The sequence below is a fragment of the Sphingobacterium cavernae genome, assembly GCF_008520265.1.
GTDB classification, from domain to species: Bacteria; Bacteroidota; Bacteroidia; order Sphingobacteriales; family Sphingobacteriaceae; genus Sphingobacterium; species Sphingobacterium cavernae.
Window position 1 is genome coordinate 1 of record NZ_VIQM01000022.1, and the last position, 57,671, is coordinate 57,671.

The 57,671-nt window shown below is 35.7% G+C and carries 50 protein-coding genes and 2 pseudogenes (1 of these 52 running past the window's edge); 27 read left to right on the forward strand and 25 right to left on the reverse strand.

The genetic code is table 11. The features are described from left to right. Positions 1–93: helix-turn-helix domain-containing protein (locus FLS47_RS18925; RefSeq protein ID WP_149912942.1), on the reverse strand; the 93-nt coding region annotated here is incomplete at its 3' end. Between the two features lie 116 nt (positions 94–209). Here FLS47_RS18925 and tnpA point away from each other — a divergent pair. After that, a pseudogene (tnpA, locus tag FLS47_RS03140) lies at positions 210–623 on the forward strand (IS200/IS605 family transposase). A 104-nt stretch (positions 624–727) separates the two neighbouring features. Here tnpA and serS read toward each other — a convergent pair. Beyond that, entirely contained in the window at positions 728–1,999 is a 1,272-nt protein-coding gene (gene serS, locus FLS47_RS03145) for a serine--tRNA ligase (protein WP_149912943.1), read from the reverse strand. A gap of 223 nt (positions 2,000–2,222) precedes the next feature. Here serS and rsmI point away from each other — a divergent pair, with 223 nt between their 5' ends. From rsmI to FLS47_RS03165, 4 genes are read left to right on the forward strand one after another with little or no spacing between them, the layout of a single operon-like run. Next, positions 2,223–2,888, forward strand: coding sequence for a 16S rRNA (cytidine(1402)-2'-O)-methyltransferase (rsmI, locus tag FLS47_RS03150; protein ID WP_149912944.1), 666 nt, complete (start codon positions 2,223–2,225; stop codon positions 2,886–2,888). A gap of 30 nt (positions 2,889–2,918) precedes the next feature. Further along, on the forward strand, positions 2,919–3,671 hold the full coding sequence (locus FLS47_RS03155; protein ID WP_149912945.1) for a PH domain-containing protein: 753 nt from the start codon (positions 2,919–2,921) through the stop codon (positions 3,669–3,671). 9 nt (positions 3,672–3,680) lie between these two features. After that, positions 3,681–5,291 (forward strand): apolipoprotein N-acyltransferase, encoded by a 1,611-nt coding sequence (lnt, locus tag FLS47_RS03160; RefSeq protein WP_149912946.1) that lies wholly within the window; start codon positions 3,681–3,683, stop codon positions 5,289–5,291. Between the two features lie 35 nt (positions 5,292–5,326). After that, entirely contained in the window at positions 5,327–6,460 is a 1,134-nt protein-coding gene (locus FLS47_RS03165) for a cysteine desulfurase family protein (RefSeq protein WP_149912947.1), read from the forward strand. 47 nt (positions 6,461–6,507) lie between these two features. Here FLS47_RS03165 and FLS47_RS03170 read toward each other — a convergent pair whose 3' ends face one another. Beyond that, positions 6,508–6,924 (reverse strand): copper resistance protein NlpE, encoded by a 417-nt coding sequence (locus FLS47_RS03170; protein ID WP_149912948.1) that lies wholly within the window; start codon positions 6,922–6,924, stop codon positions 6,508–6,510. A 61-nt stretch (positions 6,925–6,985) separates the two neighbouring features. Continuing rightward, positions 6,986–7,318: a tetratricopeptide repeat protein gene (locus FLS47_RS03175; protein ID WP_149912949.1), complete on the reverse strand. Its 333-nt coding sequence runs from the start codon at positions 7,316–7,318 to the stop codon at positions 6,986–6,988. 140 nt (positions 7,319–7,458) lie between these two features. Here FLS47_RS03175 and FLS47_RS03180 point away from each other — a divergent pair, with 140 nt between their 5' ends. The 4 genes from FLS47_RS03180 to FLS47_RS03195 all read left to right on the forward strand — a co-directional run bounded on the left by FLS47_RS03180 (position 7,459) and on the right by FLS47_RS03195 (position 11,308). After that, entirely contained in the window at positions 7,459–8,199 is a 741-nt protein-coding gene (locus FLS47_RS03180) for an electron transfer flavoprotein subunit beta/FixA family protein (RefSeq protein ID WP_149912950.1), read from the forward strand. A 20-nt stretch (positions 8,200–8,219) separates the two neighbouring features. Next, positions 8,220–9,194 carry an electron transfer flavoprotein subunit alpha/FixB family protein gene (locus tag FLS47_RS03185; protein WP_149912951.1) on the forward strand — a complete coding sequence of 325 codons (975 nt, stop codon included), beginning with the start codon at positions 8,220–8,222 and terminating at the stop codon, positions 9,192–9,194. A 101-nt stretch (positions 9,195–9,295) separates the two neighbouring features. Further along, positions 9,296–9,922, forward strand: a complete 627-nt coding sequence (locus FLS47_RS03190) for a bifunctional nuclease family protein (protein WP_149912952.1) — start codon at positions 9,296–9,298, stop codon at positions 9,920–9,922. 9 nt (positions 9,923–9,931) lie between these two features. Next, positions 9,932–11,308: a nucleoside permease gene (locus FLS47_RS03195; protein WP_149912953.1), complete on the forward strand. Its 1,377-nt coding sequence runs from the start codon at positions 9,932–9,934 to the stop codon at positions 11,306–11,308. 54 nt (positions 11,309–11,362) lie between these two features. On the opposite strand, the gene FLS47_RS03200 is transcribed toward FLS47_RS03195, so the two are convergent. After that, positions 11,363–11,782, reverse strand: coding sequence for a hypothetical protein (locus FLS47_RS03200; protein ID WP_149912954.1), 420 nt, complete (start codon positions 11,780–11,782; stop codon positions 11,363–11,365). Between the two features lie 192 nt (positions 11,783–11,974). Beyond that, the gene (locus tag FLS47_RS03205; RefSeq protein WP_149912955.1) at positions 11,975–12,526 is read right to left on the reverse strand and encodes a C40 family peptidase; all 552 of its coding nucleotides are present in this window, start codon (positions 12,524–12,526) and stop codon (positions 11,975–11,977) included. Positions 12,527–12,611: 85 nt separating this feature from the next. Between FLS47_RS03205 and FLS47_RS03210 the strand changes: the two genes are divergently transcribed. Next, a complete protein-coding gene (locus FLS47_RS03210; protein WP_149912956.1) occupies positions 12,612–13,508 on the forward strand; it encodes an EamA family transporter in 897 nt (298 codons plus the stop codon). Between the two features lie 55 nt (positions 13,509–13,563). Here FLS47_RS03210 and FLS47_RS03215 read toward each other — a convergent pair whose 3' ends face one another. Further along, positions 13,564–15,453 carry a vWA domain-containing protein gene (locus FLS47_RS03215; RefSeq protein ID WP_149912957.1) on the reverse strand — a complete coding sequence of 630 codons (1,890 nt, stop codon included), beginning with the start codon at positions 15,451–15,453 and terminating at the stop codon, positions 13,564–13,566. Between the two features lie 86 nt (positions 15,454–15,539). Between FLS47_RS03215 and FLS47_RS03220 the strand changes: the two genes are divergently transcribed. Both FLS47_RS03220 and FLS47_RS03225 read left to right on the forward strand, forming a co-directional pair. Then, on the forward strand, positions 15,540–16,109 hold the full coding sequence (locus FLS47_RS03220; RefSeq protein WP_149912958.1) for an RNA polymerase sigma factor: 570 nt from the start codon (positions 15,540–15,542) through the stop codon (positions 16,107–16,109). Then, on the forward strand, positions 16,102–17,292 hold the full coding sequence (locus tag FLS47_RS03225) for a hypothetical protein (RefSeq protein WP_149912959.1): 1,191 nt from the start codon (positions 16,102–16,104) through the stop codon (positions 17,290–17,292). The genes FLS47_RS03220 and FLS47_RS03225 overlap by 8 nt, the downstream gene beginning before the upstream one ends. 26 nt (positions 17,293–17,318) lie before the next feature. Here the strand turns inward: FLS47_RS03225 and FLS47_RS03230 are convergent, their stop codons facing one another. Then, complete coding sequence (locus FLS47_RS03230; protein WP_149912960.1) at positions 17,319–18,182, reverse strand: energy transducer TonB; 864 nt, start codon at positions 18,180–18,182, stop codon at positions 17,319–17,321. Between the two features lie 313 nt (positions 18,183–18,495). On the opposite strand from FLS47_RS03230, the gene FLS47_RS03235 reads away from it, so the two are divergent. Both FLS47_RS03235 and FLS47_RS03240 read left to right on the forward strand, forming a co-directional pair. After that, positions 18,496–18,909: a hypothetical protein gene (locus FLS47_RS03235; RefSeq protein WP_149912961.1), complete on the forward strand. Its 414-nt coding sequence runs from the start codon at positions 18,496–18,498 to the stop codon at positions 18,907–18,909. A 79-nt stretch (positions 18,910–18,988) separates the two neighbouring features. Next, complete coding sequence (locus FLS47_RS03240; protein WP_149912962.1) at positions 18,989–21,613, forward strand: carboxypeptidase-like regulatory domain-containing protein; 2,625 nt, start codon at positions 18,989–18,991, stop codon at positions 21,611–21,613. A gap of 28 nt (positions 21,614–21,641) precedes the next feature. Here FLS47_RS03240 and FLS47_RS03245 read toward each other — a convergent pair whose 3' ends face one another. The 4 genes and pseudogenes from FLS47_RS03245 to FLS47_RS03260 all read right to left on the reverse strand — a co-directional run bounded on the left by FLS47_RS03245 (position 21,642) and on the right by FLS47_RS03260 (position 25,233). Then, positions 21,642–22,229, reverse strand: a complete 588-nt coding sequence (locus FLS47_RS03245) for a Maf family nucleotide pyrophosphatase (protein ID WP_223225112.1) — start codon at positions 22,227–22,229, stop codon at positions 21,642–21,644. A gap of 1 nt (position 22,230) precedes the next feature. Next, positions 22,231–22,749, reverse strand: coding sequence for a KdsC family phosphatase (locus FLS47_RS03250; protein WP_149912963.1), 519 nt, complete (start codon positions 22,747–22,749; stop codon positions 22,231–22,233). Between the two features lie 302 nt (positions 22,750–23,051). Next, entirely contained in the window at positions 23,052–24,029 is a 978-nt protein-coding gene (gene floA, locus FLS47_RS03255) for a flotillin-like protein FloA (RefSeq protein ID WP_149912964.1), read from the reverse strand. A 97-nt stretch (positions 24,030–24,126) separates the two neighbouring features. Beyond that, positions 24,127–25,233 (reverse strand): annotated as a pseudogene (locus FLS47_RS03260) (ISAs1 family transposase). A gap of 293 nt (positions 25,234–25,526) precedes the next feature. On the opposite strand from FLS47_RS03260, the gene FLS47_RS03265 reads away from it, so the two are divergent. The 7 genes from FLS47_RS03265 (at position 25,527) to FLS47_RS03295 (ending at position 34,528) form a co-directional block, all read left to right on the forward strand. After that, positions 25,527–28,922: a response regulator gene (locus tag FLS47_RS03265; RefSeq protein WP_188347347.1), complete on the forward strand. Its 3,396-nt coding sequence runs from the start codon at positions 25,527–25,529 to the stop codon at positions 28,920–28,922. Continuing rightward, on the forward strand, positions 28,910–29,743 hold the full coding sequence (locus FLS47_RS03270; RefSeq protein WP_149912966.1) for a CheR family methyltransferase: 834 nt from the start codon (positions 28,910–28,912) through the stop codon (positions 29,741–29,743). The genes FLS47_RS03265 and FLS47_RS03270 overlap by 13 nt, the downstream gene beginning before the upstream one ends. Next, positions 29,743–30,309 carry a chemotaxis protein CheB gene (locus FLS47_RS03275; protein WP_149912967.1) on the forward strand — a complete coding sequence of 189 codons (567 nt, stop codon included), beginning with the start codon at positions 29,743–29,745 and terminating at the stop codon, positions 30,307–30,309. The genes FLS47_RS03270 and FLS47_RS03275 overlap by 1 nt, the downstream gene beginning before the upstream one ends. Before the next feature lie 6 nt (positions 30,310–30,315). Continuing rightward, entirely contained in the window at positions 30,316–31,929 is a 1,614-nt protein-coding gene (locus FLS47_RS03280; RefSeq protein ID WP_149912968.1) for a response regulator, read from the forward strand. A 59-nt stretch (positions 31,930–31,988) separates the two neighbouring features. Continuing rightward, entirely contained in the window at positions 31,989–32,519 is a 531-nt protein-coding gene (locus tag FLS47_RS03285) for a plastocyanin/azurin family copper-binding protein (protein WP_149912969.1), read from the forward strand. Between the two features lie 127 nt (positions 32,520–32,646). Continuing rightward, positions 32,647–34,053 carry a dihydrolipoyl dehydrogenase gene (gene lpdA, locus FLS47_RS03290; RefSeq protein WP_149912970.1) on the forward strand — a complete coding sequence of 469 codons (1,407 nt, stop codon included), beginning with the start codon at positions 32,647–32,649 and terminating at the stop codon, positions 34,051–34,053. Positions 34,054–34,123: 70 nt separating this feature from the next. Then, entirely contained in the window at positions 34,124–34,528 is a 405-nt protein-coding gene (locus tag FLS47_RS03295) for an acyl-CoA thioesterase (RefSeq protein WP_149912971.1), read from the forward strand. Between the two features lie 370 nt (positions 34,529–34,898). Here FLS47_RS03295 and FLS47_RS03300 read toward each other — a convergent pair whose 3' ends face one another. Next, on the reverse strand, positions 34,899–35,201 hold the full coding sequence (locus FLS47_RS03300) for a DUF3817 domain-containing protein (protein ID WP_149912972.1): 303 nt from the start codon (positions 35,199–35,201) through the stop codon (positions 34,899–34,901). 267 nt (positions 35,202–35,468) lie between these two features. On the opposite strand from FLS47_RS03300, the gene lpdA (FLS47_RS03305) reads away from it, so the two are divergent. Then, the gene (lpdA, locus tag FLS47_RS03305; RefSeq protein ID WP_149912973.1) at positions 35,469–36,857 is read left to right on the forward strand and encodes a dihydrolipoyl dehydrogenase; all 1,389 of its coding nucleotides are present in this window, start codon (positions 35,469–35,471) and stop codon (positions 36,855–36,857) included. 83 nt (positions 36,858–36,940) lie between these two features. Here the strand turns inward: lpdA (FLS47_RS03305) and FLS47_RS03310 are convergent, their stop codons facing one another. The 5 genes from FLS47_RS03310 to FLS47_RS03330 are packed head-to-tail and all read right to left on the reverse strand — an operon-like array spanning position 36,941 to position 41,348. Further along, a complete protein-coding gene (locus FLS47_RS03310; RefSeq protein WP_149912974.1) occupies positions 36,941–37,957 on the reverse strand; it encodes a LacI family DNA-binding transcriptional regulator in 1,017 nt (338 codons plus the stop codon). Between the two features lie 39 nt (positions 37,958–37,996). Further along, the gene (locus tag FLS47_RS03315; RefSeq protein ID WP_149912975.1) at positions 37,997–39,643 is read right to left on the reverse strand and encodes a S41 family peptidase; all 1,647 of its coding nucleotides are present in this window, start codon (positions 39,641–39,643) and stop codon (positions 37,997–37,999) included. Positions 39,644–39,654: 11 nt separating this feature from the next. Beyond that, on the reverse strand, positions 39,655–40,212 hold the full coding sequence (locus tag FLS47_RS03320; protein ID WP_223225113.1) for an HAD family hydrolase: 558 nt from the start codon (positions 40,210–40,212) through the stop codon (positions 39,655–39,657). After that, positions 40,212–40,685 (reverse strand): hypothetical protein, encoded by a 474-nt coding sequence (locus FLS47_RS03325; RefSeq protein ID WP_149912976.1) that lies wholly within the window; start codon positions 40,683–40,685, stop codon positions 40,212–40,214. Before FLS47_RS03325 ends, FLS47_RS03320 begins: the two co-directional genes overlap by 1 nt. Before the next feature lie 12 nt (positions 40,686–40,697). Continuing rightward, complete coding sequence (locus FLS47_RS03330) at positions 40,698–41,348, reverse strand: ABC transporter ATP-binding protein (protein ID WP_188347348.1); 651 nt, start codon at positions 41,346–41,348, stop codon at positions 40,698–40,700. A gap of 138 nt (positions 41,349–41,486) precedes the next feature. Between FLS47_RS03330 and sucC the strand changes: the two genes are divergently transcribed. Then, complete coding sequence (gene sucC / locus FLS47_RS03335) at positions 41,487–42,683, forward strand: ADP-forming succinate--CoA ligase subunit beta (protein ID WP_149912978.1); 1,197 nt, start codon at positions 41,487–41,489, stop codon at positions 42,681–42,683. Between the two features lie 470 nt (positions 42,684–43,153). Here sucC and tsaD read toward each other — a convergent pair whose 3' ends face one another. Continuing rightward, on the reverse strand, positions 43,154–44,155 hold the full coding sequence (gene tsaD / locus FLS47_RS03340) for a tRNA (adenosine(37)-N6)-threonylcarbamoyltransferase complex transferase subunit TsaD (protein WP_149912979.1): 1,002 nt from the start codon (positions 44,153–44,155) through the stop codon (positions 43,154–43,156). 84 nt (positions 44,156–44,239) lie between these two features. Between tsaD and FLS47_RS03345 the strand changes: the two genes are divergently transcribed. Together FLS47_RS03345 and FLS47_RS03350 are read left to right on the forward strand one after the other, a co-directional pair. After that, on the forward strand, positions 44,240–48,541 hold the full coding sequence (locus tag FLS47_RS03345) for a translocation/assembly module TamB domain-containing protein (RefSeq protein ID WP_149912980.1): 4,302 nt from the start codon (positions 44,240–44,242) through the stop codon (positions 48,539–48,541). 610 nt (positions 48,542–49,151) lie between these two features. Continuing rightward, a complete protein-coding gene (locus FLS47_RS03350; RefSeq protein ID WP_149912981.1) occupies positions 49,152–50,687 on the forward strand; it encodes a hypothetical protein in 1,536 nt (511 codons plus the stop codon). A gap of 153 nt (positions 50,688–50,840) precedes the next feature. On the opposite strand, the gene FLS47_RS03355 is transcribed toward FLS47_RS03350, so the two are convergent. Next, on the reverse strand, positions 50,841–51,125 hold the full coding sequence (locus FLS47_RS03355; RefSeq protein WP_149912982.1) for a hypothetical protein: 285 nt from the start codon (positions 51,123–51,125) through the stop codon (positions 50,841–50,843). A 68-nt stretch (positions 51,126–51,193) separates the two neighbouring features. Here FLS47_RS03355 and FLS47_RS03360 point away from each other — a divergent pair, with 68 nt between their 5' ends. After that, positions 51,194–51,994: a class I SAM-dependent methyltransferase gene (locus FLS47_RS03360; protein WP_149912983.1), complete on the forward strand. Its 801-nt coding sequence runs from the start codon at positions 51,194–51,196 to the stop codon at positions 51,992–51,994. Between the two features lie 78 nt (positions 51,995–52,072). Here the strand turns inward: FLS47_RS03360 and FLS47_RS03365 are convergent, their stop codons facing one another. Both FLS47_RS03365 and FLS47_RS03370 read right to left on the reverse strand, forming a co-directional pair. Continuing rightward, entirely contained in the window at positions 52,073–54,295 is a 2,223-nt protein-coding gene (locus tag FLS47_RS03365) for a Tex family protein (protein WP_149912984.1), read from the reverse strand. 82 nt (positions 54,296–54,377) lie between these two features. Continuing rightward, a complete protein-coding gene (locus FLS47_RS03370) occupies positions 54,378–54,893 on the reverse strand; it encodes a Sec-independent protein translocase subunit TatA/TatB (RefSeq protein WP_149912985.1) in 516 nt (171 codons plus the stop codon). 148 nt (positions 54,894–55,041) lie between these two features. Between FLS47_RS03370 and FLS47_RS03375 the strand changes: the two genes are divergently transcribed. Beyond that, complete coding sequence (locus FLS47_RS03375) at positions 55,042–56,400, forward strand: MATE family efflux transporter (RefSeq protein ID WP_149912986.1); 1,359 nt, start codon at positions 55,042–55,044, stop codon at positions 56,398–56,400. Here the strand turns inward: FLS47_RS03375 and FLS47_RS03380 are convergent, their stop codons facing one another. The 3 genes in view from FLS47_RS03380 to ccoG are tightly spaced (at most 4 nt apart) and all read right to left on the reverse strand, a layout consistent with a single transcriptional unit that may run on beyond the window. Further along, the gene (locus FLS47_RS03380; protein ID WP_149912987.1) at positions 56,401–57,093 is read right to left on the reverse strand and encodes a sulfite exporter TauE/SafE family protein; all 693 of its coding nucleotides are present in this window, start codon (positions 57,091–57,093) and stop codon (positions 56,401–56,403) included. A gap of 2 nt (positions 57,094–57,095) precedes the next feature. Then, positions 57,096–57,521 (reverse strand): FixH family protein, encoded by a 426-nt coding sequence (locus tag FLS47_RS03385; RefSeq protein WP_149912988.1) that lies wholly within the window; start codon positions 57,519–57,521, stop codon positions 57,096–57,098. 4 nt (positions 57,522–57,525) lie between these two features. Next, on the reverse strand, positions 57,526–57,671 hold the 3' portion of the coding sequence (ccoG, locus tag FLS47_RS03390) for a cytochrome c oxidase accessory protein CcoG (protein ID WP_149912989.1). It continues 1,252 nt past the right edge of the window; the window shows 146 of its 1,398 coding nt (coding positions 1,253–1,398); its start codon lies off the right edge, out of view — the gene reads right to left on this strand; the stop codon is at positions 57,526–57,528.

A 57,671-nucleotide genomic window follows, 5' to 3' on the forward strand; every position in this document is an offset into this window, starting at 1 on the left:
GTAACGGATACATCCAAAATGCTTATCCAACAACACTTTTTGCTCTTGTGTTGGCTGCAATTCAAATTCATATGTCCGAAAAATTATCTTCATTCTACTATTAAATAGTTTTATTTTATGCAAAGATACATTTTACTTATGCAGTCCGATACGTTTTTTGTAAATATTTCCATTTTCATTGAGAAACATTCACAAAAAAATTCGCTACTATGTCTAAAAAAAGTAATTACATCAGCACAAATCGTTCAAAACACTACTTAAAGTGTCATTTAATCTTCGTTTGCAAGTATCGTAAAAAGTAACTTGTCGGTCAGTTAAAAGATGATATGCGTTCTTTTCTCTTAAACATTACTTCTAATTCAGATTTTGAAATTGAAGTGTTTGAATCTGATTTAGAACACATCCATTTTCTTATTCGATATATCCCTCGTGTTTCAATTACTTCTATTGTTCGCAAGTTAAAACAAGAATCTACTTATTACATTTCGCGTTCACCACACAGGTCATTCTTATTTAAACATTTTTGGAAAGAATATACTTTCTGGTCTGATGGTTATTTTGTTTGTTCAATAGGTGAAGCATCTCCTGATACTATTCGTGAGTATATTCTCAATCAGGGTTAGTCGCTTACATCCAACAGGCTAAAGACCTGTGGGTTTTACGCTCCGTTTTATAAAAAAATGGCTACAGAATTATGTAGCCATTTTCAATATATCTAACCTTGATTTTAATCAATATATTCATAACCTGTGTAAGGCACCAATGCGGCAGGAATTTTGATTCCCTTATCAGATTGGTTGTTTTCTAAAATAGAAGCTACAATACGTGGCAATGCCAAAGCAGAACCATTCAACGTATGTGCTAATTGCATCTTACCATCCGCATTTTTGAAACGTACTTTCAAGCGATTTGATTGGAATGTCTCAAAGTTAGATACCGAAGACACTTCTAACCAACGTTCTTGCGCAGCTGAATACACTTCCATATCATAAGTCAATGCTGAGGTGAAACTCATATCACCGCCACACAAACGCAATACACGATACGGCAATTCTAATTTTTGCAACAAACCTTGTACGTACTGGCTCATTTCTTCCAATACTTCATATGATTTTTCTGGGTGTACGATTTGTACAGCCTCTACTTTATCGAATTGGTGAAGACGATTCAAGCCACGTACGTGCGCACCATATGAACCCGCCTCACGACGGAAACATGGCGTATACGCACAATGTCTGATTGGGAATTGCTCCTCTTTCACAATCACATCACGATACAAGTTTGTCACTGGTACTTCAGCAGTAGGAATCAAATACAAATCATCATTCGTCACATGATACATCTGACCTTCCTTATCTGGCAATTGCCCTGTCGCAAAAGCTGAAGCTTCATTTACCATTATCGGAACCTGCACCTCAGTATATCCTGCTTCGGCAGCTTGATCCAAGAAAAAGTTAATCAAAGCACGTTGTAAACGCGCACCTTTTCCTTTATAAACCGGGAAACCAGCACCTGTAACTTTTACCCCTAATTCTAAATCAACTATATCATATTTTGTCAGCAATTCCCAATGTGGCACTTTATTATCTGTTAGAGTCGGGACTTCGCCGTGTGTAAATACGACTTCATTATCATCAGCAGAAACCCCTCGAGGAACTGATGTATGAGGCAAATTTGGCAATTGCACAATTTTCTCCTGCAATGCAGATTCTACTTCAGCCAATTTGTCTAAAAATTGTTTTTGTTGCTCTTTATATCCGGACGATTTTGCTTTGATCGCTTCAGCTTCTTCTTTTTTACCTTGACGCATCAAATCACCGATTTGCTTAGCGGACGAATTTGCTTCTGCAGCTAACGCATCGGACTCATTCTGAATCTTGCGACGTTGTTCATCCAAGCTAATGATTTCGTCAACCAAAGCTACATCTTTAAAATTCTTAACGGCTAATCTTTCAATAACCGCATCCCTGTTTTCACGGATATAATTTAACTGCAACATATTATTTTGAGTTTATGGGCACAAAGATAAGAAACTGAGGCAGACAATCCATTAAAATTTGCCAGAAAACAAAACGTTAACACTGTAGCAATATTGAGAATAACACCGTTCTTATAATAGAATAAATTTTTCCATTACAGCTTTCCTAAAGACTTAGACGCCGTGTTTAAGTCTTTTTTATCACATCGTTTTGCAACTACCTTATATTACGTACCTTTGAGGTATGCTATATTTAGTCCCTACGCCAATCGGCAATTTGGAAGATATGACTTTCCGTGCGATACGTATTTTGAAAGAATCAGATTTGATTTTAGCAGAAGATACGCGTACAAGTGCGCCCATGCTTAAGCATTTTGGCATCGAGAAGAAAGTATTTGCGCATCACCAGCACAATGAACACAAGGCTGTTTCGGAAATAATCAAGTTTTTGAAAGAAGGACAAACTATTTCCTTGATTTCTGATGCAGGTACACCTGCAATATCAGATCCTGGTTTTCTATTGGTGCGTGAAGCCATTAAAGAGGGACTAGAAGTACAATGTTTGCCTGGCGCAACCGCTTTTGTTCCTGCGTTGGTAAATTCTGGATTACCGAATGATAGGTTTTGTTTTGAAGGTTTTCTTCCTGTGAAAAAAGGTCGTCAAACCCGAATGAAACAGCTTGCTGATGAAAAAAGAACAATGATATTTTATGAATCACCGCATCGAATCTTAAAAACCATTGAAGAATTGATAACCTACTTTGGCGAAGAACGACAAGCTTCTATATCCAGAGAATTGAGTAAATTGTACGAAGAAAATGTAAGGGGAACTTTAGCGGAGCTAAAATTACATTTTGAAAACAATGCGATTAAGGGAGAATTTGTATTTTGTGTAGCAGGAGCAGAATAAATAAACAAGAATTTAACTTATCACTTTACTATGAGCTTAGATAAATTTGTACAAGATGGTCAAGATCCAAAAGTGATCGAGAAGATATACTCTAAGATTTCTACGATGTTGAATCAAGATGAAGTCGTTAGCTATATTGCTTTACAGAAAAAACCAGCTGTAACTTTATTGCCGGACAGTATTGCGATTAGTAACAAACGTATATTCTTGTGTGAATTCACAAAATTGGGTTTGGCAACAAATTTTGAAATCTTTGATTGGAAAGATATTAAAGATATCGCTTTCAAAGAAGAAATTTTTGGTTCAAAAGTAACAGTTATCCCATTTACTGGTGAAAATCTGAGCATAGATTATATCCCAAAAACCCAAGCTAGACGCTTATACCAGCTTATAAAAGAAGTTTTGGAAGAAATAAAATCAAGTCCAAAGAAGGCTGAGCCAAAGCCAGTTGTTGAAACACAGCCATCGATTTCAAAACCAGTCGTTCCAGTTCGTGATATTTATGTCGAAAAAGTAGAAGAAACTACACTTCCAAAAATAGAAGAACCACCAAAAGTTATCGAAATCGAGCAGCCTACTGTTGTAACACAAGACCACACGTATACTGCGCCTGTGAATCAAACTTATCAAGCTCCAATTTACACTCCGCCAGCTACTGAGATAGAAGAAGTTGAAGATGAATTGACTTTAAAGCTAAAGAAACTGAAAAATCTTTACGACAAACAGTTGATTTCGCAAGCGGAATACGAAAATAAAAAAGCAGAAATTCTAGCACAGTTATAAATATAGCACGTGAAACAAAATTATTTACTGGCACTTTTAAGTGCCTTTGTTCTTTGGTTAGGATGGCCACCAATTCCATACAGTAGTGTATTGTTACTTGTCGGCTTCGTACCTTTATTAGTAGCAGTTGAAAAAATTATTCGTGACGATTTTGCCAAAAAAGGAACTAAAATATTTTGGGCATCCTTTCTTACCGGTTTTGTTTGGAATACAGCTTCTATTTATTGGGTATTTAATTCATTGAATGCCGTATTGCCATCTTGGGTATCACTTCTAATATCCCTCATACCATTCGGACTGGCGCCATTACTCATGGCAACTGTATTTCGAATGTATTACGAACTCCGTAAAAAACAATCTGTTTCAATATCTTTGATATGCTTAGTATCACTTTGGATTGGATACGAATACTTACATCAAACGTGGGATTTAGCATTTCCATGGATGACGCTAGGAAACGGATTTGCCAATTTTCATCAAATAATTCAATGGTACAGCGTGACGGGAGTTTATGGGGGTACATTATGGATATGGATTGTGAATATTTTGGCTTTCTTATTTTATTGGCAATACAAACACAAGGTACAAGCGTATTCGCAGAAGATTATTCTTTCATTAGGAATTGGTGTCATCGCGTTGCCGATTTTGATTTCGGTAACTCAATATTACAGTTACGAAGAACCTATTAATCCTTCAGAAATAGTCGTTGTACAGCCTAACATAGATCCTTACCAAAAGTTTGGATCCATTTCTCCAGCCGAACAATTGGAAAATTTGATTACGCTTTCGAAAAGTGTCGCGAAGCCCAATACCGAGTTTTTTGTTTGGCCAGAAACAGCCATTTCCGAACGCGGAGGAATTAATGAAGAAGATTTTAGACAATATCCTTCTTATACAAGAATTGTGAATTTCTTAGGCGAATATCATAACGGAAATGTATTATCAGGAATCGAAAGTTACAGAATTTATCAAGATAAACAGACCAACACTGCACGACCATTTGGGGCGAGTTATGTAGATAGCTTCAATGGTTCGACCTTAATAGATGGCTCAAGTATTTTACAATATTACCATAAATCAAAACTTGTTCCTGGTGTAGAACAATTGCCATTTGGCAATTGGTTGGCTTTTATGACACCATTGTTCGATCATTTTGGTGGCACAACAGGAGGTTATGGTAAAGATGCAGAGCCGAAAGTGTTATATTCTCAAAGTGGAATAGGTGCAGCACCAACAATTTGTTACGAGTCCATTTGGGGTGATTATGTTGCAGAATATGTAAAAAATGGTGCGCAATTTATCGCTGTAATGACTAACGATGGTTGGTGGAAAAACACTTCTGGGAAAGACCAACACATGGCTTATGCAAAACTTCGCGCTATAGAAAATAGACGTTGGGTAGCACGCTCCGCAAATACAGGAATTTCTGGCTTTATAAATCAAAAAGGTGATATCGTGCAGCATACGGAATGGTGGGTACCCACTGCGTTATCACAAGAAATTAATTTAAACGACGAAAAGACATTTTATACAAAAAATGGAGATTTGATTGTATATTTCGGGTTATTTGGTAGTTTATTGTCATTTCTTCTGTTGATTATTTCGAAATACAAAAAATAATTCGAAAACTTTTTTCAAATGCCTAATTTTGCCGAATGCACATATATCTAGATAACGCCGCTACCACTCCTTTAGCCCCAGAAGTAATTGAAGTAATGGTAGAAACCATGAAAAATGAATATGGAAACCCTTCATCAATTCATGCTCATGGTCGTCAGGCTAAAACTATAGTTGAAAAAGCAAGAAAGACTATTGCCAATCTTCTACATGCTTCACCAGCAGAAATTTTCTTTACTTCAGGTGGTACAGAAGCAGATAATATGGCTATCGTTCGTTCGATTGAGGCATACGGCATTACTCACGCGATTACCACTCCTATAGAACACCATGCGGTTTTGCATACGCTGGAAGAATTAGCAAAGAATGACAAGATTCAGTTGGATTTGTTACGCTTAGATGCACAAGGAAATATTGACTTAAATCAGCTGGAGGAATTGTTGGCGAAAAATCCACGTACTTTAGTTTCCATAATGCATGCAAACAATGAACTCGGCAATCTTACAGACATCAAAAGAGTTTCTGAGATCTGTCAGCAATTCCATGCTATTTTCCATTCGGATACTGTACAAACAATGGGACACTATAAACATGATCTGTCTGAGCTCAAAATTGATTTTATAACAGGTGCTGGTCATAAATTCCATGGTCCTAAGGGTGTCGGATTTTTATATATCAATGGCAATAATAAAATAAAGCCACTAATTTTCGGTGGTGCGCAGGAACGTAATATGCGTGGCGGCACAGAGAATGTGTATGGGATTGTCGGACTAGCAAAAGCTCTGGAAATTGCTTACCGTGATATGGAAGAACATCAAGCTTATATTCAAGGATTGAAAAGCTACATGATCGAAGAATTGAAAAAAGCAATTCCAACTATTGAATTTAATGGAAATCTTGATCCAGCTAATTCCTTGTATACTGTACTAAATGTTTCCTTACCTTGTAAAGATATGAGCGATATGTTGTTATTCAATTTGGATATTTCTGGTATTTCCGCTTCTGGCGGTAGCGCTTGTAGCTCGGGTTCAGACATCGGATCCCATGTTTTACGTGGAATTAATGCCAATCCAGATAGACCATCGGTCAGATTCTCATTTAGTAAGAATAATACAAAAGAAGAAATTGATACCGTAGTTGCGAAGTTGAAAGAAATTTGCGAACACAATTAACAACACAGGGCTGAAAAAATTCAGCCCTGTTTATAATATACTTAAATTTATCGGATTCGTGACAATTGATACTTCTCAGCTAGATCTCCTTTGATTTCGTTGCCCTCAAGATCAAGTTGAATCAAATAGTCCGGATTTATTTTATACTGATAATCAACACCTTCCAGGGTCAGCGTATTTTTTTTGATCGACCACTCCCCTTCTTTTATAAATTGATCTTCGGATTTGCCTTCATACATGTAACGTAAAACATAGGAGTTATCCTTATGCAATTCGAGCATTGTATTTATCGCCTCACAATCAACGCAAGGTAAATCACCACTGTAATATCCAGCCAAATTAGCTGATAAAACCTCCATGCTTTCAGTTTTATCCTTTGCCGCGACAGACTTCTGATTGTTGACACAGCTAAGAGCAACAGCTATCAGAATAAGCAAAAACGATATAGATAACAACCAACGCATAATGTTTTAAGCTATTCAAAAAGAATACCAAAACACTGGTTATTAATTTTTTTCTTAAAATTTAACAATCTTCTTCGTCATCCATCCCAAGTAACATATTCAAAGCCCCCATCAATTCTCCTTTAGCGTGGTTATTGCGCATTTTTGTAGCCACTAAAATACCCTTTTTATAAACTTCTTCTGCTTTTGCCGATTCCCTTAATTTTTCCAAAAATTTTCCAAAATGATAATAGCTTCCAACATAGTCAGGAAAATTAGTTAACATATTCTCAAAGCCCGCACGTGTTCTGGCAATATCATCCCCTTTCAGGAATTCCATGGTCAAAGCATAATGTAAGAACGGATCTTGTGGGCTTTCACGCAAAAACTCTTCTAACTGTTCAATTCGATTCATACTACAAAAATAAACTATTGCAACACAAAAGAATATATTCTACAAAATAATTTCCTATGCTTGCATAGCAAATTAAAATTATTTGTCTATATTTGATAAGCAAGCATAACTAGATAAACTTAATTGAAAACCTTATAAACATGAAAATATTAGTTTGTATAAGTAATGTTCCAGATACTACATCTAAAATTACATTTACGAATAACAATTCTGAATTTAATTCAGCGGGAGTCCAATATATTATCAATCCTTACGATGAAATTGCTTTGGCAAAAGCAATCGAACTTACGAACTCAGGAGCAAACGGAACTGTAACGGTGATCAATGTGGGCGAAGCCCATACCGAACCAACGATTCGTAAAGCATTGGCTATTGGCGCCGATAATGCAGTTCGAATAAATGCGAGTCCAGCTGATGCGTGGTTTGTGGCTAATCAAATTGCCGATTATGCCAAAAAGCATTCTTTTGATTTGATATTAACAGGACGTGAATCCATTGATTACAACGGTTCGCAAGTTGCCGCAATGGTTGCTGAACTTTTGAATTTACCCTCGGTATCTATTGCTAAAGGACTAAAAATTGAAGGAAGTCAAGCTAGTATAGAACGTGAGATTGAGGGGGGAAAAGAAGTTGTCTGTGCATCATTACCATTGGTTGTAGGAACAGCCGAGGGGGTTGCTGAACCGAAAATTCCAAATATGCGTGGTATTATGGCAGCACGAACAAAACCTTTGGAAGTGGTTGAACCTATTGAAGTCAAACCATTGATTAAAATCAATAATTACAGTACACCCCCAGCGCGAGGAAACGTAAAATTGATCGACGAAAACAACATTAATGAGTTAGTGAATCTACTACACAGCGAAGCTAAAGTTATCTAACCTAGAATAAAGAAAAGATTATGTCAGTTTTAGTATATATAGAAAATACAGAGGGGCAACTAAAGAAGTCTGCTTTTGAAGTGGCAACTTACGGGAAAGACATTGCTACACAATTAGGCACTGAAGCTATCGGAATTACTGTTGGGGATTTTCCTCAAGAGGAATTGAGTAAATTGGGTGCATATGGTATTTCCAAAATATTACACGTATCGAATGAAGATTTAAAATCATTTGTGAATCAAGCTTACGCTGCAATCATTGCATCCGCGGCGAAGCAACAAAATGTTACTGTAGTAGTACTTTCAAATACTTTTAGTGGGAAAGGATTGGCACCGCGTATCGCGACCAAACTGGAAGCAGGTTTAGTATCTGGAGCAGCGACTATTCCGACAATTTCGGGTGATAGATTTGAAATTAAGAAAACTGCATTTTCAAATAAAGCTATTGCAAACATCATTGTAGAGTCAGCCGTAAAAGTAATAACGGTAAATCCAAATGGCTATGCAGCTAAAGAGATTGGCGGTTCTGCACAGGTTGAGACTTTTTCTGCACCTGTGGAAGCATCGGATTTTGGAACAATTGTAAAAGATATTGTTCGTGCAAAAGATAAGATATCACTTCCCGAAGCAGAAATCGTTGTGTCAGCAGGCCGTGGAATGAAAGGACCAGAAAATTGGGCAATGGTTGAAGAATTAGCGGAAGTATTAGGCGCAGCTACAGCTTGTTCAAAACCTGTTTCTGATGCAGGCTGGCGACCACATTCGGAGCATGTCGGTCAGACAGGAATCGTCGTAAGTCCAAATTTATACATTGCAATAGGCATTTCAGGCGCAATTCAACATTTGTCAGGTGTTAGTTCATCGAAAACTATTGTGGTGATCAACAAAGATCCAGAAGCACCATTCTTTAAGGTAGCTGATTACGGAATCGTAGGCGATGCTTTCGTCATAGTTCCGAAATTGATAGAAGCGTTAAAAGCATATAAAGGAAACTAAACAAAATCATATCTATATTAAGGTAGTACGTACAAAAAATGCGCGTGCTACTTTTTTTTTGGCATTAATATTCACATCTTTGTATCATTGAAGGTGTTCGGATGAAGAAACTTAAGTTAGATATTGTTGGCTTATCGTATAGCCAAACACAATCAGGAGCATACGCACTTGTCTTGGGCGAAATAAATGGCAACAGACGCCTTCCTATCATCATTGGTAGTTTTGAGGCGCAGGCTATCGCGGTGGAAATCGAAAAGATGACGCCTAGTCGTCCACTAACGCACGACCTTTTCAAATCATTTTCTGAAACTTTTGATATTAGCATTGACGAAGTTTTGATTTACAACTTAGTAGATGGAATTTTCTTTGCGAAATTAATTTGTAGCCAAGGGAATGAAACCCATGAAATCGACGCACGCACTTCCGATGCTGTGGCTTTGGCAGTTAGATTTGAGTGTCCAATCTATACGTATGATTTTATCATGTCTTCTGCGGGAATAGTTATCGAAAGTAATGATTTCGCTTTTTTAGAAAATTTGAGCTCCGCAAACACTTCAGAAGGAACAACACCATCTCCAAAAAAAGAGTTCGAAAAGCCAAAAGAGGTTTCTCCTTATGCCTCGTTGACATTAGAAGAACTGGAAAGCACACTAGAAAAAGCAATTGCCAACGAGCAATACGAAGTCGCAGCAAAGATCCGTGACGAAATAGAAAAAAGAAAATCATAAAATAACACTATGTCTATCAAGTTAAGACTCACCATCATGAACTTCCTACAGTTCTTTGTTTGGGGAGCATGGTTAATTACAATAGCCAACTATTGGTTTGGGACTAAAAATTGGGATGGGACCCAGTTTGGAACCATATTCGCAACAATGGGGATTGCATCACTCTTTATGCCGACTATCATTGGTATAATCGCCGACCGCTGGATCAATGCGGAAAAACTTTATTCCTGTTTACATTTTCTTTATGCACTGTGCTTAATTTATTTGGCCAGAGTCGAAGATCCAAACACATTTTTCTATGTTATGCTTGCAGCTATGTGTTGCTACATGCCGACATTAGCACTTTCCAACTCCATCGCTTACTCTTCCCTCACAGCAGCAAAATATGATTTAATAAAAGCATTTCCTCCAGTTCGTGTGTGGGGTACTGTCGGTTTCATAGCTGCTATGTGGATTACGAATCTTTCTGGAAATAAAGCGACAGAATTTCAATTTTACATTGCCGCAGCAGGATCTATCACGCTGTCATTATACTCACTATTTGTGATTCCAAAATGTCCACCGCAGCGTTTAATAAAGGAAAATTCTAAATGGACAGAACTCTTAGGTTTGGAGGCTTTCAAATTATTCGCCAATTACAAAATGGCGCTATTCTTTATCTTCTCCATGTTTTTAGGTGCAGCATTACAACTGACGAATGCTTACGGTGATGTATTTTTAAGTGAATTTTCTTTTTATCCGAAATATGCCAACTCACTTGTAGTAGAAGGTTCGACAATAATTATGTCGATTTCTCAAATATCTGAAACCTTATTTATTCTGGCTATCCCATTTTTCTTGAAAAGATTTGGAATTCGTAATGTAATGTTATTTGCGATGGTGGCTTGGGTATTGCGATTTGGATTATTTGCATTTGGAAATCCGTCGGACGGGCTTTGGATGATTATTTTATCTTGCGTAGTCTATGGTTTAGCATTTGATTTCTTTAATATCTCAGGTTCGCTTTTCGTAGAAAGTTCTACAGATTCTAAAATCAGATCATCTGCGCAAGGCTTATTTATGATGATGACCAACGGTTTTGGTGCTGTATTTGGTTCAATTTCTTCGGGTTGGTTGATCGATAAATATTTTACACAAGGATTCAGCAATGTGAACAACTTGGCAAAACGTCTGGAAACAACTGTGGATAATTCTAAATTTTTGGAGTTTATCAACAGTAGAGGTATTACAATCGAAAATGGGATTTTCAACGAAGTACTTTATTTAAAGGATTGGCATAACATCTGGTTGACATTTGCAGGATATACATTATTAATAGTAATTGCCTTTGCAATACTATTCAAACACAAACACAATCCACAAGAAGTGGATAATATAACGCATTAAACGCGAAAGGGGAAATCAGTTGATTTCCCCTTTCGCATTTAATAAATATATTCTTTATTGTCTCGCCTGTGCTTCTGCTATCATGGTGATTACTGCATCTATTGTAGATTTAGCAGCATCTTTCATCTTTTGCGTGCCAGCGTAGTCGGCGTCTAGGACAACTTCTTTAGATTTTTCTTTATACGTATATTTCAAGATATAACGTGGTACATTTTTACCTTCATCTGCATTTGCTCTTGGCGTAGTCATATCATCATCCACATTCCAAAATCCTAATTCCATCGCTTTGCGGTGCAAGTATAGCAAATCATCCTTTCTGAATTTCACTGTATCTTTCATCACTTTATCATCTTTTGTCAAAAATTGATATTCAGCAGTTTTAGAATCATATTTATTCAACATTTCATCCGGTGTACCAAAAGTCAACTCGATAGATTCGAAATCTGAAAAACGATAAGGTGCATTTTTAATCATCGAAGAGTAATAAACCCAACAATAAATAATAAATGGAACAATAATACAAATGGCTAAAAAGATTCTTTTTGATTTACTAGTCATGACTTAATTAAAATATGCTGGCAAAAATACACAAATTGTCTTCACTATTATTGTATTCGTAGATTATGTACTTACAATTGACATTTGTATTACTTCCGTCAACTTTAATTATAATTCAGGTGTACCGCAGCGTGTAAAATATTTGTAATACCAAGGATCTTTCAGATTTGAAATTACAACACCTTGTTTGGTGGAAACATGTACAAATTTGTCATTGTGTAAATAAATGCCAACATGATCTATCGTGTTCCCTCCAAACGAGAAGAACACCAAATCACCTTCTTTTAACTGGTCATCATATTTCCGCTTAATCACTTCTCCCATATCACGCGCACTACGCGGTAAGTTTTTTCCATATACTTGTTGATATACCATTCCAACAAAACCCGAGCAGTCAATTCCTGATTTGGTCTGCCCACCCAAACGATGCGGACTACCCATCCATTCATCCACAAACTCGTAAAGTGAAGTATTTAATGATTTTGGATTGGTGCCCAATAAATCTCCATAATATTGTTTTACATCAGCTCTCTTGCCAGAATTAGGTCTTTCAATTGTTGTTCTATTTGCTGCTGTAACAGAAGATTTCCGCTTTACTCCACAAGAGTTTAAGAACAACATCACACAGATCGGCAGTATAAGTATTTGAATTTGTCTCATAATGATAGTCTAAAATACCAAAACAAAATGAAACAGCTGAAAAAGCTAATTCTTTTTATCCATATGAGTTAGGTATTTTTGCAAGATGAAACAATTTCAAGGCGCTCTAGCTGTTTTCATTGGCGCAGCAAGTTTTGGCGTATTATCTACTTTTGTAAAAAAAGCCTATGCTGCAGGTTTTTCGTTGGGTGAAGTGACGGGGGTGCAAGCCATGTTGGGGATGCTAATATTGTGGACGATTTTCATGATGATGAAAATTGGAAAAGTTGATTTTTCAAATTATCCGCGTAAAACTCCCTTTTGGAAAATTATAATTTCAGGGATTTCGACTGGTGTGGTAAGTGTGCTATATTACAAATGTGTACAACTTGTTCCCGCTTCTATTGCCATCGTATTATTGATGCAATTTATTTGGATAGGCGCTTTAATTAATTTCATTGTTTTTAAACAAAGACCATCCAGAAAGCAAAGCATTGGAATTATCCTGATTTTGATTGCTACATTATTTGCTACTGGTGCCCTTGAGTCTTCGATTCACGATATTTCTGTAGTAGGAATTGCTTATGGACTATTTGCTGCTTTGGCGTATGCCATATTTTTGATGGTAAATGGAAAAGTTGGAAACGATTATCCACCTGTACAGAAAAGTGCATTGATGGTCACAGGAGCTTTTTTAATGATTTTAGTTTTATTACAACCGATAACATTATTTCAACCCGATATTGACACACAAATCTATAAATATGGGATTTTGTTAGCGTTGTTCGGCACCGTTCTACCTCCATTTCTATTTGCTTATGGCATGCCAAAAATCGATTTGGCATTGGGTTCAATTTTAAGCGCAGTCGAATTACCTGTAGCTGTTGCTATGTCCTACTTCATATTGCATGAAAATGTGTCCCTATTGCAATGGCTCGGTGTTGGATTTATTCTTGTTGTAGTCGTGTGGACCAATTATAAGAAGAAGACTAACACACTCTAAAAAGAAAATGTCATGCTTAACTTTGTTCAGCATGACATTTTTGAATCACTATATTTTACTTCTGCACCAAATCATTACTTTTCATTAAAGCTTTTGCATTTTCTGCTATTTTGATAAATTCAGCACGATAACCTTCATCATCCTGTCCTTTACTTGCTTTCGCACGTTTGATAAGAGAATCAAAATTCGCTTGCTGTTTGTATGAAGAATTACGCAACAACATCCCCAACTCTGCTACCGCTGTAGCAAAATTAAAATCCGCACTCATGGGTTTGACAGCATTGTGCAATACGATATGCTCTTGCAATTTTGATTTTTCTCCTTGAGGATCTTTGTACCGGAACTTCACAGTAGCTAATTCAGAAGAAGAATTAGAAATCGATTTTGATTTATTTTCTTGGTATTTCAATGGATCAACATTTCCAATCTCATCTGATTTGACACCAGTCGGAATGATATCATAAATAGCTGTAACTACATGTCCCACGCCCATATCGCCACCTACTTTTTTGTCATTGTTGAAATCTTCCGCAGCCATCAGTCTATTTTCATATCCTACCAAACGGTAATATTGTACATACTTCGGGTTAAACTCTACTTGGATTTTCACATCTTTTGCAACCGTAAACATTGTTCCGCCAAATTCTGAAATCATAGCTTTGCGCGCTTCCGAAATATCATTGATATAGGCATAGTTTCCACGACCTTTATTTGCCAAAAGTTCCAATTTACTATCCTTATAATTCCCCATACCATAACCCAGGATAGAAATATTTACACCCGATTCGCGTTCTCTCTCGATTAATTTTTCCATGTCCGAATCACTGGATGCACCCACGTTAAAGTCTCCATCCGTAGCCATGACGATTCTATTGTTTCCATCTGCAAGAAAATTTTTACGTGCTATGGAATACGCCATTTTTAGACCATCACCACCAGCAGTGCCCCCGCCAGCTTCCAAACCGTCGATGATTTCTTTAATTTTCATCTTACTAGCACCAGAAGTACTTTCCAAGCGAACTGTTGCATTTCCTGCATAGGTCACGATTGCAACTTTATCTTTATCGCGAAGCTGATCCACCAACAATTTTAAAGATGATTTTACCAAAGGCAATTTATTCGAATCATACATCGATCCCGAAACATCAATTAGAAATACAAAATTCGATGCTGGTAAATTATCCTTCGGAATATCTTTAGCCTTTAACGAAATGCGCAAAAGTTGGTGTTTACTATTCCAAGGCGAAGGAGACAATTCCGTTTTAATAGCTACAGGATTATTTCCTTCTGGCGAAGGCATATCGTATTGAAAATAATTTATCATTTCTTCTACACGAATGGCGTCCACAGGAGGCAAAGTTCCGGAGTTTAAAAATCTTTTTACATTATTGTACGATGCCACATCCACATCCGCTGCGAAAGTTGAAAGTGCTTCCTTGATTGGACTGACGAAACTATTTTCCGAAAAACCTTTATAAGATTCTGTATTTTGCTCTACTCTGCCTATTCCTCTAATCATTAAATTACTCCCACTTACGGTCTTATTGTTACTAACAGCCAAACCTGCTACGCTTCCTTGTAAATAACTAGTTGATCCCACTAAAGTTTCCTTTTTTTGTGTACCAAATCCTACAACCACGACTTCATCCATCGTATTCGCTATTGGTTCAAGAGAAATCTTAATTATTTTTTCATTTTTTACGATATGTTCAAAAGTATTATAGCCTAAAAATTGAAAACGCAACGTATCACCTTTGAAAGATGAGATTGAAAACTCACCCTTTTCATTGGTTTGGACATTTTTATTCTTACTTGACTGCACGGATACACCAGCGATAGAATTTTTGGAATCTATATCAGTTACAATGCCTTTGATTTCGATCAAACTTTGGCCATTTGCTACTATAGCAAATAGAACCATACATAATATTAGTAGCCTTTTCATATTAAATTCTTATTTAATTTTCCTAACGGATGCAGAAAAAATGAAATTTCCATAATCAAGAAAAAAAAATTATTTTCACCCCGATTATGAAGCTAATTGACTCATCCCCTTCTTTAGAATCTGATGAATCTTTGTTGACAAAATATTTGTCCACGGAAGATTTAGCGGTTTTGGGTGAGTTGTATGCACGACATAGTGAGATGGTATATTATGTTTGCTTACGTTATTTCAAAGAAGAAGAGAAGAGTAAAGATGCTGTCATGCAACTTTTCGAGCAACTCATAGTCAAAGTAAAAAAACAGGATATTCAGGATTTCCCGAAATGGCTTTATGTGGTAGCAAAGAATTTTTGCTTGATGGAATTGCGCGCGCGCAAAAATAAAATTGAAGTTTCTATATCAGAATTTGTGGAATTTCCACATAATTTGCATCCACAAGAAAATTACGCTGAAAAAGAGGAACGATTATCGCAGTTGGAAAGTTGTATGGAGAAGCTTCCCGAAAAGCAGCGCATTAGTATTGATTTGTTTTTTATCAATCAAAAATGTTATAAAGAAGTCGTTGAAATTACTGGTTTCTCGATGAATGATGTAAAAAGTTATATTCAAAACGGAAAAAGAAATTTAAAGAATTGTATGGAAAAAGCAGATGAGTAAATTCAGTTCAAATATCAATTATTTGCGTCAATATGTAAATGGCGAACTTTCTCTTACCCAAATGTATGAGATTGAACGTGCTATGCATACAGATGAGATGCTAATGGATATCATTGAAGGATTGGAAACAGAGAAAGTGCTGAAATCTGCAAATCCCGCGCGTGAGTTACAAGCGAAAATTAAATCTCGCACAGCGAAGAAGAAAGAATTCAAGATTTTTAATATTCGAAAGTTAACTATTGCTGCTTCCTTTATTGGACTTTTAGCTGCTGGTGCACTATACTTTTTAAAACCTGAGCCGCATGTGGAGGTTGTGCAGACAGCTCCTGAAATAGTGCCTTTAGAAAATAAAATAACAGAAAATCTAATACCTGATTCATCGCAAATTGCTTATTCTGATAATTCCCATTCGGAGGAAATTAGTAGCGCAGCTCCTCCAACAATCAAAAGAGAGAAAACTGCATCTAAAAAAGAGACCCCTTCACCAAAAAAAATAATGGCTTATTCTGCTAAGCCAAAATTGGAAGTCATTATTGAAGGACCCAGATATTTAAAAAAACAAGACGAAGAGATCATCCAAATTGCAGGTAAGAGTGACATCACAGCATTTCAAACAGAAGTTTTGAATGGTAGAGTAGGCTCCTCTAGTCAAAAGCCAATGATTTCAAGTTCTATAGCAAAAACTCAAGCCGACTTACAAAGACTCGATCTCGACCCTCAGACAAAGGCAAATCTTACGACTATGTTAGCTCGTCAGGCGCAAGAAAATAAAGTCGAAGTAAAAGAAAAACAGACGGAAAGTACAATTAGCGATGTTTTAATAAGTGGGAATACATTAGCAAATAAAGCTAGTGCAGATTCACGTATTGTATCTAGCACAGAGACGTTTGAAACTATCGTATCAAAACCTATTCAAAATGGTAATCCGACAATTGGGTGGTCTAAATTTAATACCTATATAAAAGAGCAACTCAATAAAAAAGGTTTAAAATCGTATAAAGCGAACATATCGTTTTCTCTTGATGCCTCACTAAAACCAACTCTTATTGAAATTAAATCATCATCCGATAAAATAATAAATCAACACATCAAAGAAATATTAATGAATGGTCCAACTTGGGAAAATAAAGATCCTAACCATCCTATTTTTATTCGAATAAATTCTGAAGAAGTTTATAAATAAAACTTCTTCAGAATCAAATATTGACTTTATTGTAAACTAAGACGAATTGGAAGAGAAAAAGTGACGCGTACAGGTCTTCCATTTTGAATGCCTGGATTCCATTTTTTTGCTTTCTGCAACAACCTCACAGCTTCCTTACCTGTTCCATAACCCATATCGCGCAATACCTCAATGCTACTTAAGCTTCCATCTTTTTCTACTACAAACTTGACTTGAATAAGTCCTTTAACATCGTTATCTAAAGCAGCTTGTGGAAAAGTATAGTTCGCTGCAATCCACTGTATAAATGCAGGCATACCTTCTTTGGGCTCAGGCATTATCTCTACCGTGGTAAAAGTCCCGCTCGCATCTTCTCCATCTTCATCCGCTATAGAACGGCCAATAGAGCCACCATCTTGCTTGTGTGTACTAAAAGTCCCTCTAGCAATTAGTTCTCCACCCTTCTGCCCTTTAGCATTAAAAGATGAAAGTAGTTTTTGCTTATCAAGCACTTCCTTTTCCTCTGCAATATCTTCCTTGACATTGGATTTATCAGTCGGATTGATCTCAGTGAACTTGATTAGATCCTTCGCAGAAACATCCTTTGCGACTTGCTGAACTTTAGCTTCTTCTGGCTTAAGTTCGATAATTTCTTCTTTCAAAATAGTCTCAGGCTCAATCATGACAGTTGGTGAAAAAGTGTTGTCCAATGCTAATGGGCTTTTATCTTCTTTATCGATAAAAGATAAACCACACAAGCCACCTACGACTGTAACAACAACGAGCAATGCTATATTAGTCGCTTTTCCAGACATCTGTCTCAATTGATAAGCGCCGTATTCCTTATTTCGATTGGCAAATACTATATCCATCCAATCTTTAGAATAAATCGATGATTTAAAAAACACCATGATAGTAACAATTAAGGTTATAAAATTTGTTATATATCAATATGATGTCAGAGCGCGCACTATTCCATAAAAAAACTCTAGCCTAAGCTAGAGTTTCTATTGTTTTTTTAATTTCTAGTGTAATTTGGAAATTACCTTAGAATAGACTTTAACAAGCGCAAAACCAGCAATTCCTAGTCCTAGCATTCCTATTACAGCCACATTTGGATCATCGAATAAGTGTATCATAATTCATCGGTTTCAAGAATTCTAATATAGAAAAATATATAATTTAATGAAAGAAATAAGTTTAATTTTTATTAAGTTTGTAGCAATGAGACTACTTATTTATTTTGTGTGCATAATATTCACCTTTGTATCCCTAGGTGGTAATATTTATTTGCATCAATGTAAAGAAGCGACTATGCTTAGTCTCTATAATCAAATAGACACAGAAAGCTGTCCTTTCTGCGAGAAACACCACCAATCAGCAGCTGAAAAGGACGAACATTGTGCGGGAGAATGTAAATATTCGGTTTTAGATATCAATAAATTAACCGACAAAAACTTCAATGCAAAGCAAGTTTCTTTTGTACACTTTTCACCAGCGATCAAGCCATTATTGTGGATTGTTAACTTTATTATTCCCGTACAAGATTATAATAAACAGCAGCAAACTGAATTATTTTATTCTTACACGGATTCATCACCACCTATATATATCCAAAATCGGATTTTTAGAATTTAGAATTTTCTATTATTCATAATAAATAATCAACAGCAGTTGAATTATAATTTTATTGTATTTAAATAATAGAAAATTAAGAATGAAAAGTTATATCAAGTTATTCGTATTAGCACTATTCACAGTGCTTTCCAGCTCAATTTATGCCCAATCAGATAGTACTTCCACTTTTGAAGTTGCGGGAAATTGTGGCATGTGCAAAAAAAGAATCGAAAAAGCCGCAACCTTATCGGGTGTAGAAAGCGCGATTTGGAATGTTGAAAATCATCAAATCACGGTTAAATACAATTCTTCGAAAATAAAATTAGCGCAAATTCAACAAGCAATCGCTAGCGCAGGCCATGATACGCCTAACTTTAGAGCTCCAGACGACGTATATGAAAAGCTACATGAGTGTTGTGTTTACGAAAGATTAGGTGAAAACACGCACGAACATGATGAAGGTGATGCGCATGATCACGACCATGCAACGCACGCAAAGACGAATGTTACAGACGCACACGAGGAAGATCATGATCACGACCATATTATCACAGGTGTAGTGGTAAATGAAGATAACAAAGCTGAGTTAACTCCAATTTCAAATGTGAACGTAAAATGGCTTGAAGGTCCTAAGTTTCAAACGTCATCCAATGAAAATGGGGTGTTTAAAATTAAGCATGAAAAAGGAAATAAGAATCTTGTATTTTCCTATGCAGGGATGCAGCCGGACACGATTGAGGTAAAGAATCTCCACGAAGTCTTAATGGTTCATGCTCAAAACAATGTGTTATCCGAAGTGGTCGTTTCACGCCGCAAAAAATCAAGCTATATTAATTCCTTATCGGCTAACAGGACAGAGATATTGACTGCACAAGAGCTATTTAAAGCTGCATGTTGTGACCTTAGCGAGAGCTTCGAGACTACGGTATCCGTGGATGTAGTTAGTAATGATGCTGTAACAGGCAGCAAACAAATTCAATTGTTGGGATTAAGTGGAATTTATACGCAGTTGACAGTCGAAAATCTGCCAGGACCTCGAGGCTTTGCGACGCCTTTAGGATTGAATAGCATAGCAGGAACTTGGATAGAATCCATTGATATCAGTAAAGGTATCGGATCAGTAGTAAACGGTTATGAAAATATGGCTGGTCAAATCAATGTGGAATTGAAAAAACCGCATAATTCCGAACGCCTATATTTTAATGCGTATGCCAATAATATGGGACGCACAGATATAAATTTAAATTTAGCGCAGAAAATTAATCAGAAATGGTCTGTAGGCTTGTTGCTTCATGACAATTTCATGTATAACAAAAACATGAATTTCAGTGACAACGGTTTCAGAGATATTCCTGTCGGAAATCTATTTTCCGGTATCAACAGATGGCACTATGAGAATGGCAAAGGAACCATAGCTCAATTCGGGATTAAATACTTAAAAGATGATCGAACAGGTGGTCAAGTTGATTTTGATGAAGGCAGAGATAAAGGAAAAACTGATATTTACGGATTAGGTTTTGACAATGAGCGTATAGAAGGTTTTGCAAAAATAGGCTACGTATTTCCTCAGAATCGTCTAAGAAGTATTGGCTTATTGCTATCTGCCTCAAACTACAAACAAGATAGTTATTTTGGTCTTCGCAATTACGAGAGTAAACAAACAAATGGATATGCGAATTTGATTTTTCAAGATATCATAGGAACAGTAGCACACAAATACAAAGTTGGTGGATCAATAACTTATGATAAATACAAAGAAAATGTAGAAGCTAGGAACTTCGATCGCGTAGAATCGGTATCCGGTGTATTTGCAGAATATACATTTAGTCCTTCTGAAAAATTTGACATGGTACTAGGATTAAGACAAGACTATAATTCATTGTATGGTTGGTTTACGACCCCACGTTTGGTTGCTCGATACAATCCTTTTACAGGAAATACCATTAGATTTAGTACAGGAAGAGGACAACGTACAGCAAATATTTTCGCAGAAAACATGAGTATGTTGGCTTCATCACGGTCAATAAACTATACTTCGTTGCAAAACCAATATAATGCATATGGTCTAAGCCCTGAAGTCTCATGGAATACAGGAGTTACAATTGATCAAAATTTCCAATTCTTAGGTCGCGAGTCTGGTATTTCAGTAGAACTATTTCACAACAATTTTCAAGACCAAGTGGTAGTCGATTGGGAAAATCCGCGCGAAGTATCTATTTATAACCTTGACGGAAAATCATTCTCAAACAGTTTACAGGCGGAATTCCGTTTTATGCCAGCACCGCATCTAGAAACGCGAATGGCATATAGATTATTAGATGTGCAAACGGATTATAAAGAAGGCAGATTGCAGAAACCATTAACAGCAAAGCACAGAGGTTTTGTGAATCTTGCTTACAATTTGCACAGCGGATGGAGTTTTGACTATACATTTAATACTGTAGGTTCGAAGCGTTTGCCGTCCACAACAGTAAATCCAGACCAATACCAATTGGCTGCAAGTTCTGATGCATATATTACTATGAATGCTCAAATCAGTAAATCATTTGGAAAAGATAAAAACTTCACTATTTATGTAGGCGGTGAAAATCTTTCAAATACATTCCAGAAAGATCCAATTTTAGCATTTGATCAACCTTTTGGACAATATTTTGACACCAACTTGTTGTGGGGACCACTAACAGGACGTATGTTTTATTCGGGTATCCGTTACCATATTAAATAATAAAAGGAGGCTGATGCCTCCTTTTATATTATATCAATTCTTTAATGGTTTTGTAGAGCTTTACAGTTGGTAACCCCATCACATTTTCATAAGAACCCTCAATACGAGACACAGCCACACGACCTATCCATTCTTGGATACCATAGGCACCAGCCTTATCGTATGGCTTATATTTATCTACATAATATTGAATTTCGTCACTGTTAAGCATAGAAAAGTAAACTCGAGTAACCTCCGTAAAAGATTGAATTTGTTCTCCATAACGTAGTGCTACACCTGTAAAAACTTGATGTGATTTTCCTGATAGAGATTTTAAAACCCGAATGGCCTCTTCTGTAGAACTAGGCTTTCCCAACACATTGTTCTCATCATCTACGACAACGGTGTCTGCAGTTATAACTAACGCATTATTAAATGCTAACCCATTAAAAGCTTGTAATTTCTTTAAAGCTACATATTCAGCAGCTTCAGTTGATATTATATCATCGGGAATTGTTTCATCTACACTTTTAATAATGACTTCGAAATCAATATCTAAGGATGCTAAGAGCTCTTTTCTACGTGGTGATTGAGAACCTAAAATCACCTTTATATTTTTCAATGTATCTACCAACATGTTAAACACTTGTAGTTAATACATCTGCATGCCATTTCCCTTGTAAACGTAGCATTTTTTCTAAAATCTCACGAGCCACACCTTCCCCACCTTTTAATTTAGAAACATAATCGCTGATCTTCTTAATATCTTCAACCGCATCAGCTGGCGCTACTGCAACTCCCACCTGCTGCATACAGACATAATCGGGCATATCGTCACCAATAAACAAGACATCCGTTGGATTATGGTTGTATTTTTCCAAAAGCTGTTGTAATAAAGTCCACTTATCACTTATCCCTAAGAAAGTTTCCTTAACACCTAACCCTTCAAATCTAAGCTTAACTCCTTGTGATTTAGCGCCTGTAATAATAAACAAATCTAAACCTTGCTTGATCGCATATTGAATAGCATAACCGTCTTTCACATTAAAAGTACGAAGTTGACTACCTTCATCTGTTACCAAAATATCTCCACTCGTTAATACACCATCGACATCTAACACTACGCATTTGATGTTTTTCAACTTTGAATATATCATATTAAGCCAAAGTAACTACTTAATTCTCAAGTAAACAAAAAAATATTTATTCAAAAAGGACATATTATTTGTCGGACGAGACTAAATAATATAAAAAAATCACAAAACTGTCACAAACTAGTTGTTAGGACAACTTTTATACCTAAAAGTATTGACACGTGTTGATTCTTGTAGTACCTTTGTATCAACAACACAGGAATAATATTCTGAATTGTTCATAAAAGAGTCTTTTCATAATTTAGGTTTATAATTGGTTAGTAGCAAACCTTGGCGCCCATCGTCAAGGTTTTGTTTTTCACCAATTATTTCTTATCCGCACTCTTAGGATTGGATATAGAAGTTCGCATATCCGTATCCGCTTGGATATTTTGCATTCTATAGTAATCCATAATACCCAAATTACCATTTCTAAATGCTTCCGCTAATGCCATAGGAACTTGCGCTTCCGCTTCTATTACTTTCGCTTTTGCATCTTGAGCTTTAGCACGCATTTCTTGCTCTGTCGCGACCGCCATCGCACGACGTTCCTCTGCACGAGCATTTGCTACCTTCAAGTCTGCTTCTGCCTGATCTGTTTGCAATTTTGCACCAACATTTTCACCAATATCAATATCAGCGATATCAATAGAAAGGATTTCAAAGGCAGTACCAGAGTCTAAACCCTTTGATAAAACAGTTTTCGATATACGATCTGGATTTTCTAATACCTGTTTATGATCAACCGAAGAACCAATAGTTGTAACAATACCTTCACCTACACGAGCTAAAATTGTTTCTTCACCTGCACCGCCGACCAACTGATTGATATTAGCACGAACTGTTACACGCGCCTTTGCGATCAACTGGATACCATCCTTTGCAACAGCAGCAACTGGAGGTGTATTGATCACTTGAGGATTAACAGACAGTTGCACTGCATCAAACACATCACGACCTGCAAGGTCTATCGCTGTTGCCAATTTAAAATCTAATGGAATATTTGCTTTGTCAGCTGAGATAAGTGCTTTTATAACTTTATTCACATTACCTCCTGCGAGATAATGCGTTTCTATATCATTGGTAGTTATTCTTAGACCTGCTTTAGTGGATGTAATCATTGCATTAGTGACCAAGGAAGGTGGAACTTTACGCAGACGCATTAATACAAGATTAAGAAGGCTGATACGCACATTAGAAAGTTGAGCCGTAAACCACAAATTGACAGGTAGTAAATACAATAAGATGGATAAAGCTATAACTGCACCTACGATTGTAAGTATAACACTAATTTCAGGATTCATAAATATTATGTATTTAAATCAATAATCACTTTTCTAAAGATATTAATTAATTTTATTTTATCGATTTTTTCGATAAAAAATCCCAGGGTCAACGCATTTAAATTAGGTTTAATAGAGTTAGGAGGAATTTATTATCCCATCCTGCCTTTAGCCTTTTGGTTACCAGCGACCCCTGAGATCTATCCTTTTTTAGGGTATTAAGGGCTATTTTTCGGATATAGGAGAAGTTATTTGCAGCACTCTTACTTCTCTTTCGTTGCCTATCCTCGTCAAATACCATGTCCAGGCTCCAATGTAGTTTATTTTCTGTGCCCCAATGTTGTCGTATAAATTTATTGAACTCCGTTGAACTGGCCTCCAAGCTGCTAATATAATAACGAACTTCCTTCGTTATCTTTTGATTAATCTGGCGACTTGAAGTTATTTTGACTATCGACTTTAGTCCTTTCCAGAAAATACGGTCATATACGAAGTCCAATTTGGTAATTACCTCGCACGTTCTGGTTTCGATCCGACCATGTCCTTTCTCCATAATCGTATCACTACAGCAAGGCGACTGCTGGGCAAATCGTCCTTGTATCTGATCCAATAAATCATGTTGGTTACCTTTTACCGCAAGAATATAATCAGCTTTGTCTTCTATAATCTTTTCTGCAATATCAGTCTGTGTACCGATTGCATCGATGGTGATTATACTGCCTTCAATATCCAGCAACCTCAAAAGCTGTGGAATTGCGGTAATCTCATTACTTTTCTCATCGACCTTGATTTGACCCAGAACCAGCTCATTATCAGCAGCCCAGTCGCTTACCATGTGGATAGGGCTTTGGCCATGAAAGCTGTCTTTGGAGCCTCTGATACACTTCCCGTCAATACTAATCACCTCCTTTTTTATACTGTCATCCTTTATTTCTTAGACCCACTTCACAAAGAGTTCCTCAAAAATTTTGGGACGGAGATTGGAAAAGACTCGATTAATCGTATCGTGAGAGGGTATCCCGTTTGGCAATTTCAAGAATGTGCGAAGAAAGCCTATCTTCGTTTTGCCAAACTCTTCGATCGAATTCCATGATTCCGCACCGCAAATCACAGCAAGGATGGAAAGGATAATCACGTCACTCAAACTGTGTTTTTTATTGCGAGCGATACGATAATCGGGAATATTCTCAAAATAACGATGAAGGGAAGTTTTTTCGGTTTTCATGCCATAAAGATACTCCTTCAATAGAGCCTATCGAACCATTTCTTTTCAAAAAGAAACCAACAAAATGTGAATACAGCAACGAATTTTTATCGTTATTATGTGTTAACCCTGTAAAAAATCCTGTTTTTCTTTATATTTTTATAAAAATCTAAATTATTATTGCATTGTACTTATATTGCACAACGTTTACTTAATTTTATTGAAAAACATATTAGTACCATTTATACTATTTTATTGATAATAAATATGGTATAAAATCGACTAATTATCTTATTATGAATAAAAATAACAGAATGAAAAGTCAGCTCATTTCGAGTAGTATAATATCTATGCTAATTATGTTATTTGGAGCTTCTTATTTATTTTACAGTCTCAATGTATTCACGAATAAGAACGAAGAAATTCTTAGCAATACACAACATAAATTATATATATCCACGTCAATCAATACCCACATAAAAGAATTGATTCACGCGAATATGGATGAGGCTCGAACTCCTAATTCGCAAAAACAAAACATTCGAAATATAGCAACGGAGTTAGAGACAGAGACTGCTAAATTAGAAGAAGCAAAGGATGGTAATGAATATGTTATTCCATTAAAACTCCACACAAAAGATTTAATAAAATCTTCCTTAAATCCAATATACACAGACAAAGATGAATTAATTGCTTATTGGAATGCACAAGATCAGAAAACACTAACCGTTGTAAACACATTCATTAAAGATGTTATTGAGCATAGGGTGGCTGAAATGGAGAAAAACGAACAATCATTTAATATAGCCAAGATTGTAATAGTTGTTTTAATCACACTAATTTTCATCTTCATTATCTTCACATTTTATAAAGTAATTCAAACATTACAAAAACTAAAGGAGACGACAGATAATCTTACATCAATAAATAATGAATTTGTTGAAGCAAAAGTAAAAATTGAGAACACAAATTGGATATTAGAGAAAAGTGCCCTAATATCTGAAGGAATCAGTGGTCTTGATGATGAGCGCGAAATATGTCATGTAGTCATTAACATATTAAATAAACATTTACAAACTCCAGCCATTGCCATCTATGTACGTAAACCTGACTCTCCAGTATTTACACTGTGCGCTGATCACGGCGTAAATAGAAATTTAGCAATCAGAGATTTTATTTCAGGCGATGGATTCCTTGGTAAAATCACGGAAGATAAGGATATTATTGTATTAGAAAATCAACCTAAAGATCATCTCAACATTCAAAGCACACTTATCAAAGACTCCTCATACTCTATTTTATATTGCCCTTTAGTACACGATGGTGTTACTTTAGGATTGATTGAAATAGCATTAGCAGATTATGATGCACAATTAAAGGATAGACTACGAGACTATTTTAATCGTATTAGCAGAACAATCGCAACTCGAATTAAATTTGGACAAAGTCACTTGTTGGTTCAAGAATTATTGGATGAAACGCAAAGACAAACAGAAGAACTAGAAGCTCAACAAGAAGAATTACGCATCACTAATGAAGAATTAGTACATAAAACAAACTTATTAGAATCTTCGGAAGAAGAATTGCGCGTACAACAAGAAGAACTAACACAGACAAACTTAGAATTAAACAAAAAAGCAGAAGAGCTTGAGTCTAGAAATCAAGACTTAAACCGAACACAAAATCTCGTAGAGCAAAAAATACAAGAAGTAGAATTGGCAAGTAAATATAAATCAGAATTCATGGCTAACATGAGTCATGAGCTACGTACGCCTCTAAATAGTATTTTGATTTTAGCAAAACTTCTTCAAGACAACAAAAAACAAAACTTAAACCAAGAACAAGTTAAGTATGCGAAAGTAATCCATGATGCTGGGGCTGACTTGTTAGAATTGATTAACGAGTTGCTAGATTTAGCAAAAATAGAAGCAGGACATGTTGATCTTAATGTGGAGAAAATCTCATCTAGCGAATTTGTCAAAGATATTGAAGAATTGTTTAAGGCGATTGCGAAAGACAAGAATATTAAATTCCAAACTATTATTGACAATGAGGTTCCTGAAGAATTTCTTTCAGATGAATATAGACTACAACAAGTTATTAAAAACTTCCTATCTAATGCATTTAAATTCACTGAGTCAAATGGTACAGTTCAGCTAAAAGTCTCTTTACAATCCAATAACCTTTGCTTTGATGTAATTGACTCAGGCAAAGGAATCTCCAAAGAAAAGCAAGATTTAATTTTCGAAGCATTTAGACAAGAAGACGGATCAACGAGTCGTAAATATGGTGGAACAGGTCTTGGGCTATCCATTAGTAAAGAAATTGCTAGCCTATTAGGCGGTCGAATAGCACTGGAAAGTGAGATTGGAGTTGGAAGTAAATTCTCACTAATCATCCCAGTTCAGAGAGCAGAATTGTCAGATAAGAAAGAAACAAGAAGTTTAGCTCCTACGTCAAAACATATCATCTTACCAAAAGAAGATATTAAAGTTGCAAATGAGGAGGAAAAAGAAGCTCAAACTCCTGTAGCAGATCGCAAGACAATATTGATTATTGAAGACGATATAAATTTTGCTGATATTTTGAAAGGATTTGCGGAAGACTATGGCTATGAAGTGCTATTAGCACATGATGGAGCCAAGGGCATAGAATTAGCAAAAAAACATTTACCAAGTGCAATAATATTGGATGTAATGCTACCTATTGCAGATGGTTGGGAGGTACTACGTATTTTAAAAGACACGGACAGCACAAAACATATACCTATTCACATGATGTCTGCTGCTACATTCTCTAAAAAAGACTTTTTAGAATGTGGCGCTATTGGCTTCATGCACAAGCCTGTGACAGAAGATACTATCCAGAGTACATTTGAGAATATTAATATTAATCTGAGTAAATCTGTTAAAAAAATTCTCTTAGTAGAGGATCAAGAGCTTCAAAGCGATTATATTAAAAATTCTTTTGCTGGTCACAATATTAATGTAATTCAAACATTCTCGTTAAACTCAGCCTGGGCAAAATTAAATGAGGAGAAAAATATTGATTGTATTATACTAGATTTAAGCTTACCTGATGGCAATGGCTTGGATCTAATTGAAAAAATCAAAGAAGATAGTTCATTGGCGCAAATTCCAATCATAATCAATACGGCATACGAATTACCTAGAGAACAATATGATAAAATTCTCAAAGATGCCAGAGCGACCATTCTCAAATCAGACAAATCAAGCGATAGACTTATAGACGAAGTGAATTTGTTTTTGAATAAACTTAATACCAACGCTAATCAACCTGCAGCAATAGTACCAACTATTACGCAGACCAATAATTTAAATGGTAAGCGTGTGTTGATCGCAGATGATGATATGCGTAATGTATTCGCATTATCCACTAGTCTACAAAACTATGATATGAATATCGAGATTGCCAATAACGGAAAAGAAGCAGTTGATATATTGAAAAATCCAAATCATGGTGTAGATATCGTATTAATGGATATTATGATGCCTGAAATGGATGGCTATGAAGCTATCCAAATTATTCGAAATGAATTAAAATATAAGAATTTGCCGATACTCGCTGTCACAGCCAAAGCGATGAAAGGTGACAGAGAAAAATCAATTCAGATTGGGGCGAATGATTATGTTAGTAAGCCTATTGATATTGATAAACTGACATCATTGTTACAAGTATGGTTGGGATAAATAACAGTATCTTAATTGAATATGATGATCTTGAATCCATTATTTATCTGCTGAAAAATGTAACGGAAATAGATTTGTCAGGATATTCCAAATCTTCACTTAAAAGAAGAATTGAGCGCTTTTTACAAGTTGAAAAAATGGATGTGGTTGATCTTAAAAACGCAATTGTGAATGTAAAAGATTTTCATAATTACTTCATACAAGAGCTTGTGGTTAACGTAACTGAAATGTTTCGTGATCCACAATTTTATGTATCCTTAAAAAAGAATGTGATTCCGTATCTAAAAACCTATCCGCAAATCCGTATATGGAGTGCAGGAAGCTCAACTGGTGAAGAAGCTTATTCGACAACAATACTTTTAAACGAAATGGGTATTTTAGATCGTAGCTTCATCTATGGAACTGATATTAGTCCAAGAACATTGGAGATTGCGCGTAAGGGAGTGTATTCTCTGAATAAAATCAAATCTTACACAGAGAATTATTTACAAACAAAGCCTGTTACAGACTTTTCAAGCCATTATACAGCTATGTATGATGCTGCTATCATTAATAAAGAATACCGAAGTAAAGTTCTGTTTTCTACGCATAATCTTGTCTCAGACGGAGCATTTAATGAATTTCAACTCATTATGTGTAGAAATGTAATGATCTATTTTAACAAAGAATTACAAGAGCGAGTACTTAATTTATTTTATGAATCATTGAGTTTGTTTGGTTTTCTATGTTTAGGATCTAAAGAAAGCTTATACGCACAGGACATTAAAAAGAATTTTAAAGTAATAGACAAACAATACAATATCTACCAAAAAATAAAATAATGGCTATTGCGTCAGATATAATTATAATTGGTGGTTCAGCTGGATCATATACGCTGATTGCAGGATTATTAGAGCAGTTACCTTTCAATTTTGAAGCAGCTATTTGTATAGTGCTTCATAGAAATAGACACTATGACACAAAAATTGAGAAAAGTCTATCACGAAAATTAAATAAAAACATAATACCGGTCATAGACAAGATGGATATTTGCAAAAATCATGTCTATTTCGCACCAGCTGGTTATCATTTATTGATTGAACCTAACAATACATTTTCATTGGATTGCTCAGAACATATAAACTATTCAAGACCATCTATTGATGTCTTGTTTGAGACAGCTGCACAAGTATATGCAGATCGATGCACGGCTTTTTTGTTTTCGGGTGCCAATAGTGATGGCGCAAAGGGATTAAGGGTTATTGAAAACTATGGGGGTAAAATAATAATTCAGGATCCAGCCCAATCTATTATTCGTACTATGCCTTTGGCGGGAATTCGTGAAACAAAAAGTCCTACAGTTTGGAAGGATGATGAAATTCTTTCATTTTTCAAAAATTTAAATTAATGAACCATGAAAAACATTAATCTTCTGATACTTGATGATAAGGAAGAAAACATCATTAGTTTGAGAGCTTTGTTGGGTGATATTGAGAATATCAATATGATAAGCACAACTGATCCTAATGAGGCACTGAAGTTATGCTGGAAAAATGATATTTCCATAGCATTAGTTGATGTGCAAATGCCTGAAATTAATGGATTTGAGTTCGTATCCTTATTGAAAGCTAATCCTAAGACGAGTCATATTATCGCCATCATGGTAACAGCAATATCTAAGGAAGACAAATTTTTAATAAAGGGTCTTCAAAGTGGTGCTGTTGATTATTTACACAAACCATTGAATCCTGAAATTACTATAGCTAAGGTTAATGCTTTCATAAAACAGGTTCAAATTCAAGAAGAAATTATACAAAAGAATGCAGAATTAGAACAATCTAAATCTGCTCTTATCGAGGCTAACAAAGAAGCCGAACACGCTCGAAAATCAAAGGAAATTTTTTTAGCAAACATGAGTCATGAGATTCGCACACCAATTAATGGCATCATGGGGATTATTCATATGTTAAAAAGTTCTTCCCTAAATCCAGAACAAATTGATTGGGTAAAAAGATTGGATACCGCTTCAAACTCTTTATTAATGATAATTAATGACATTTTGGATATTTCCAAAATTGATTCAGGCATGCTAAAGATTGAATTTGAAAATTTCAATTTAAAAGATTTAATCGAAGAAACTGCTAATATTTTCAAAATCAAAGCTGAAAATAAAGGATTAAAAATTGACATTAAAATTGACGAAAAGATTCCAAAAATTGTAAGTTTTGACTCCTTGAGACTCCAACAAATTCTTTCAAATTTCATATCAAATTCTCTTAAATTCACTGAAAAAGGATCTATTGAATTCTGTATCGAGTCACTTTCCGCTTCGAATAGTGTTCATGAAATTAAATTTGCAATAAAAGATACAGGAATCGGCATAAAATCAACGTCTGTAGAGAAAATTTTTCAAGAATTTGAGCAAGGTGATGATCGAATTACGAAGAAATTTGGTGGAACAGGATTAGGTCTTGCTATTGTGAAAAGATTAGCTAAGTTGCTCCAAGGAGAAGTACATGCAGAAAGTAATTATGGTGAAGGATCTACCTTCTCATTTATTGTTAAGATGGAAGAAGTAAAAGAAGAAGCGTTGGAGAAGAAAAAGGAAAATTTACAGTATACTGAACTTCAAAAGCTGTCACAACTGAAAGTACTAGTAGCGGAAGATAATGATTTAAATAGTTTTATGCTAGCACACATGCTGCGCACATGGGAATGTGAAGTTAAAATTGTAAAAAATGGAAGATTTGCTTTAGAAGCTTTGGACGCAGAACACTTCGATTTGGTTCTTATGGATACGCATATGCCCGTAATGAGTGGATTTGAGGCGATTACAGAAATACGAAACAATTTAGATCCTAAACGCAGTACTATACCGATTATTACTATTTCTGCTTCTGTGATGGAACATGAGCAAAAGGCAGCCTTCGAAGTCGGCGCAGATGATGTAATTGGTAAGCCATTTAATCCTATTGAACTTTATAATAAAATTGTCAAAGCTTGTAAGTTACAGATAATAAATAGTTAAGAAATTTTAGTAAATGCAGATAATTTGTAAATTTGGCAAAAGAAAACTTAGTTAAGATTATGAAAAAATACTTTTTAATACCTGCAATTGCAGTAGCTTTAACTATCGCTTCATGTGGTGGTGATAATAAGAAAAATGATACGGATACTGCTTCTACAACAGAAGAAACAACGCCTAGCGTAACAGAAACGGTAGAAGGCATTGAAAACGTAACTTCATCAAATACCTGGACTGTAGAAGGAAATGATCAAATGAAATTCAATACAGAGTTGATCCGCGTAAAAGCTGGTGAACCTTTAGAATTGACATTAAAAAATGTTGGTTCATTACCTAAGGAGTCAATGGGACACAACTTAGTAATTCTTAAACCAGGTGTAGATATCGCTACATTCGGTGGTGAAGCTGCTGCGGCTTCTGATAATGAATACATCCCTAAATCATCATTATCATCAATCGTTGCACATACAAAATTATTAGGACCAGCTGAAGAAGATAAAATCACCGTTACTCTTGATAAAGGTGTTTACGAATATATTTGTAGCTTCCCAGGTCACTTTGGTATGATGAAAGGTAAAATCGTTGCTGAATAATAATTTCAGTTCAAGCAACATTATAACACTAAAAAGGCACTTAAAGTGCCTTTTTTTATGCCAACATAATTTGGTAATAGTGAACGAGAAAGCTTAACTTTGCAACAAAAATTATAAAATAGCAATTATGCAATACGACGTAATAGTAATTGGTAGTGGTCCAGGCGGTTATGTAGCCGCTATCCGTTGTGCTCAATTGGGGTTAAAGACAGCGGTAATAGAAAAATACAGCACTTTTGGTGGTACATGTTTGAATGTAGGCTGTATTCCATCCAAAGCTTTATTAGACACTTCAGAGCACTATCACAATGCTGCTCATGCCTTTGCAGATCACGGTATTTCTGTGAAAGACTTAAAAATTGATGTTAAAAAAATGATCGATCGTAAAAACGATGTGATCGCTCAAAATACAGCTGGTATTACATACCTTTTCAAAAAGAACAAAATTGATTCTTACGAAGGTACAGGTTCTTTCGTGAATAAAAACACAATCAAAATCACGAAAAAAGATGGTGCTACAGAAGAAATCACTGGTAAAAATGTAATCATCGCTACAGGCTCAAAACCTACAGCTTTACCATTCTTGCCAATTGATAAAAAACGTATTATCACTTCTACTGAAGCATTAAACTTGACAGAAGTACCAAAACACTTAATCGTTATCGGTGGTGGTGTTATTGGTCTTGAGTTGGGCTCAGTTTACGCACGTCTTGGTGCTAAAGTTTCGGTAATTGAATATGCAAAATCAATTATCAGTACAATGGATGGTGGTTTAGGTAAAGAATTACAACGTGTCTTGAAAAAATCATTGGGCATGGAATTCTTCTTGGGTCACAAAGTAACTGGAGCTTCTGCTAAAGGTAAAACAGTAACAGTTACAGCTGAAGACGCTAAAGGTCAAGCGGTATCTTTTGAAGGAGATTACTGTATTGTATCTGTAGGACGCGTAGCTTATACCAAAGACTTAGGTTTAGAGAATATCGGCATTACTCCAGAAGAAAGAGGAAACAAAATTACAGTTAATGATCACTTAGAAACTGCTGTTGAAGGTGTTTATGCTATCGGTGACGTCGTAAAAGGCGCTATGCTTGCACACAAAGCTGAAGACGAAGGTATCTACGTGGCTGAACGTATTGCTGGTCAAAAACCACACATCGATTACAACTTAATCCCAGGCGTCGTTTATACTTGGCCAGAAGTTGCTTCAGTTGGTTTGACAGAAGAACAATTAAAAGAATCAGGTAAGAAATACAAATCAGGTTCATTCTCATTCAAAGCTTCAGGTCGTGCTAAAGCATCTGGAGATACAGATGGTTTTGTGAAAGTATTGGCTGATGCGGAGACGGATGAGGTATTAGGTGTTCACATGATTGGCCCTCGCGCAGCAGATATGATTGCTGAAGCAGTTGTAGCTATGGAGTACAGAGCTTCTGCAGAAGATATCGCACGCATCTGTCACGCCCATCCTACTTATACCGAAGCACTTAAAGAAGCTGCCCTAGCAGCTACAGCAAATAGAGCTATTCACGCTTAAAATATTGTAATAAAGGGACAAAGTATTTTGTCCCTTTATTTTTTAATAATCATACTTAATACTATCTACTATGAATTTTCACACTAGAAAATGGATAAAACCAGAAGACTTAAATCCAAATGGATCTCTTTTCGGTGGTACGCTATTGCGTTGGATCGATGAAGAAGCAGTAATATACGCTATTGTCCAACTGGGAAATCCTCATGTAGTAACAAAATTCATCTCTGAAATTAACTTTGTAAGCTCTGCGAAACAAGGGGATATAATTGAACTGGGCATCACTGCCACAGAGTTTGGCAGAACATCAATTACGCTAACCTGTCAGGTTCGTAATAAAATTACAAGAAAAACTATACTTTCAATCGACAAATTAGTTTTTGTGAATTTAGACGCAAATGGAACACCAACACCACACGGCAAAACAGAAATTACGTATGCTTATATGAGCATAAATGATCTTCCTCAAAAAGATTAGTTTTTATAATTATTCTCTTGCTTTTAAACCTTCACTACGATCGATACACATTGTCTTTTATATCTTAATCTTGGTATCCAGTGCGGATTGAATGAATCAACAAATCCCCCATATGTAAATCAACTTACGTGTCGAGAAACATCATTTCTGACAATAAGTGATGAAACTAAAGGAACTTATCCAACTAATAAAACAATTTTTAGAATTGCTGAGATTCAACCAAGAAGAGACCAAACATAAGAAAGACTTAGTGATACATCATCCGTACAGGAACTCATAATACCACAACTGGAGATTAAAAGGTATAAAATGAATAGAATAAATATTAATTTAATTCCACCTCCAAAATTATTATAAAACAAAAGCTAGCTTAAACGCTAGCTTTTGTTTTATTTAATATATCCTTTTTAACATCCTTTTCAACCCAAAAAGAAACAATAGGAAACAGGGATAGTACAAAATACTTAACTACACGAGAAAATTTCCAATTATAAGTCTGCCAACACATGATTAATAAGATGACAAAAATGACTACTAGGAATCCGTGGATAGATCCAGCTACACGCACAGCCTCTGGTATATCTGCAAGATATTTTAAGGGCATAGCAACAAAAAATAAGATCACTGTAGATATTGCTTCCCACAAAGCAACTTGTTGAAAAATTCGTAACATACTATATATATATTTGCATCACGAAAATAGCTAATTATTAAACATATAATCAATCATACCCCTTTATTGACTAAACATTGACAATAAAGGCTATAAAACACATAATAGGACATTTCTAAATTCACTTCGAAGACGCTTAACCTAAGTAAACAACACAAAATATTTATTAGTTTTAGTCATTTAGCTATCAATATAATATCGCTAAGCCGAAAAAAAAATGTATTTTTGGCTACAAAATTTGAAAAAGAAAACTAATTCAAAAACTATATGAACTACGACATTATTGTGATTGGATCTGGACCGGGTGGTTATGTAGCTGCTATCCGTGCATCTCAATTAGGGTTTAAAACTGCCGTTGTGGAGCGCGAAGCTTTAGGTGGTATTTGTTTGAACTGGGGATGTATTCCTACAAAAGCTTTATTAAAAAGTGCGCAAGTATTTGAATACTTAAACCATGCAGAAGAATACGGAATTAAAGTACAAGGCGGTGAAGCTGACTTTGGTGCAATCGTAAAAAGAAGTCGTGGTGTTGCAGAAGGCATGAGTAAAGGTATCCAGTTCTTGATGAAAAAGAACAAGATCGATGTGATCATGGGTACTGCCAAGATAAAAAAAGGTGGTAAAGTAGAAGTGAAAGCTGCTGACGGAAGTACTAAAGAATACACAGCTAAACATACAATTTTGGCTACTGGTGCACGTTCAAGAGAATTACCAAACCTACCACAAGATGGTAAAAAAATCATTGGTTACCGTCAAGCAATGAACTTACCTACCCAACCAAAATCATTGGTAGTAGTTGGTTCAGGTGCTATTGGAGTTGAGTTTGCATATTTCTACAATGCTATCGGTACTAAAGTTACTATCGTTGAATTTATGGATCGTATCGTTCCTGTTGAAGACGAAGAAGTATCGAAACAACTTGAAAAATCATTGAAAAAAGCAGGTATTGATATTTTGACTAAATCAGAGGTAACTTCTGTGGATACTTCAGGTGCATTGTCAAAAGTTAATATTAAAACTGCGAAAGGTAATGAAGTAATCGAAGCTGAAATCGTCTTATCAGCAGTAGGTATCGCTCCAAATATCGAAAACTTAGGTTTAGAAGAAGTAGGAGTAAAAGTAGACAAAGGTCGTGTACTCGTAGACGATTACTACAAAACAAATATTGATGGTGTTTACGCAATTGGTGATATTGTCAAAGGCCAAGCTTTGGCTCACGTTGCCTCCGCGGAAGCTATCACTTGTGTTGAAAAAATCAAAGGTTTGCATGTAGAACCAATCAACTACGGTAACATTCCAGGATGTACTTACTGTTCTCCAGAAATTGCTTCTGTAGGTCTTACAGAAAAAGCTGCACGCGAAGCAGGTTACGAAATCAAAGTGGGTAAATTCCCATTCTCTGCATCGGGTAAAGCTTCAGCTGCTGGTGCAAAAGATGGTTTCGTGAAAGTAATCTTCGATGCTAAATATGGCGAATTGTTAGGCGCGCATATGATCGGTGCTAACGTAACAGAAATGATCGCTGAAATCGTTGTTGCGCGTAAATTAGAGACTACTGGCCATGAAATGATCAAAGCGGTTCACCCTCACCCTACAATGAGTGAAGCTATTATGGAAGCTGCTGCTGATGCTTACGGTGAAGTGATTCACTTATAGCAGTCAGTTTATATAATACGAAAGGATGCATATTTGAATATGCATCCTTTTTTATTTTTGGAAAATCAAAATAAATATGAACTTTATTGATATACCAATTTAGAAGCAAAAATATGATCAATATTCGTCGAGTCTAAATCTTTATTATCTAATAATTCAAATAAAACACTCGCAGCTTTAGCACCTTGCTCAGCAGGGTATTGCTCAATACTTGCTAAAGGTGGATTATCCATATACTTCCATAAGGAATAATTGGCAAAACTAATGATTTGAATATCGTGACCTAAATAAATACCTTTCTCTTTTGCGTATTTAATAATATCAAAAGTCACATAATCATTAAATGCAAGAATGGCAGATGGTCTATCAGCTAACCCTCTTAACTTTTCCATTGCGGCGTAATTACTTTCTTCTGTCAACTCTGAATATACTACGTATTTCTCTTCAAAATTTAATCCATTATCCAATAATGCTTTTTTAAATGAAAGCGTACGCTCGCCTGCAGCTTTTAATGTTTCTGGGCCATTAATTAAAGCTATTTGTGTATGCCCTCGCTCTGCAAAAGCTTGTACGGCTTCCTGAATGCCTGTCGAAAGGTCACAATAAACTTTAGGAACATCTTCTATACCTTCTGGCACGCAATCAAAAAAAACAATAGGAATTTCATATTTACGTAGACGCTCTATGAAGTCTAGATTAGTTGTATTCTTGCCAAGAGACATTAGAACCCCATCTACTCTATGGTTTCGGAAGCTGTTAATGATATTCAATTCACGCTCCGGATTATCTAATGATTGTCCTAATAGAACGGTAAATTTTTGTTGTTCGGCTACCTCTTCTATCGCACTAATTGCGGATGCAAAAAACGGTTCAGATAGTTTTGGTAAAATTACACCTATAGTAAATGTTTTACGTTGTTTAAAAAAAATTGCAGTTTGATTCGGCTCGTAGTTTAATTCCTCTGCTAATTTCTTAACACGCATTGTAGTTACCAAGCCTATACTTGGATGATCATTAAGAGCGCGAGAAACTGTTGAAGGTGAGATCCTTAATTTTCTAGCAATTTCCTTAATTGTAATAGGCTTATTGGGCTTATTCATTCGTATTAAAGTTTGTATATGATGACCTAAATATACTTATTAAAAATGAACTTTTTTGGCAGGAAATTTATACATACCCTGAATTTTTTGTGGAGAAACACATTCTTGCGAAAATTTTCTCTCAAAATTAGTTTTTCCCGAAACGGAACGAGACTGGGTTGATTTAAAAACTCCTGTTTTAATATGTCCTAACGCCGCCGCTAACATAGTCTCTTCTTGATTACCAAAGTCTAAAAAAGAGTCATATTCCCAAACATGGGAATTCGGTTTAAGGCCGGCAAAGTAATCTCCTACTCCATTCTTGTTAAACATCTGGAATGATGTTACATATAATTCATTACTCGAACTAACTATTTCCACAGGAAAAAACCCAACAGGCTTACCGTATGTATTTTGAGCTATATTGGTTTTACCATCCGAACTATAATTGCCAACCATATAGACCTGCATGTAAGGAGATAATGTATTAATCAACAACTCACTTGCCGATGCTGTTTCATTAGTAACTATAAAATATACACGAGATAAATTGAGATTTCCTTTCTTTGAAAAATAAACTGGTGCAAATTCATCACCTGGTTTATCCCAACCAAACTCTTTTAAAATTGAATTTATTTTATATGTATACATTAATTGTCCAGAGGCTGATGATGGAGCCATCACATCGGACAAATACTCTGCCGTTAAGACTGACCCCCCACCGTTATACCTAAGATCTACAATCATTTCAGACACATTTTGTGCAGTAAATTTTTCAAAAACATCCCGTAATCTTGTTTGAAAACTCTTGCCGACACCTTTATCATTCACCCAAGCATCTGTACTTAAAAAAGAACTCAAGCCAACATATGCAACCTTGGTATTGCCAACATTCAAAATAGTATCAATATATACAGCATCTATAAAACTGTTATTTCTGTAGGCAATATTAACCGTTTTGATAACCCCATCAGGTGTTTTATATTTCACCTCAAGGTTTGATGAATTCAAATAATTATTTAACGTATTGAAATTAGAACTTTTTTGGCTGTTGTAATCAATTTTTATATCACCATTAAGACTTATTATTTGTTGCCCTCTACGCAAACCTGCGTTATAAGCTGCTGAGTTTTTTTCAATAAAACGTATAAACAAATCTGCATTTTCTGTACTTGCCTTTTGGAGATACATTAGATCCATTCCAAAACCAGAAATGTATCCTTCTTGTACGGCTCCAGTAATAAATCCGCCTCTATCTAAAAAACTATACCAATCGTAAGCTTTAGTTTCTCCTTTAAGATGATCATAAATAATATCTTTATAATACATATACGAATTACCACTCCCAGCATTACTTTTTACAGATTTCCCTATAACATTCGCTTTTGTAAGATACATAAGGTATCCTAAAACATCACTTGCAGACTGAAAATATTTCGTATAATTATCTTTCAAATAGTTAGTAGAATCCATCCTTCCAATATCGGATGTAATTGGACTTAGACCCGATTCCCATAGCGAAAGATACTTATAATAATACCATACTGAATCCTTAAGTCTATTTTCATAGTCATCATCCACATATACTTTACTTTTATCTATTTCATAGTGATTCTGATTATTTTTCTCATCATCATCTCTTTCGCAAGACAAGAATAGCATACCGCACACACACGCAATTCCTAAATAGTATGCAATAGTTTTCATGAATATTTCTCCTAATTTATTACGCAAATCTGATCAAGACTAACATCAAATTCCTCTGCAAGATAGGGAATTACATCTATTTTCTGATGACGTAATTCGTCTACAAAATAAATCTTAATGAGGTCTTTATATTCACCTAAAATATCCCAATTCAAAAATTTAAGTTTATTCAACTGTTCAACTGGGTTTCCTTTAGTTAGAATGGCGACGTTTTTATGAGCTTCAAATAATTTTTGAAGTAAGTTTTTTGCTTCATCAAATAACTCTAATCTTAGCGGTATTTGCGCATTAGCTCTCAAACGCTCAAGATTTTCATGGTATTTGTCATCGATACCAAATACCTCCTTAGTCGCATCAAACACCTTTTCTTCTCCATGATATAAATAAACTTTTTTCATGAAGTTAGCCAAATCGTTAGCCTTTACACTTCCTTCCGTGAATTCGTAAAAACTTCCAAATAGGTAATAGACTTGTAACAAATAATCTTGCCTTGGAAACAAAACATCATCCAGTTCGAATGCGTATACCGCTTTGTCCAAAGTAATCTTATCTAACATCTTAAATTCCATTATCGCGCTACTGCTAAAAAGAAATCCATTTCTGAATCAGACAATACTCCTAGACCATTTACCTCAATATCAACCTGTCTATGCGACAGCAGATCCGTCTTATCCAATAACACACTTAATGATAATTCTTTTGCTGGATTAGGTAAAATGTCTAATTCCTGTAATTGTGCTTTTAAAGGACAAATAACTTGGATACCATATTCTTCGAATAACAACAAAGATTCGGACAAAGATTCAATTTCGGCTATTTGCAATGGCAATATATAATTACAACCATTATCCAACGCTAATTTCAACATCTCATGAGCGAATGTAGGGTTCACGCCTTTCGGTATTTTTACATATTTTTCCTGCATAAAGACAGGAAGATCTTCTGACGTCGCTTGGATAAGTTCATATTTATCCGCTAACAATTTACATACACGCAATCCCAGGCTGTGTGTAGCACTGGTAATTAATAATCTTTTCAGCACTTTCTCTCCTATCTAAAATATATTACCGTCCTTCATGTGAATCGTTCGATCTGAAATATTCGCTAACTCCTCATTGTGCGTGACAATTACGAAGGTATGCCCCATAGAATCACGCAAATCAAAAAACAATTTATGTAAAGCCGCTGCATTCTCTGAATCCAGATTACCCGAAGGCTCATCCGCTAGAATAATTTTCGGGTTATTAATCAATGCACGTGCCACTGAGACGCGTTGCTGCTCCCCTCCCGATAGCTGTGATGGCTTGTGACCAGCTCTCTCGGCTACACCTAAAAGATCCAACAATTCCATTGCTCTCTTCTCCGCTACATCACTTTTTGCGCCACCAATAAATGCAGGAATGCATACATTCTCCAACGCTGTAAATTCCGGCAGCAAGTGATGAAATTGAAATATAAAACCAATATGCTGATTTCTAAAAGCACTTAACTCTTTCGAGGAAAGTTTATGTATAGCTGCATTATCTATAAATAGCTCGCCTTTATCTGCTTTATCTAATGTGCCAATAATATGCAGTAACGTACTTTTTCCGGCACCAGAAGCTCCGACGATGCTGACAATTTCACCTTTTTTCACGGTAATATCCACCCCTTTTAGGATAGGTAGATTGCCGTAGGATTTAAAAATATTTGATGCTTTTAGAATCATGATACGAATTTAAGAAAAAGAATCAGATTGTAAGTTTGCGACAAGGCAATAAGCACAAGTGAATAACAAAAGTATCCAAATAAATTCTTGTCTCTTAAGAATAAAAGTCATATTTTTACGTCAAATTTTTTATCAATGAACATTCACGAATATCAAGGAAAAGAAATACTTAAAAGTTTTGGCGTAAGAATCCAAGAAGGAATTGTTGCTGACACTCCAGAACAAGCAGTTGTTGCTGCTCAAAAATTGAAGGAAGACTTTAACTCGGATTGGGTTGTAGTAAAAGCGCAAATTCATGCTGGTGGACGTGGTAAAGGTGGCGGTGTTAAGTTAGCTAAAAACCATGATGAGGTATTGCAACGTGCTACTGATATCATCGGTATGCAATTAGTGACACCACAGACAGGTCCTGAAGGCAAGAAAGTAAATAAAGTATTAGTTGCTCAAGATGTTTACTATCCTGGAGAAAGTGAAACAAAAGAGTTTTACATGTCTGTATTATTAGATCGTGGTACTGGTCGTAATATTATCATGTATTCTACAGAAGGTGGTATGGATATCGAAGAGGTTGCAGAGAAAACTCCTCATTTGATTTTCAAAGAAGAAATTGATCCTAAAGTTGGTTTACAAGGTTTCCAAGCTCGTAAGATTGCCTTCAACTTAGGTTTATCTGGTGCTGCGCACAAAGACATGGTGAAATTCGTAGCTGCATTATACAAAGCTTACGATTCTATCGATGCATCGATGTTCGAAATCAACCCTGTATTAAAAACTTCAGATGATAAAATTTTAGCGGTAGATGCTAAAGTTAATTTAGATGAAAACGCATTGTACCGTCACGCTGATATCGCTGCTATGCGCGATGTAACTGAAGAAGATCCAACTGAAGTTGAAGCCGGTGAGTCAAACTTGAACTATGTAAAACTTGACGGTAACGTAGGTTGTATGGTGAATGGTGCTGGTCTTGCAATGGCAACTATGGATATTATCAAGATTGCTGGTGGTGAACCTGCAAACTTCTTAGACGTAGGTGGTACAGCGAATGCGGAGACAGTTAAAGCTGGATTCAACATTATCTTGAAAGACCCTAATGTAAAAGCTATCTTGATCAACATCTTCGGTGGTATTGTTCGTTGTGATCGTGTAGCGCAAGGTGTAATTGATGCTTACAATGAAATTGGTAACATCCCTGTTCCAATTATCGTACGTCTTCAAGGTACTAATGCTGCTGAGGCGAAAAAATTGATCGACGAGTCAGGTCTTCAAGTATACTCAGCAATTTTATTGAAAGAAGCTGCTGAATTAGTAACTAAAGTATTAGAAGAGAAATAACAATAACTCTCTTTCAAAATATAAAAGCCTCAAATCTGAATGATCTGAGGCTTTTTCTCATGATTGACTAATATTCTAGAATATCTCTGTTTCCCAACCATAAGATCCAGAAGTTTCATAATCATCATTTATCAACGGATCATTGTCTTCAGGATTCCTACCCCCAAATGTCAGATTTGTAGAGCCAACAGCGATACCTGTTCTAAATAAAATTCGACTTCCATAACCAATGGAGCGTAATACTTTTTCTTCATAGGGTTAATTTTTATTTTAAAATAATTTTTCAAAATAATTATTTATTTCATATTTGTAAAATATTTTCTAAGAAAAGCAAATAAAATACTCATGAAAGCAAAAAACATGGTTTCCCGCATGGTCAAGTATGCTGTGATTTATTATTCACACAAGCCCATTAAACACAAATCTAGCCTTGAGAAAACAGCAATTAACAATTCCATTGCTGTTTTCTATTAAAAAGGAATACGTGCTAATGGCATAACTTCCTGACCGACAAACTCACCATTTAAAAATTTATGGTAGCCTGCAATAGCAATCATCGCTGCATTGTCTGTACAATATTCAAATTTTGGGATAAAAACTCTCCAATTGTACTTATGCCCCATTTCAAGTAGAGACTTACGCAAACCAGAATTAGCAGAAACACCTCCAGCAATAGCGATATCTTTAACACCTGTTTGCTTAGCTGCCTTTTTTAATTTATTCAATAAAATCGTCACTATACGATCTTGCACCGAAGCACAAAGATCCTGCATTTGCTCTTCCAAAAAATTTGGATTTTTCTTCATTTCAGCTTGCACCAAATAAAGAATTGCAGTTTTTAATCCAGAAAAAGAAAAATTCAAATCTGCTATTTGCGGTTCAGGTAATTTGAATGCTGTTGGATTGCCATCTTTTGCATATTTATCAATTAACGGACCTCCGGGGTAAGGAAGATTTAGAATTTTAGCAGTTTTATCAAATGCCTCCCCAGCCGCATCATCCAAAGTTTGACCTATCAATTCCATATCAAAGTAGTCTTTTACCAAAACTATTTGAGTATGACCACCAGAAACTGTTAAACACAAAAACGGAAAATTTGGCTTTGGATCTTCAATAAAATGCGCCAAAATATGCGCCTGCATGTGATTTATATCGATCAAAGGAATATTTCGTGCCAAGGCAAATGATTTCGCGAATGATGTACCCACTAAAAGTGAACCTAAAAGTCCAGGTCCACGCGTAAAAGCTACGGCATCTACATCATTTTTTGTAATTTTGGCTTGCTGTATTGCTTGATCAACCGTCGGAATAATATTTTGCTGGTGTGCACGTGATGCCAACTCAGGAACTACACCACCGTATTTGGCGTGAATAGCTTGTGTTGCGATAATATTTGATTTGATTTCACCGTTAATACATATAGACGCTGATGTCTCATCACACGACGATTCGATCCCTAGAATTACAGCCATTTTGGAAGAATTTATTTAACACACAAAAGTATCAAAAAAATACTGAAAATAACGCTTTGGACTATTGCTAGTATACTTGTACTGGTGCTTTTGCTTATTTTTTCTTTACAGTTTTCTTCCGTACAAACTTACCTATCCAAACGTGTAGCCACATTTTTGGGTAAGGAACTTAACGCTAATATCACTTTAGACAAAATCTATTTTAAACCATTTTCGACGTTATCCTTACAAAAGTTTGCTGTCATCGAGCATAATGGCGACACTACACTTTATGCGGAGAAATTGAATGCAAACTTAGATTTGCTCAAATTCTTTGATAATAAAGTCACAATTGAAGAAATCAAGCTAGAGGGCGCTTATCTGAATTATCAAATTTATCCAGATAGCTCTAATTTAGCTAAATACATAGCTTACCTCACTCCACCTAAAAAGCAAATAAAAGATAAAAAACAAAAGCTAGAATTAGCTTTGGATCGTATTGAACTTAATAATAACAAGTTCAGGATGGTCAATAATAATTACACCTATCCGCGAGCTGGAGTCAATTTTGCTGATTTAGTAGTAACGGAAATTTCGGGGGTATTGGATAACATTAAATTGGATTCTATTCTGTCAGCCTATATTTCTGGGCTGACCTTAAAAGAAAAAACAGGCTTCTATCTTAAAGAATTAACTGCTAAAGCATCGTACAGCGACAAACAGATGAAATTTGAAGATCTCCTTATTCGAACAAATAATTCGACAGTAGGCGATTATGTTATTTTTGAGTATGATGAGTTTAATGATTTCAGCTCTTTCCTCACTAAAGTTAATGTGAAAGCAAACTTAAAAGACGCTTACGTAGACTCAAAAGATATTGAATTCTTCGCACCCACAATGCGGACTGTACAATTTACAACTTCCATCAAGAACGCCGATTTAAGCGGGACTGTATCTGATATTGTCGCTCGCAATGTAGAACTTAGTACAGGTAAAAAAACCAGTCTAACAGGAAATTTCACCATCAAAGGTTTACCAAACATCAATAAAACAGTTTTTGGCTTCGCGATAAAAGAGTTAAAAACTTCTGGGCAAGACATCGAATATTTCGTTCCCAAATTAGCAAATGGAAAAAAAATACAACTTCCGACACAAATCCATAATCTCAAAGATGTGAATTATACGGGTTCTTTTCTGGGGCTATATAATGATTTTGATGTCAAAGGAAATTTAAAAACCGCTGCTGGATCATTGCAACCTAATGCGCACCTCACCATCAAGAATTTGGTGAGTTATAATGGAAAAATAGCCGCTCAAAATTTTAAAATTGGCGATGTACTCAATCAAAAAAACATTGGAGCATCTTCATTCGATTTGAAACTAAATGGTAGAGGACTGGATCTGAAAGACCTAGATTTAAAATTTGAAGGAAACTTCACGAAATCAACCATTTACAAATACTCGTACGACCAGACACAAGTCGAAGGTACTTTTCAAAATAAAATACTTAGCATGAAAGGTATGGTGGATGATAAGAATCTACAGTTGACTTACAATTCGGCTATCGATTGGGCTACTAAAGACGTAAATTATACATTGGACGCAGTAGTATCGCATGCCTCTCCTAACAAATTAGGTTGGCTTGATAAAGACAGTGTCATAATTCATCAAGCTAATATTAACACGAATCTTGTAGGGAACAATCTTAATAATTTGGTGGGGCAACTTCAGGCAGACTCTGTAAGACTTAGCACCAGCAAAGGATTATTTTTTATTGAAGACATAAATTTTACTGCTGAAGGTGATGATCAAAATAGAATTTTGATTTTGCAATCTGATGTTTTGGATGCCAATATTGCAGGGGTAATTGATTTAAACACGATTGTACCCTATTTCAAATCTTTGGCTATGCGCTATGCGCCAGCTATCAATTTTGAAACACAACATTATAATCCGCAGAATTTTAATTTGAAGGTCGATGTTAAATCTTTCCAACCGATTTCTGCTTTACTAGATCCTTCTCTTTCGCTAGAGGATGGAGCACATTTGAATGCGCAATTTTCCTCAGAGGATTTCAATGCTAAATTCACGGCTTTTAGCCCAACTGTAGTCTATAAAGGGGTAAAATTAACAAACCTTTCTGTAGTGGAGAATGCAGACCAACAAGCTTTTTCATTGGATATTCTAGCCGACAGAATAAATTTTGCAGATAGTACATATGTGAATAATGTATCTATTAAAAACACCTTAGCCAACGACAGTTTAGTTTTCAATTTGGAATTATCCGAACGCAGCGCAACAAACTATTTAAATCTAAATGGAGATATTCATTTTGCACACAACTCACCTGCTTATATACATTTCAGACCTTCTTTTATCGTTATTAATAAAGATACATGGGCGCTTAATGAGGAGGCAAAAATGCATATCTCACAAGGAAAAGTTTATATTAATGATTTGATATTAAGTCAAGACAAACAACGTGTTAAACTGGATGGAATTCTTTCCAACGAAGCAGACCAATTGCATGTATTGTTTAATAATTTCAGCTTAGCTTCCTTGCAAGGCATCACGCAGCCTTTAGGAATTAATCTAAAAGGATCTTTAGATGGAAAAGTCGATGTTACCTCAGTCTTTAAAAATCCTGTCGCATCAGCAAATATTCAGACAAGCCCAATTATTTATAATGAAATTCCAATTGGTCAACTTGGTTTAAAAGCGGACTTTAATCCAAATACAGGAAATATGCTAATTGACTTAAAGCTCTTAGATGATTTGCAAAGAGGTGTTTTGGTTAATGGCGAATATAATTTCTATAGTGAGGATGAACCACTTAATTTAAAAGGTACACTCGCAGAAACAGATTTGATGATATTTCAACCATTCCTCAAAAATTTGGTATCGAATTTAAAAGGAAAAGGAAATGCCAATGTAGACATCAAAGGGACATTCAAAAATCCCAAAATCACAGGTCTTGGGAAATTCAATGATGCAGAATTTACAGTTAATTATTTGAATACTCATTATTATATAGATAATCAGATCGCCCTTGTAGAAAACAACGCTATTATGCTACAAAACCTTAGTGTAAGAGACATAAAAGGTAATAAAGCACAGGCTAATGGACTTATTAATTTGCAAAAATTAGCAAATCCGTATATCGATGTCGATGTGAGCGGCTTGCGATTTATGATTTTGAATACCAGTTTCAAAGACAACAACTTGTACTACGGAACTGCCTTTGCGTCTGGCTTATTTCGATTCAAAGGATACACATCTTCAATCAATATCGATATTGATGCTAAATCGGAAAGTGGAACTGCAATCACTTTACCGTTCAATTCGGCGATGACGGTATCGGATAATGATTTCATCTATTTCGTTAGTCCCGATTCTACCGAAAATGAAAACAGAGTTAAGCGCAACCTATTTAGCGGCTTAACAATGAACATGAACCTGAATTTCACTCCTGATGCGGAATTAAATCTTCAAACCAGTATGGGTTCATTGAAAGGTAGTGGAAACGGCACTATTGCGATGAAAATTTCTAGTCTGGGGGATTTTGAAATGTTTGGCGACTACATCGTAAATCAGGGAAAATTTCACTTCACAGCCCAAGATTTTATCAATAAATATTTTGACATCAAAGAAGGCGGAACCATTCGTTGGACAGGAAACCCATCAGAAGCAGTCATTAATCTCAATGCTATCTATCAGCAGCGAACAGCAGTCGGCCCTCTGTACAATGCAGCAGGATATTCGGGAGACAATGAACGTGTATTAGCACAGGCAGACATGCTTATTAAAGGCACTTTAGAACAGCCGGATGTTACATTCGATTTAAACTTCCCACAAAATCCATATATCAAAGATCAATTGCAAAGCTTCCTCAGCGATGCCAATAACGTGAACCAACAAGCGCTGAGCTTGATCGTACGTCGTAGTTTCACGCCGAGCTCAAGTTCTGAAATCGGTCGGGAAGTCAATAATACGTTACTTTCAGCAGGTACAGAAATAGCCTTCAACCAGTTGAATAATATTATATCCCAATCGCTGAATGTGAATTTTTTGGATTTAAATATCCGTTCCTTCAATGACGCTTCAGCTTCATTGCGATTACTTAATGATAGATTAGTACTTTCAGGAGGAATTACAGACCGCACCAACTTTGAAGCGACGGATCTTACTTTTTTCCGCCAAGGAATCACGACCGACGCAGAATTGACTTACAAACTCCGTAGAGAAGGCAACTTACTTTTCAGAGCATATAATAGACCCTATACCCGAAATTTCTTAATCCGTTCCTTGGATGCAGAATATATTACAGCCTTGGGATTAGTTTATCGTCAGGAGTTCAATTCATTAGGCGAATTCTGGCGAAGAATTTGGAATTTTAACAAAAAGTGATTTTTATCCATTTTGAAGTTTACTAGTTGTAACTGAATTATTTAAAAGTAAAAACTACTATAGCAAGTTATTCTTTTGATTCGATTGCAACGATTTCAAATTGTTTCGTATTCCCTTAAGAAGTAACTGTGAAATCTCTTAAAATTTAACTACCAAAACTTAGCTTTCCGACCTAAATAAATTATTAGTTTAGATAGCGCTATCTAATCGATAAAAATAAGTCAAAAACTATAAACATAAAAAATATTTTCCTAAACAAATAATAATTAGTCAATGATTTATACCCCAATTAAGATATTGTAGACCTAAATCTACAAGACTAAATTAAACCCGTTAAACTTTAATTAGTTGCATTAGATACTAATAATTTTGTAGCATCAATTTGATTAAGATAGTATCATGCACACAAATAAACTACAATATATAAGACCAGTTATTTCATTCACTTTATTAGAAATAGAATGTTCATTATCAGCAGACTCAGCACGTGTGCTAGCGACTGATGATAATTTTTTCATACACGAAGATTGAATCGAAGAACCAACTGTCGAGAGAACAATTGATTGGTAATTTTTTTTGAAATGAAATCGTATAGAATTATTTAAATCAGATGAGCAAAACAAATATACATAAGCCAATTATATTAACACTAGTAGGATTACTTAGTATCTTATTTTCATGTGAAAAAACTCAAGAAGAAAATTTAGTAGGGGAAGAAGCTGTTTTGAGTGTGAACATTGAAGGAATAGCGTACGAAGCTGAACATGATATTTTAGTGAGTAATAAAGCTTCGGAGTACCAAACAAGTTCTGATACTCATATACAGTATGTAAATGAAGATTTTCGTATTGAAAGCCAACTTGCTCCTATTGAAAATAATCGTACTGAAAATTTGAAAACAGATTTTAAACAAAGTGCTTCGGCTGTTCTACAAAAGCTTGCAGATAATATCAAATATAAATTATTGGTATATGATGCAGCTGGAAATTTTGTAGACGAACGTGACTACATTTACAAACAAGAAACCCTAGAATCCGCAATACCACTCAATACTTACACAGAATATATATCTATGGTAGTAAGTTCACGTTCTACATCTAATATTCCGCAGATAACGAACCGCAATAATCTAATTTCAGCACAAATAAAAAATGTAAATGAAGATTTATTATATTGGAAGAGCAAGAAAATGAAACTAAATAAAGGGCAGAATTTTTTAGCTGCAAAGCTAAAACCAAAATTTAGTGAGGTAACCACTACCCTACAAATGCACAATACAATAACGGGCCAAATTACCGCTATACATACACCTACTTTCAATTCATTAGTTCAAGATGTTACTTTAAATTTAAAGGATGGTAAAATAACTTATGAAAGTCTACTTAATAACGGAAAATCTGTAACCTTTCCTTCACTGGGAACTGGAAAGCGATGTATGACGTCTAATACGACAATTTTAACTCCTGATACTACAACCAATATGTCATTGACATTTAACGCATTAGAAGTAGATAATGAAATTAAAAACAATATCACCGTAGCTGGATTGAATTTTAAACCAGGTCATCGTTATAATCTAATTTTAACTTTAAGAACTTGTACCCAAGCTGTAAGTGGCAATGGATTCGATTGGGAATTCCCTCAAACATCTAAAACCATTAAAGAAAATGGAAAAAATGTAACTTATACAGGAATCGATTTTAAACCTCAAAATTCAACTAAGACTACATTTGTTAAAAATTGTGATATCATTACTTTTAATTTTACTGAGGCAGGAGCTGATTATGGAATTGTTTACAATATTACGGAATTAGACAATGCATTCAATCTAGAAGTAAATGGAACACCTATTATCGGAACAAGTGTAACTACTGGTGAAGTACAATTCCAAAATAATGCTACTAATACAACTCAAAATATTGAATTTGAAGATGGAAGTCAATATCAATCTATTGGAAACAATAATATCACAGCAAACAAAAGAGTAAAAGCTATTTGGGAATTTAAAGGAACAGTAGAAAAACCAGTCATTAGAATAGTAATAGGTCGAAATGGTGATGTTCGATTATATGGTAGCAAAACAGACCAAGGAGAATTATTTCCATTACGATTAAAAAATGGTATGCAATTCAATACAATTACATGAAATGGTGGTGATTTAACAAACACAATTATAGCCACGTCAAGGGTCGAGGGAAACCGTGATGGATGCATACGGATCTGGAGTAAAGAAAATATCTTGTACTAAGTAGTTTAAAATAAATAATATGAACCCACAATTCAAAAGAGTTGTGGGTTTTTACATATATTTCTCTAACAAATATTCCCATTCTTCATCCAAAGAACCTTTAAACTCAGGCTGTTTGGCACGGTTATACCAATACCGCGCATTCCAAAAATCTCCTTCTACTCGGTGTAGATACGCGTGTATATGTGCGGAGATAGCATCGTCCAAATGATCAATCAGATCATGCGCTTGCTTCCAGTCACCTTTTGCATCCCACCATAATGCCTCAATTTGTACCGAAAGCGAATTTGATGGAAAATTTTCAGTCAATGAGTTTTTAAATTCTTGGATAGTCATACAAGCGAATATACCAAATGCTTAGAAAATATTATCTTATATTTATTGCCTAATGAAATTAAAAACCAATGCAAAAGCCACTTGATTACTTAAAAATAAATAAAGATTCATGGAATAGAAGAACTGCTCATCATGTAGAATCTGAATTTTATGATTTAAAAGGATTCCTCTCTGGAAATACATCTTTAAATCCGATTGAAATCTCATTACTTGGCGACGTAAAGGGCAAAAGGATATTGCATCTGCAATGTCATTTTGGTCAGGATAGTATTTCGCTGAGTCGATTAGGTGCTGAAGTAGTTGGGGTTGATTTATCCGACAAGGCAATAGAAGCTGCTAAAAAATTGGCGCAAGAAACTAATTCATCAGCACAATTTCTTTGCTGTGATATATATGACTTACCGCAACATTTAGATCAAGAATTTGATATAGTATATACTAGTTATGGCACGATAGCTTGGCTTCCTGATTTGAATAAATGGGCTGCTGTGATTTCAAAATTTCTAAAACCTCAAGGCAAATTTGTATTTGTGGAATTTCATCCCGTAGTATGGATGTTTGATGATAATTTTGAAAAAGTCGGATATAATTATTTCAATACGGGGCCAATTGTAGAAATAGAAGCTGGAACTTATGCTGATCGCTCAGCAGATTTGAATCAAGAATATGTTTGTTGGAATCATAGTTTGAGTGAAGTCTTATCGAGTTTAATACACAATAAACTTACGATTAGCTCTTTTGAAGAATACGATTATTCACCTTACAATTGCTTTCAACATACAATAGAATTTGAACCTAAAAAATTCAGAATTCAGCATTTGGATAATAAAATTCCAATGGTTTATTCGCTAATTGCTGAGAAAAAATAAGCAACTTTTAAAATAATAAAACGTCATTTCGAAAGGCGTCTAACGAGATGACGTTTTACAATCAATAAGCTTTAATAATTATTTAAATTTTCCAGCCAGTGCAGCTAGTTTTGCTGCCATATCAGTTTCAGGAACTTTTTCTTCTCTTCGTTCAGTACGCTTACGTGGAGGAACTTTTTCTTCCGTTTTCATGGAAAGAGCGATACGTTTACGTTTCTCATCCACTTCAGTAACAGTTACCATTACTTGCTGTTGTACTTTCACGACTTCGTGTGGATCAGACACAAAATTATTAGACATTTGACTCAAATGTACTAATCCATCTTGATGCACACCGATATCTACAAATGCACCAAAGTTGGTAATATTCGTAACGATTCCTGGTAATTTCATCCCTACTTTCAAATCCGAAATAGCATTAACTCCGTCGGTAAATGAAAAAGCTTCAAATTGTTCACGTGGGTCCAAACCTGGTTTTGCCAATTCGGCAATGATATCATTTAATGTCGGTAAGCCTACTTCATCCGAAATGTATTTCTTCAAATCAATATTATTACGAAGTTGCTCGTCTTTCATTAATTCAATCACTTCTACACCCGAATCCTTCGCCATTTGCTCGACCAGAGCATAACGTTCAGGGTGAACCGCAGAAGCATCCAACGGATGTTTTGCATTTCGGATACGTAAGAAACCTGCGGCTTGTTCAAAAGCTTTGTCTCCAAGTCTTGGAACTTTCTTCAACTCACGACGTGAACTGAATGGGCCATTCTCTTTACGGTAATTTACAATTTGCTGTGCCAATGCTGGACCCAAGCCAGAAATATACGATAGAATTTGTTTTGATGCTGTATTTAATTCCACGCCTACTGCATTCACACAAGAAATAACCGTGTCGTCCAAAGCCGTTTGTAACTTATTCTGATCAACATCATGCTGGTATTGACCAACACCGATAGATTTCGGATCAATTTTTACCAATTCAGCCAAAGGATCCATCAGACGACGACCTATTGATACAGCGCCACGCACAGTCACATCTTGATCTGGAAATTCTTCACGAGCTACTTCAGAAGCTGAATAAATCGAAGCTCCACTTTCATTGACCATCACAATGGTCACATTGTTCAACCCTAACTTGCGAACAAAGTCTTCCGTTTCACGACCTGCTGTTCCATTTCCAATAGCAATGGCTTCAACATCATATTTTGACACCAAATATTTGATTGTGCGCTCTGCTTCTGCTGCGCCTCCCGATCCAGTATGCGGAAATATCGCTGTATTTTCCAATAAATTTCCTTGGGCGTCCAATACCACTGTTTTACATCCTGTACGGAAACCTGGGTCAATCGCTAATAAACGCTTTTGTCCAAGTGGTGCTCCTAATAATAATTGACGCACATTGTCCGCAAAAACTTTTATAGCTTCTTCATCCGCACGTTGACGAGTCAATACGCGAATTTCGGTTTCCATCGATGGCTTCAATAGTCGTTTGTATCCATCATATAATGCCAGTTCCACTTGTTTGGATGCATCGTTTTTGCCTTTTATATAGATAGACTCAATTTTTGGAACCACAACATCTTCATCTACTTCAATATCTAAATAAAGCAATTCTTCTTTTTCGCCACGGCGCATAGCCAACACGCGATGAGATGGTGCTTTATCCAAAGGCTCTGACCATTCGAAATAATCTTTGTATTTCTGGGCTTGCTCCTCTTTTCCTGGAACCACACGCGATACGAAATTTCCTTTATCCAAGAAAACTTTACGCAATTGCGCACGAACCTCCGCATCTTCCGCAATTGTTTCAGCTATTATGTCTCTAGCACCAGCTAAGGCCTCTTCCAAACTATTAACGGCTAATTCTTCATTTAAGAATTGTCCTGCAAAAGTTTCAACCTCACCAGATTTCTGTTCTAATAAATAATCTGCTAATGGCTGCAATCCTTTTTCACGAGCTATTAAAGCACGGGTACGACGTTTTGGTTTGTATGGTAAATAGATATCTTCCAATGTAGCCATTGTCTCTGCCCCACGAACCAACGCTTCGAGTTCAGGTGTTAACTTTCCTTGATCTTGAATAGATTTTAATACAGCTTCTTTACGTTTGTCCAAATCACGTAATTGTTGGATACGATCACGAATAGCCGTAATCTGAACTTCATCCAATGAACCAGTCAATTCTTTACGGTAACGAGAAATAAAAGGTATAGTAGCGCCTTCATCCAATAAAGCTACGGTTGTACTCACTTGTTTTTGTGTGATAGACAACTCATTCGAAATTATGATTTCGTGTGACATATGCATGTATATATTCGAGTAGTAACGAGAAAGCTGCTGAAATACTCTTTCAACAGCTTTCTATTATAGATTTAATGCTAAATTATACGTTTTGTGATGGTTTATCTTTTTGTTTTTCTACAGATGTATCTGCATCCTCTACTTTGGACTCTTCGCCTTCTGGCCTTTCCTCTGCAAAATAATCATTATACCCATATTTGTAATACTCAGTCTCGTCTACAGGATGCGCTCCTGGATCGTGTTGGACTGAATTTTCAGGTTGCGTAAACTGTGGGAATTTCTTTTCTGCTGGAGCGTCTGTGGCTGCCACCTCTTCTGCACCATCTACTTGAGATGCATCCGCTGTAGGAGTATTTTCAATAGGCGCTGAAGTATTTGTCTTTTTGTCTTCTGCTGTAACGTCAAGATCTTTTTCGAAATTATTGATTTGATCTGAAATCTCGCGTTTGATATCTTCTGAAGCATCTTTGAATTCACGAATACCTCTTCCTAATCCTCTTGCCAACTCAGGTAATTTTTTACCACCAAACAACATCAAAATGATAATCACGATGAAAATCATTTCTTGCGTACCAATATTTAAAAATGCTAAAGTCATTTTAGATTCAATTTTGTATTTCTAAGATTGCTAAGGTAAGTGTATTCTGCTTTTTGACCAATAGTTATTTGTAAATATTTAGACACATTTGAAAACCCATTAGTTTGCACGTAAACATTCGTAACTTTGCAGGCTATTTCAAATTTGTATGTTTAATAATATTAAAAAGCACAAAACTTATTACATAAGTGCATTGGCTTTAGCAGGACCACTTATTATTGCGCAGCTGGGTCACACGTTGGTTCAGACTTCTGACACCATGATTATTGGTCATTTCTTGGGTAAAATATCACTTGCAGCATCTTCCTTAGCGCACTCCGTATTTATGATGGTGTTGGTATTTGGTTTAGGTATTGCCTACGGATTGACGCCACTTATAGCACAGGCGAGTGGAAAAAACGACAAAAAAGAAATTGCTAAACTATTATCCAATAGTTTATGGGTTAATATTTTCGTGAGTATTCTTCTATTCTTTGGGGTATATTATGGATCGATGTATGGCATGCAACATGCCGATCAAGACCCAATTGTCGTGAAAGAAGCAAAACCTTACTTATTTGTACTTGCTCTTTCGATTTTCCCATTGATGATTTTTAATGCGTTCAAGCAATTTGCAGAAGGTCTAGGATTTACTAAACAGGCAATGCGTATTACGATTTGGGGTAATGTGCTGAATGTAATATTAGCCATTGTATTCGTAAAAGGTATGTACGGAATTGAACCAATGGGTATAGCTGGTGTTGGAATAGCGACATTGATCGACAGAATTTTGATGATGGTGGTCATGTGTTGGTATGTGTTGAAATCAAAATATTTCAAGGATTACATGGTACACTTCAGAATGTTCGCTGTGCAAGCACAAAAAATCAAAGCGATTCTTAAGATCGGTACTCCTGTAGCTTTCCAATACACATTTGAAGTAGGTCTATTTGCTGGCGCATCACTTATTGCTGGTAAAATTGGCGCGTTGGATCAGGCAGCACACAATGTAGCTATTACGCTTGCATCCATGACTTACATGATGGCAACGGGTATTGCAAGTGCTGTGACTATTAAGATTGGTAATAGCTACGGAAAAGAAAACTTTGAACGTCTTAAAACTTTTGCAAAAATATCGTATAACATCATTTTAGGTTTTATGATATTTACGGCTATTCTTTTTGCGGTTTTCAATCATACATTGGCTTCGTTAATGACGACTGACCCCGAAGTAATTGCATTGGCTGCTCAGTTATTGATTATAGCTGGTTTGTTTCAATTATTCGATGGCACTCAAGTCATCGGTCTAGGTATTTTGCGCGGTATTGGAGATGTTAATATCCCAACAATCATCACCTTATTTGCTTATTGGGTAATCGGTCTACCAGCAGGATATTATATGGGCGTAGAACTAGAAATAGGCGTGCAAGGAGTATGGTACGGATTGACTTTTGCACTGTTAGTATCTTCTATTCTCTTATATTTACGTTACAAATATATGATCAATAGAAAATTCGCTATCTCTTAATTATTGGCAAGAAATAGCTCCATCAATATATAATAATGGGCTGAGGTAAGGTATATCCAAATTCGCGCCCCGAAGCAAAAACCAAATGCCCATTACTATGTATAAAAAAGGTAAGATGGATGAAAATTTGACTTTAAAGAGTTTTTTCGGAAGATTCGTCAATAAAGAGAAGACAAGCATAAGTGGCAATGTCCCTAGCCCAAAATAAACCATAAACTGAAAGCTTGACAAAGAGTTTTCAGCATTCAATGCCGAAGCCACTGCCATATAAACCATTCCGCAAGGCAAAAAACCATTCAACATTCCAGCTACGAATGACCCATTTGGCTTATACATCCATTTGCTCATCGCTTTCGCAAAAGGCTGAATTGCTTTTGTCTGAAATGATGCAAGTGAAGGAAATTTATGGATAAATAGATAAGAAAAGCCTATTAGCAAAAGAAACACTCCAGTAAAAATCGAAAGCCCTTGTTGCCAACCTTTCATCGCAAAGGAGGATCCTAAAACTCCAAATAAAAGCCCAATTAACCCATATGTCAATATTCTACCGGTTTGATACAAAAATTTATTAAGTACGGTAGCAATAGAAAATTCTTGATGTTGTTGCAATGCAAATAACAGAGGACCACACATTAAGGTGCAATGTACACTGCCAAACAAGCCCATGAAAAAGCCCAACATTTGAAAACTCATGGTTATTGAATGTATAATGGTTGAATGTGAACGTAGTTATTTCCTGCTTGTTTCCATGAAATTTCTACATTCCAATTTCCTTTTAAGAATGTTGATACTGGCAATTTAAACTCTAATCCCTTTACCTCAAATGGAATTACCTGATCCAATGATCCGTCGGATGGCCTTTTAAAACTAATATTCCCGCTATTCTCCGCAGCGATAAATTGTATAATCAATGAATCATTCTCTAATGTTAGAATAGGCTTAGCATTATCGCGGATTAAGTTCTTCTTACTATTGTAAACTTCATCGTACGACAGACTAGTTTCATAATAATTCTCATCTATTAAGGTATCGGAATCTTTTGAAACCATATAAATTACCGTAACAACGATGAATAACATAAAACTTCCAAGCCCCAAAATAATTTTACTTCCCCAATTCATAGCTTTATTTCTTAGACCCCGGAGGACAGATAAACGTTGTTTTTAACCGATTCACTTCTTTTCCTTCAGATAATATCTGCACGGAGGTCTTGGTTTTGTATGTCTCAATTTTGTCTTTATTCGCAATCAAAAAGAAAGACAGCTTAGCAG

Coding starts and splice junctions, on each gene's coding strand:
- serS (WP_149912943.1), bottom strand. CDS start 1,999: ATGTTGCAGTTAAATTATATCCGTGAAAACAGGGATGCGGTTATTGAA.
- rsmI (WP_149912944.1), top strand. CDS start 2,223: ATGCTATATTTAGTCCCTACGCCAATCGGCAATTTGGAAGATATGACT.
- FLS47_RS03155 (WP_149912945.1), top strand. CDS start 2,919: ATGAGCTTAGATAAATTTGTACAAGATGGTCAAGATCCAAAAGTGATC.
- FLS47_RS03165 (WP_149912947.1), top strand. CDS start 5,327: ATGCACATATATCTAGATAACGCCGCTACCACTCCTTTAGCCCCAGAA.
- FLS47_RS03170 (WP_149912948.1), bottom strand. CDS start 6,924: ATGCGTTGGTTGTTATCTATATCGTTTTTGCTTATTCTGATAGCTGTT.
- FLS47_RS03175 (WP_149912949.1), bottom strand. CDS start 7,318: ATGAATCGAATTGAACAGTTAGAAGAGTTTTTGCGTGAAAGCCCACAA.
- FLS47_RS03180 (WP_149912950.1), top strand. CDS start 7,459: ATGAAAATATTAGTTTGTATAAGTAATGTTCCAGATACTACATCTAAA.
- FLS47_RS03185 (WP_149912951.1), top strand. CDS start 8,220: ATGTCAGTTTTAGTATATATAGAAAATACAGAGGGGCAACTAAAGAAG.
- FLS47_RS03190 (WP_149912952.1), top strand. CDS start 9,296: ATGAAGAAACTTAAGTTAGATATTGTTGGCTTATCGTATAGCCAAACA.
- FLS47_RS03195 (WP_149912953.1), top strand. CDS start 9,932: ATGTCTATCAAGTTAAGACTCACCATCATGAACTTCCTACAGTTCTTT.
- FLS47_RS03200 (WP_149912954.1), bottom strand. CDS start 11,782: ATGATTAAAAATGCACCTTATCGTTTTTCAGATTTCGAATCTATCGAG.
- FLS47_RS03205 (WP_149912955.1), bottom strand. CDS start 12,526: ATGAGACAAATTCAAATACTTATACTGCCGATCTGTGTGATGTTGTTC.
- FLS47_RS03210 (WP_149912956.1), top strand. CDS start 12,612: ATGAAACAATTTCAAGGCGCTCTAGCTGTTTTCATTGGCGCAGCAAGT.
- FLS47_RS03215 (WP_149912957.1), bottom strand. CDS start 15,453: ATGAAAAGGCTACTAATATTATGTATGGTTCTATTTGCTATAGTAGCA.
- FLS47_RS03220 (WP_149912958.1), top strand. CDS start 15,540: ATGAAGCTAATTGACTCATCCCCTTCTTTAGAATCTGATGAATCTTTG.
- FLS47_RS03225 (WP_149912959.1), top strand. CDS start 16,102: ATGAGTAAATTCAGTTCAAATATCAATTATTTGCGTCAATATGTAAAT.
- FLS47_RS03230 (WP_149912960.1), bottom strand. CDS start 18,182: ATGGTGTTTTTTAAATCATCGATTTATTCTAAAGATTGGATGGATATA.
- FLS47_RS03235 (WP_149912961.1), top strand. CDS start 18,496: ATGAGACTACTTATTTATTTTGTGTGCATAATATTCACCTTTGTATCC.
- FLS47_RS03240 (WP_149912962.1), top strand. CDS start 18,989: ATGAAAAGTTATATCAAGTTATTCGTATTAGCACTATTCACAGTGCTT.
- FLS47_RS03245 (WP_223225112.1), bottom strand. CDS start 22,229: ATGTTGGTAGATACATTGAAAAATATAAAGGTGATTTTAGGTTCTCAA.
- FLS47_RS03250 (WP_149912963.1), bottom strand. CDS start 22,749: ATGATATATTCAAAGTTGAAAAACATCAAATGCGTAGTGTTAGATGTC.
- floA (WP_149912964.1), bottom strand. CDS start 24,029: ATGAATCCTGAAATTAGTGTTATACTTACAATCGTAGGTGCAGTTATA.
- FLS47_RS03265 (WP_188347347.1), top strand. CDS start 25,527: ATGAAAAGTCAGCTCATTTCGAGTAGTATAATATCTATGCTAATTATG.
- FLS47_RS03270 (WP_149912966.1), top strand. CDS start 28,910: ATGGTTGGGATAAATAACAGTATCTTAATTGAATATGATGATCTTGAA.
- FLS47_RS03275 (WP_149912967.1), top strand. CDS start 29,743: ATGGCTATTGCGTCAGATATAATTATAATTGGTGGTTCAGCTGGATCA.
- FLS47_RS03280 (WP_149912968.1), top strand. CDS start 30,316: ATGAAAAACATTAATCTTCTGATACTTGATGATAAGGAAGAAAACATC.
- FLS47_RS03285 (WP_149912969.1), top strand. CDS start 31,989: ATGAAAAAATACTTTTTAATACCTGCAATTGCAGTAGCTTTAACTATC.
- lpdA (WP_149912970.1), top strand. CDS start 32,647: ATGCAATACGACGTAATAGTAATTGGTAGTGGTCCAGGCGGTTATGTA.
- FLS47_RS03295 (WP_149912971.1), top strand. CDS start 34,124: ATGAATTTTCACACTAGAAAATGGATAAAACCAGAAGACTTAAATCCA.
- FLS47_RS03300 (WP_149912972.1), bottom strand. CDS start 35,201: ATGTTACGAATTTTTCAACAAGTTGCTTTGTGGGAAGCAATATCTACA.
- lpdA (WP_149912973.1), top strand. CDS start 35,469: ATGAACTACGACATTATTGTGATTGGATCTGGACCGGGTGGTTATGTA.
- FLS47_RS03310 (WP_149912974.1), bottom strand. CDS start 37,957: ATGAATAAGCCCAATAAGCCTATTACAATTAAGGAAATTGCTAGAAAA.
- FLS47_RS03315 (WP_149912975.1), bottom strand. CDS start 39,643: ATGAAAACTATTGCATACTATTTAGGAATTGCGTGTGTGTGCGGTATG.
- FLS47_RS03320 (WP_223225113.1), bottom strand. CDS start 40,212: ATGGAATTTAAGATGTTAGATAAGATTACTTTGGACAAAGCGGTATAC.
- sucC (WP_149912978.1), top strand. CDS start 41,487: ATGAACATTCACGAATATCAAGGAAAAGAAATACTTAAAAGTTTTGGC.
- tsaD (WP_149912979.1), bottom strand. CDS start 44,155: ATGGCTGTAATTCTAGGGATCGAATCGTCGTGTGATGAGACATCAGCG.
- FLS47_RS03350 (WP_149912981.1), top strand. CDS start 49,152: ATGAGCAAAACAAATATACATAAGCCAATTATATTAACACTAGTAGGA.
- FLS47_RS03355 (WP_149912982.1), bottom strand. CDS start 51,125: ATGACTATCCAAGAATTTAAAAACTCATTGACTGAAAATTTTCCATCA.
- FLS47_RS03360 (WP_149912983.1), top strand. CDS start 51,194: ATGCAAAAGCCACTTGATTACTTAAAAATAAATAAAGATTCATGGAAT.
- FLS47_RS03365 (WP_149912984.1), bottom strand. CDS start 54,295: ATGTCACACGAAATCATAATTTCGAATGAGTTGTCTATCACACAAAAA.
- FLS47_RS03370 (WP_149912985.1), bottom strand. CDS start 54,893: ATGACTTTAGCATTTTTAAATATTGGTACGCAAGAAATGATTTTCATC.
- FLS47_RS03375 (WP_149912986.1), top strand. CDS start 55,042: ATGTTTAATAATATTAAAAAGCACAAAACTTATTACATAAGTGCATTG.
- FLS47_RS03380 (WP_149912987.1), bottom strand. CDS start 57,093: ATGAGTTTTCAAATGTTGGGCTTTTTCATGGGCTTGTTTGGCAGTGTA.
- FLS47_RS03385 (WP_149912988.1), bottom strand. CDS start 57,521: ATGAATTGGGGAAGTAAAATTATTTTGGGGCTTGGAAGTTTTATGTTA.